Source organism: Nonomuraea sp. NPDC050663 (assembly GCF_044456985.1).
Lineage (GTDB): Bacteria > Actinomycetota > Actinomycetes > Streptosporangiales > Streptosporangiaceae > Nonomuraea.
The window spans coordinates 1-56,087 of sequence record NZ_JBITGL010000011.1 but is presented as its reverse complement, the minus strand read 5'-3'; the positions used below and the strand labels follow the sequence as shown (position 1 = coordinate 56,087).

Here is a 56,087-nt window from a genome sequence, read left to right as displayed (position 1 = left end):
CGCCGTTCGTCGGGCCGATCCTCGACCGGTTCCGCTCGGGCCGCCGCTATGTCATGGCCGGCACCCTGTTCGGCCGGGGGCTGCTCTGCTTCGCGATGGCCGCGGCCGTCGGTCCCAACGATTTGGTGACACTTTTCGCGTCGGCGCTCGGCGTGCTGGTGTTGTCGAAGGCCTACAACGTGTCGCGCGCCGCGGTCATGCCGTCGGTGTTGCCCGCCGACATCACGCTCGTCAGCGCCAACGCCCGCGTCGCGCTCTTCTCGCTGATCGCCGCCGGCGCCGCCGTGCCCATCGCGGCGGGCCTGGCCACCTGGCTCGGCGCCGCGTGGACGCTCCGGCTGGCGATGGTCGTCTTCCTGATGACCGGTGTCCTGGCCGTGCGGCTGCCGCGCCACGTCGACTCCCCCGACGACGCCGGCGAGGAGTCGGGGCAGGTCCGCTGGCGCACCGTGCTCAAGATGGGCCCCGCGGTCACCGAGTCCATGCTCGCCAACATCGGCATCCGGCTGTTCTCCGGGTTCCTGCTGTTCTTCCTGCTCTTCCTCGTCCAGGAGAGCAACGTGCCCGGCATGCGGGCCGCGGTGCCTCCGGCGGGCGTGCCCGTCGACCAGCTGACGGGTTTCGTGCCCCTGACGTTGATCGCCCTGCTCGCGGGCGGGGCGGGCCTGGGTGGTCTCGTCGGCGCGCTCGCGGCCAACTGGGCGCGCCATCACTCGCCGTTGCTGATCATCCTGCTGACGTCGGCGTTCACGCTGGTGATCACCGCGGTGACCGCCGTGTTCTTCAACGTGTGGTGGGCGCTGGGGATCGCGTTCACGATCGCTTTCGCGCAGGAGCTGGGCAAGCTCGCCATGGACGCGATCATCCAGCGCGAGATCGGCGAGGAGGTGCGCTCGTCGACGTTCGGCGTCGTCGAGGCGTTCCTGCAGGTGGCCTGGGTGTTCGGCGGGCTCGTGGGGTTGTTGCTGTCGCTGACGGAGAGCGGCAGGGCGGGGCTCATCGCGCTCTCGGTGGTGCTGGCGGTGGGGCTGGTCTGGTTGCTGGCCAGGAGACGTTCGCGCATCAAGGCCCGTGACTCGCGGGCCGAGGCCGAGCAGGCGCCTTCCGGGGTGGTCGACGTGATCGACACCACCAAGCCGCTCACCCGGCCCCAGTAGCCCGCGGGGTGAGCACGCCGTAGGAACGCAGCTCGGGAACCCTCCAGACGATCGTGGCCACGGTCACCGTCGTCAGCAGGCCTCCCGCGCAGATCACCACCCCGGTCCCGAAGATCGACGCCGCCGTCCCGTGCAGCAGGTTGGCCAGTTGCGGCCCGCCGATGAGGACGACCGTCAGCGCTCCCTGGATCCGGCCGCGCATGGCGTCGTCGGTGAGCGCCTGGGTGATGGCGTTGCGGAAGGTGCTGAGCACGAAGTTCACGGCTCCACCTGCGACGAGCGCCGCCAGCGCGAGCCACAGGTGCGACGCCAGGCCGAGGACGATCACGGTGACGCCCCACGCGGCGGCGGCCGCCGCCATGAGCAGGCCGTGGCGCCGGGCGCGGGTGAAGGTGCCCGACAGGAGCCCGATCGCGAACACCCCGGCCGGATAGGCGGCGTAGAGCATGCCCAGTGCGGGGCCGCCGCCCGCCGGGCCGTCGTAGGCGCGCTCGGCCAGTTCGGGGAAGAGCGCGATCGGCATGCCGAAGACCATGGCCGCCAGGTCGATCCCGAGCACCGCCACGAGCAGCCGGCTGCCGGCCAGGTACCGGAATCCGTCCCCGATCTGGGCGATGGTCGAATGCCGCGCTGCCGGGGAGGAGGCCGGCGGGATGCGGGGCAGCCTGGCCACGGCCCACACGACCGCCAGCAGCGCGAGGGTGTCGAACAGGTACAGGGTGCCGAGCCCGACGAGCGGGATCAGGACTCCGGCCAGCATGGGGCCCAGGATCGACCCGGCGTAGCGGACCAGCGAGCTGAGGCTGTTGGCCGCCGGGAGCAGCTCGACCGGGACGAGGCGCGGCACCACGGCGCCCATCGTGGTCATGATGGCCCCGAAGGCCAGCCCCTGGCAGCCCACCAGGACCATCAGGACGGGGACCGACCTGAGGTCGAGCGCGGACTGGACCCACAGGGCCGCGTAGGTCAGGGCGAGGGCGCAGTGGGCGGCCAGCAGGATCGTCCGCCGGTCCTCGCGGTCGGCGAGCGCCCCCGTCCACAGGGCCGCCGCGACCAGCGCCACGAACGACACGACGGCGGAGGCGCCCACGGCCGCCGACGAGCCAGTCATGGTGAACAGCTGCGTCGGGACCGCGGCCAGGCTGAACGACCCGCCCACCGCGCACACCACCGACGCCAGCCACAGACGACGGAACGCGGCGATCGCCAGCGGACGGCGATCGACGGTGATGCGCCCCATCACCGGTCGGCGTCGAGCGGCACGACGTCGGCGACGACGCAGGCGACGTTGTCGGGGGCGCCCGCGGCGTACGCCAGGGCGATCAGGTCGTCGAGTGCCCGCTGCGGGCCGTCCGCCCCGGCCAGCACCTCATGCAGTGACGCGGCGGGGACGACGGCCGACAGCCCGTCCGAGCACAGCAGGTAGCGGTCTCCCGCGGCGGCCTGGTGAAGCGACAGGTCGGGGTGGCTCCCGCCGGTGCCGGTGAGGGCCTGCACCAGCAGGGAGCGCTGCGGGTGCGAGTCCGCTTCCTCGGCCGTCAGCCGCCCCTCGTCGACCAGCGACTGGGCGTAGGTGTGGTCGTGGGTGATCTGGAACAGCTCCCCGTCGCGCAGGCGGTAGGCGCGGGTGTCGCCGATGTGCGCCAGCGCCAGCTGGGAGCCCGACCACAGCAGCGCGGTCAGGGTGGTGACCGCCTCGCCGTCGGATGACGCCGCGGCGATCCTCCCGATCCGCGCGTCGGCGTCGTCGACCGCGTCGGCCAGCGCCCCGAGCAGGTCCTCGGCGGGGATGGCCAGCGCCTCCAGCTCCTTGAGTGCCTCGATGGCGGTGGCGCTCGCCAGGTCTCCCGCCCCGCCGCGCACGCCGTCGGCGACCGCCAGCAGGCGCGGCCCGGCGTAGGCGGCGTCCTCGTTGCTCGTGCGCACCAGCCCCGACTCCGACCTGGCGACGTAACGGATGCCGAGCGTGGTCGCGCGATCGTCCACGGAGCTGCCCTTTCCCGTCAGGTAGTCGACGAGGAACGACGCCAGCCGTCCGCGAGCCGCGGTCTCGGCCTGGAGCTGCTCCCAGTAGCCCGCGATCTCCTCCGCGGCCTGCTCCGCGGGCAGATCGCACACCCTGCGGATCCTGGCCAGGGGCATGCCCAGCCGCCGCAGCCAGGCGATCAGCCGGGCCCGCTCCAGCTGGTCCGGCTCGTAGAACCGGTATCCGGACTCGCCGTCCACGGCGGCCGGGCGCAGGAGCCCGAGCTCGTCGTAGAGCCGCAGCGCCTTGGGAGACAGCCGAGCCGCCCGAGCGAACGTTCCGATCGTCAGCAGCTCAGCCATCGTTCCTCCTCGTCCCCGGCCTCCGTTGTCGACGATGCTGGGGCTTCACCCATGGGGAAGGTCAACCACGCCGCTCCCGAACGGCCGCGGCCAGCTCCTCGACGAGCGCCACCGTCTCGTCCCAGCCGACGCAGGCGTCCGTCACACTCTGCCCGTAGCACAGCGTCTCGCGCGGACCGGGCTCCTGGCGTCCCGGCACGATGAAGCTCTCGACCATGATCCCGGCGACCGCCTCGTCTCCCGCCGCGATCCTGGCGGCCAGCTCGCGCACGACCGCCGCCTGCCGTACGTGGTCCTTGCCGCTGTTGCCGTGGGAGGCGTCGACGATGAGCCTGGCCGGCAGCGAGGCCTTCTCCAGCAGGGCCAGGGCGTCGCGCACGTCGGAGGGGGCGTAGTTGGGCCCGGAGCGCCCGCCGCGCAGGATCACGTGGCAGTCGGGGTTGCCGGAGGTGGACACGACGGACGCGCGGCCCTGGTCGTCGATGCCGAAGAAGACCTGCGGGTGCGAGGAGGCGACGATGCCGTCGATGGCCACCTGCACGTCGCCGTCGGTGGCGTTCTTGAAACCGACCGGCATCGACAGGCCCGAGGTGAGCTGGCGGTGCACCTGGCTCTCCGGGGTGCGGGCGCCGATGGCGCCCCAGCTGACCGCGTCGGCGATGTACTGCGGGCTGGTCGGCTCCAGGAACTCGCATCCGACCGGCAGCCCGGTGTCGAGCACGTCGAGCAGGACGGTGCGGGCCAGGCTCAGGCCGCGCCGCACGTCGTGGCCGCCGTCGAGGTCGGGGTCGTTGATGAGGCCCTTCCAGCCGATGGTGGTGCGGGGCTTCTCGAAGTAGACGCGCATGACGATCTGCAGGGCGTCGCTGACGCCGGGCACCAGGGCGGCCAGGCGGCGGGCGTAGTCGAGCGCGGCCTCGGGGTCGTGCACGGAGCACGGCCCGACCACGAGCAGCAGCCGGTCGTCGGCTCCGGTGAGGATCTCCTGTACGGCACGGCGGCCGGCGGTGACGACGGCCGCCCGCTGTTCGCCGAGGGGCTGTTGAGCCAGGAGCTCGGCGGGCGTGGGCAGCGGTTCGAAGGAGGTGATGCGCAGGTCGCTGGTGACGGTCACGGGTTCTGCTCCATTGATCGGAGGCGGCCCGTGCCGGGTGTCCCAGAGCCAGGTCCGCCTAAACGACGAAAGGCAGAGACGTGGTGTCTCTGCCTTGTGGCTCCGGGTGATCAGCAGGTCAGCGCATATGGACCTCGGCCCCACCCGGAGCCGTTCCATAGCGCCAAAATCGGCTGATCAATGACATGCCGGAGAGGCTAGCACATCAGTCGAGGTCGTCCGCTACCACCCTCAGCACCTGAGCGATTTTCTTGGAGTGCGCGCCGTCGGGGTGCTTGCCCCGCCGGTAGATCTCCGAGATCCCGTCGAGCAGCTTGATCAGGTCCTCGACGATGACCACCATCTCGTCCGGCTTCTTCCGCTTGGCCTTCACCTTGGGCTTGGCCAGGGTCGGCGGTTGCTCCAGGATCCGGACCGAGAGGGCCTGCTGTCCACGCCGGGATTCGGCCACGCCGAACTCGACCTTCTGGCCGGGCTTGAGCGCGGGCGCCCCGGCGGGCAGCGCGGAAGAATGCACGAAGACCTCACCGCCGTCGTCGCGGGTGAGGAAGCCGAATCCCTTGTCGGCGTCGTACCACTTGACCTTGCCACTCGGCACAGGGGACCTCGTTCAGACTGTCGGGAGAGTACTGTCGGAAAAAGTGAGTGGAAGTAGGTTATTCCCCGCACGCCCGGAGGGCGACCGGGTAAATCCTGGGCGAATTCAGTGCTGCCAGCCGTCGAACCAGGACGCGAACTCCTTCAGATCGTCCAACGCCACATCCGCTCCGTGCTCCCGCAGTTCGCCCACGGTGTAGGGCCCGGTCGCCACCGCCACGCTGACGGCCCCGCCCGCCCTGGCCGCCTCGATGTCGGCGACGTGGTCTCCAACATAGGCCGCCGCGCCGAAGCGCGCGAGAGCCGAACCCTTCGCGGATCCGAAAACCGATCCGACCACTTCGTCCACCTCGAAGCCGAGCGCCTCGACCGTGCTGGTCGCGTCGCGCACGTTCTTGCCCGTCACGACGATGACCTTGCCCCCGCGGGCGCGCACGGCGGCCAGCGCCTCGTGCGCGCCGGGCATCGCGGTGGTCATCGGCAGGGCGTAGGCCGGGTACAGCTCGCGGAAGGCGCGGGCCGCGGCGGCGATGTCGGTCTCCGGCAGCCAGTTGGCCAGCTCGTGCTCCAGCGGAGGCCCCAGGCGGGTCACGATGGCCGCGCTGTCGAAGACCACCCCCAGCCGCATCCCCAGCTGGTCGTAGCAGGCGGCGATGCCCGATCGGGTGTCGGCAAGCGTCATATCCAGGTCGAATCCCACGTTCCCCACGCTGTGAAGAATGCCACCAGTGGGGGAAGGATGGACACATGGCCAACCCCCCAGACGCCGACCGCCGCCCGGCCGTCCGGCACCGTCCGGCCAAGCCAGGCCCTTCCAGCGGCCCCACGCCGCTGCGGCGCGTGGCGGAGGCGCTGATCTGGCTCGTCCGGCTCGCCACCCGGCTGGCCGCCCTGATCGTGGTGCTCTACGCGGTTTTCACGGTCTTCCGGGCGAATCCCGCCAACGTCTGGTACCAGTTCGTGGAGTCGGTCGCGGGCGGTCTGTCACTGGGTCTGGCGGGCCTGTTCCAGCTCGCGGACGATCGGTGGGAGGCGCTGGTCAACTACGGTCTCGCGGCGGTGGTCTGGCTGATCATCGGCTCGGTGCTGGCGAGTATCCTGAGGAAACTATGACGAGGTCGACGCGCGAGCGGATCATCGACGAGGCGCTGCGGCTGTTCGCCGAGCGCGGCTACGCGGCGACCTCGGTGGCCGAGATCGAGGCGGCCTCCGGCCTGTCACCCGGCGCCGGAGGGCTCTACCGGCACTTCAAGTCCAAGTACGAAGTGCTGGCCGCGGCCATCCACGAGCACGCCGCGCGCACCCGCAGTCAGGTCGCCGTGAGCCTGGCCGAGCTCGACGAGCTGGAGTCGCGGACCGACCTCGAGGGGCGCCTGGCGCACCTGTGCCGCTCCGGACTGGCCAAGGTGCGTGAGGAGAGCGAGCTGACGCGCGTCTTCTTCCGCGACCTCAGCCAGTTCCCCGAGCTGGTGGCGGTGGTCCAGGAGGGCCTGCTGCAGCCGATGTTCGACGCGATCGTCTCCTGGTTCAAGACGCAGCCCGAGTACGCGCAGGCCGACGTCGACTGGACCGGGGTGGCCGTGGTGCTGGGCGGTTCCGTGGTGCACTACCGCCTCTTCCAGGAGACCGTGGGCACCTCGCCGGGTCACGCCGAGAAGGAGCAGTTCGTGGCCGGCTGGGTGCGCCTGGCGGTGGGCCTGCTCCCCGCCCACGCGCCGGTCAGCTAGCCGTCACCCGCTCGCGGAGGGCCTCCTTGGGGCCTTCCGCCCTGCCGCGCTCCACCACGCCCGAGATCACCGCGACGCCCAGCCCCGCCGTACCCAGGATCGCGCCCACCCACAGCGGCGAGGTGAAGCCGAGCCCCGCGTCGATGGCCAGCCCGGCGAAGAACGGCCCGATGGCGTTGCCCAGGTTGAAGGCGGCAACATTGGCCGCCGAGCCCATGACCTGCGCCCCCGTGGCCTTCTCCAGCACCCTGGTCTGCAGCGGCGGGATCGACGCCGAGGCCACCACGCCGAACAGGGTGATCGTCACGGCCGCCCCGATCATGGAGTGCGAGGTCGCGATGAGCACCAGCGCCACCACGACGATGCCGCCGAGCAGCACGTAGATGCTGGGCATGAGGGCCCGGTCGGCCATGCGCCCGCCGATCGGACCGCCGATCAGCATGCCGACGCCGAGCAGGGTGATCACGATGGGCACCGATCCGGCGGAGAACCCGGAGACCTCGGTGAGCAGGGGCGAGACGTAGGTGATCACCGCGAACGCCGGAGCCCAGCCCAGCGCGGTCATGGCCAGCACCAGCCAGACCTGCCCGCTGCGGAAGATCCGCAGCTCCTGGCGCAGCCCCGACTCGGGCCTGGGCCCGCGCGGCACCAGCAGCGCGATCCCGGCCAGCGCGACCACGCCGATCACCACGACCGCCCAGAAGGTCGAGCGCCAGCCGAGTTGCTGGCCGAGGAAGGTGCCGAACGGCACGCCGACCACGTTGGCCAGGCTGAGCCCGGTGAACATCAGGGCGATGGCGCTGGCCCGCCGCTCCGGCCTGACCAGGTCGGCGGCGACCACGGCGGCGACGCCCACGTAGGCGCCGTGCGCGAAGGAGGCGACGATCCTGCCCGCCATGAGCGCGCCGTACCCGGGCGCCAGCGCCGACAGCACGTGGGCCACGACGAACAACACCATCACCGACATCAGCAGGGTCTTCCTCGGCATCCGCGCCCCCAGCGCGGTCATCAAGGGGGCTCCCACGACGACGCCGAAGGCGTAGCCGGACACCAGCAGCCCGGCGGCCGGGATCGAGGTGTGGAAATCCGCCGCCAGGTCGGGCAGCAGCCCGGCGATGACGAACTCCGTGGTGCCGATCCCGAAGGCACCCAGAGCCAGCGCGAGCAGCGCGAGAGGCATGGTGGAGCACTCCTCATATAAACTGATTGCCAGCGCGTGCATTAATTGCACACGCCTTATATATGAGCATGCAACTACATGCGTGTGCAACTTTTCGAGGGGTGAGCCATGTCACTAGAGACCCGGGCCCAGGGCTGGCGCACCCTCGCCGCCCTGCAACAACGCATCGAGACGAAGATCGAGAAGGCGCTCCAGGACCACCACGACCTGAGCGTCAACGAGTTCTGCCTGCTGCACCACCTGTCGGTCCCCGACGGGCCGAGCACCCGCATGCAGCACCTGGCCGAGATGCTCGTGCTCAGCCAGAGCGCCACGACCCGCCTGGTCACCCGGCTCGAGAACCGCGGACTGGTCAAGCGGGTGCTGTCGGCGGAGGACCGGCGCGGGATCTACGCCGAGGCCACCGAGTCGGGCCGCGCGCTGCACGACAAGGCCGTGCCCACGCACAACGAAGCGCTCGAGGCGGCGCTGCGCGAGGCCGAGGGCCTGCCCGAGCTCACGCCGCTGGTCTCCGCGCTGGAGACGCTGGCGCTCAAGGTTCAGCCGTTGAGCAGCTGATAGGCCATCCTGGCCACGCCGAGTCCGGCGCCGATCATGAACATGATGCCGCTGACCGCCCAGAACTCCGTCATGAAGCGCTCGAACCCGCCGAACCCGCCGAGCCGTACCGCCGCCACCAGCGCGCCGCCCAGGGCGTATCCGATCATCGGGGAGGCCAGCCCCCACAGCCGCTCGCGCAGCGTCCAGCCCTCGCTGATCAGCGTGAGCACCGCCCCGACGGCCCACACCAGCACCGGGAGCTCGAAGATCGCCAGCTCGCCCACGTGGAAGGGCACCATCAGCCCGGCGATCAGGAACAGCACCATCGCGGTCACCTCACGCGGATGGTCCTGCAGGATGGTCCAGGCGTCGCGTCCCTCGGTGGTGTAGGGGTTGGCGCTGGACATGAAGGCGTTCCGCAGCCCGGCGAACGGCGAGCGGCGGCGCGGCGGGCGCGACAGATGCCGCTCCGCGAGCTGGCGCCCCCTGATCACGCCGGGCGGCACGTCGTCGACGATGCGCGGGCCGACGGCGGGGAACTGCGCCGTCTTGCGCGGCTCCTCGGGCGGGGGCTCGACGACCGGGTTGAGCTGCCTGACCTCGCGCTCGACGAGCGCGCGGGGGTCGCCGAACCTGGCCAGGACCTTGGCCACGTCCTTGGCGGTCCGTGCGTCCCCGCGCTCGCGCTCGATGCTGGCGCGTAACCTTTTCACGAAGTCGATGCGCTGGTCCGGGCGGAGCACGCCGTGCGCGGCGTCCGCCGCTCGGGCCACGTAGTCGAGAACCAACTGATCAGCTCTCTCGTTCACAAGCCAAAACTACAGCGACTTACCATTTTCAGGATGACCTTCACCGATTGGCTCCGGGGGCGCTCCGACGAACAGTTGCGAGCGCTGGTCTCCGCGCGCCCGGAACTCATCACGCCGGTGCCCGCCCATCTCGAAGGTCTGGCCGCGCGGGCCAGCAGCCCGTCGGCCATCGGGCGGGTGCTCGACCGCCTCGACCGCTTCTCCCTGTCGGTGGTGGAGGCGCTGGCCGTCCTCGACGAGCCCGTCCCCGCCGACCGGCTCAAGAGTGCGCTCAACCTGCCCAGGAGCCCCAAGCAGACCATCGAACGGCTGCGCGGCCTGGCCCTGGTCTTCGGCACCGACAAGGCGCTCCGGCTGGCGCCGGGGGTGCGCGGCGTCCTGGAGGACCCCGCGGGGCTGGGCCCGCCCGTGGCCGACGTCTTCCGCCATCACCCGCCCGAGCAGCTGACCGAGATGGCCGACGAGATCGCGCCCGGCACGACGGGCACCGGCAAGGACCGCCTGGCCGAGGCGCTCGCCCAGCCTGGCAAGCTGATCGAGGAGGTCTCCCCCGAGGCCCGCACCGCGCTGAACCAGCTCACCTGGGGCCCTCCCACCGGCAGGGTGCCCAACGCCCGCCGCGAGGTCACCACCGCCACCGCTCGCTCCCCCATCGAGGAACTCCTGGCCAGGGGCCTGCTGGCGGCGACCGGCGAGCAGACCGTCACCCTCCCCCGCGAGGTGGCGCTCCATCTGCGCGACGGCCGCGTCCACCACGACGCCCAGCCCAACCCGCCCAAGCTGGAGGGCACGCCGCGCCAGCAGCCACTGGCCGACCGCACCGCGGCCGGCCAGGCCTTCGAGCTGGTCCGCGCGGTCGAGGAACTGTGCGAGCGCTGGTCCGTCGAGCCTCCCGGCGTCCTGCGCACCGGCGGGCTCGGCGTGCGCGATCTCAAGCGCACCGCCGGCCTGCTCGACCAGCCCGAGTGGGTGGCCGCGCTGGCCGTGGAGATCGCCCACTCCGCCGGCCTGATCGGCGCCGAGGGCGAGTGGCTGCCCACCTCCGCCTACGACGTGTGGCGCGTCAAGCCCACCGACGAGCGCTGGGTACGGCTCGCGGAGGCCTGGCTGCGCATGGACCGCGTCCCCGGCCTGATGGGCGAGCGCGACGAGAAGGACCGCCCGCTCAACGCCCTCCACCCCGACCTGCGTCGTTCGTCCGCGCCCGGCATCCGGCGGGCCACGCTCGAGATCCTGCCGCCCGGCCTGGCGCCCAGCCTGGAGTCGGTCCAGCAACGCCTGGCCTGGGAGCAGCCCCGCCGCCGTGCCCTCCTGCGCGACCAGCTGATCGAGTTCACCCTGCGCGAGGCCGAGCAGGTCGGCGTGACCGGGATGGGCGTGCTGTCCACGCACGGCCGCGAGCTGCTCGACGGCGACGTCACCAGCCTGGCCGCCCTGCTCCCCGAGCCCGTCGACCACGTGCTGCTGCAGGCCGACCTCACCGCCGTCGCGCCGGGACCGCTCACCAGCGACCTCAACCGCTGGCTGGCGCTGACCGCCGACGTGGAGTCCAAGGGCGGCGCGACCGTCTACCGCTTCAGCGAGAGCTCCGTGCGCCGCGCACTCGACGCCGGTCACGGCGCCGACGAGCTGCTGTCCATGCTGGCCCGCCACTCGGCCACGCCCGTGCCGCAGCCGCTGTCCTACCTGATCACCGACGTGGCCCGCCGCCACGGTCGCATCCGGGTCGGCACGGCCGGCGCCTACATCAGGTGCGACGACCCCGCCCTGCTCGACCAGATCACCGCCGACCGGCGGGCGACGCCGCTGCGGCTGCGCCGGCTGGCCCCGACCGTCATCGCCTCGCGCACCTCCCGCGCGGTGCTGGTCGACTCGCTGCGGGCGATGGGCTACGCGCCGGTGGCCGAGTCGATCGACGGCGACGTGATCATCACCCAGCTCGACTCCAGGCGCACCGAGGCGCAGCCCGCGCCGCGCACCGTCCACACGGCCGTCCTCGATCCCGACGTCGTCGTGGCCGCCGTGCGTGCCATGCGCGCGGGAGACGCGCGGCGGGCGCCCGCCGAAGCGCCCGCCGGCCAGGTGCCGCGCGGCCCCGCGACCGCGACCATCACCGCGCTCCAGGACGCCATCCGCGCGGGTGTGCGCGTGTGGATCGGCTACCTCGACTCGCAGGGCAACGCCACCTCGCGCATCCTCGAACCCGCCCGCATGGAGGGCGGCTACCTGACCGCCTACGACGAGACCCGCGCGGCCGTCCACCGCTTCGCACTCCATCGGATCACAGGGGTCGCCGATCTCTCCTGACGGAGTTACGTTGACCGCATGACGCAGACTCTGGGGCACCTGGCCGAGCAGTCCTGGGAGCGCCTGGGCGACTACGAGTCGCTGTTCTACGAGGGCCGCTGGCACCGCAGCCTCGACCTGGCCGCGCGGGCCCGGCGCGTCTGCGGCGGGCTGGTCTCCGCCGGCGTACGGCCCGGCGACCGCGTCGTGGTGATGATGGCGACCTCCCCCGAGGTCCCCGTGCTCTACCAGGCCGTCTGGCTGGCCGGGGCGGTCGTGACCCCGGTGGTCTTCCTCGTCGGCCCCGACGAGCTGCGGCACATCCTGACCGACAGCGGCGCCCGGCTGGTCGTCACCTCGCCCGAGCTGCTCGACACCGTCAACGCGGCGGGCGTCGACGTCCCGGTCCTCACCGAGCTCCCCGAGTCCGCCGAACACGGCCTGGTCCCGCGCGACCCGGCCGACCTGGCCGCCCTGATGTACACCGGCGGCACCACCGGCCGCGCCAAGGGCGTCATGCTCAGCCACAGCGGCCTGTGGAACGTCTCCCGGGCCGGCTACGACATGTCCCATCAGGAGGGCGTCAACCGGGCGATCGTGCCGGTGCCGCTCTCGCACGCGTACGGGCTGATCGTGACCATCGGCTCCATGCAGGCGACCGAGCCGCAGCAGGCGGTGCTGATGCGCTGGTTCGAGCCGAAGGCCTTCCTGGAGCTGGCCCGCGAGCAGCGGGTGGAGTTCGGCGCCGTCGTGCCCGCCATGCTGCAGATGCTGCTCGCCGAGGACGAGTTCCCCGAGCTGCCCGACCTGCGCTTCCTGACCTGCGGCGCGGCCCCGCTGACCCGCGAGGTGCTGGAGGAGTTCGAGCGCCGCATGCCCGGCGTGCAGATCCTGGAGGGCTACGGGATGACCGAGACCTCCGCGGTGACCACCTTCAATCCTCCGGGCCGCCGCAAGATCGGAAGCGTCGGGCTGCCGCTGTCCGGCTACGAGATCACCATCCGCGACTCGGCGGGCGAGGAGGTGGAGTGCGGCGACGTGGGCGAGATCTGCATCCGCGGCGAGTCGCTGATGCAGGGCTACTGGGGCGCGACCGCCGACGAATCCACCGCCCTGGTCGACGGGGAGTTGTGGACGGGCGACATCGGCTGCGTCGACGACGACGGTTACCTCTACGTCGTCGACCGCAAGAAGGACCTGATCATCCGCGGCGGCTTCAACGTCTTCCCCCGGGACGTCGAAGACGCCCTGAACGAGCATCCCGATGTGATCATCTCGGGAGTCGTCGGGCGTCCTGACGAGCGGGTCGGCGAGGAGGTCGTGGCTTTCGTCCAGCTGCGTCCCGGAGCGACGGCCTCGGCCGACGAGCTGATCTCCTGGGCCAGAGACCGGGTCGGCCGGGTGAAGTATCCGCGCGAGGTGCGCTTCGTGGATCACATCCCGGTGACCAGCGTGCTGAAGCTGGATCGTAAGGCCCTACGCGCCCAGCTGTGAGCGATGGGCGGCCGACAGCCAGAGCATCGCGGGGATCACCCCGGCCGCCAGCACCAGAGAGCCCGCGGTGGCGCCGCTCATGCAGTACGCGTTGGCGACCAGCACCCAGGCCCCGGCCAGGCGGGAGACGACCTTGCCCGTGGTGCTCGCCTGGCGGCGGGCCAGGACGAAGCAGGCGACGCTGAGCGCCAGGAAGGTGAGCGAGCCCGCGGCCATGTGGCCCAGCGAGTGCCAGCTCATCGTGGTCGGGATCGCGTCGTAGCCGGCGGGGAAGCCCGCTCCCGGGTCCATGACCAGCAGGCCCGAGGCGATCATCCCGACGCCGACGATCCCGGTCAGCCTGGGCAGCCACCCGCTGCCGCTCGTGCGGCGCAGGCCGTACGAGCCGGCGAGGAACAGCACGCCGGCGACGACGAAGTTGGTGATCTGCAGCCAGCCCAGTTCGCCCAGCGACAACATGCTCAGCGGATGCCTGGTCAGGTCGAACGGCTCGCGCAGGGCGGCCTGGGCCAGCGAGACCGCGGCCCAGAGCGGGGCGGCGACCGTGCCGGCGACGAGCAGGGTGCGGGTGGTGCTGATCCGGGCGGTGGTGGCGACGGCGGTCATGTCGTGGTCCCTTTCTCGGTGGTCTCTGCCCAGACGTCGATCGGGCGATGCGACAGGGAACGGACGGCGTTCCCTGTCACATAGGCTGGAGCGACGTGGGTGTACAGGCACCGATCGAAAGGACCGCGAGATGCGCTACCTGATGATGTCCAAGGGTTCCGACACCCCGCCCGACGAGAAGCTCTTCACCGAGATGGCCGCCTTCATCGAGGAGATGTCGGCCGCGGGCATCCTGCTGGCCACCGGCGGGCTCGACCCGGTCGGCATCCGCGTCGCCTCCAAGGGAGACGAGATCACGGTCACCGACGGCCCGTTCACCGAGGCGAAGGAGGCCGTTGCCGGCTTCGCCCTGGTCGAAGTCCGCTCCCGGGAGGAGCTGCTGGAGCTCTCCCGCCGCTTCCGCAGGATCGTCGGCGACGGGGAGAGCTTCATCCACCAGGTGTTCTAGGTGGACGCGGCGCGCACGGTCGACGCGGTATGGAAGTTCGAGTCCGCGAAGATCATCGCCGGGTTGACCAGGCTGGTGCACGACGTCGGCCTGGCCGAGGAACTGGCCCAGGACGCGCTCGTGGCGGCGCTGGAGCAGTGGCCTGAGTCAGGCGTGCCCGACAACCCGGGCGCCTGGCTCATGACCATCGCCAAACGCCGCGCCATCGACCACCTCCGGCGCTCCCAGCGCCTTCAGCCGCTGCCCGAGGACGGCCGGGAACCGGGCGCCGCGGGATCCTCCGGGTCACTCGACCCGAGTGCTCCCGCGGACGCCGACCCCGACGACGTCCTGCGGCTGATGTTCCTGTCGTGCCACCCGGTGCTGCCCACCACGCACCGGGTGGCCCTCACCCTGCGCCTGCTCGGCGGCCTCACCGCCGACGAGATCGCCCGCGCCTTCCTCGTCACCGAGCAGACCGTGACCCAGCGGATCGCCGACGCCAAACGGCTGCTCGCCGCCGAGCAGGTCGCCTTCGACCTGCCCGCGGGGCCCGAGCTGGCCGAGCGGCTGTCGTCGGTGCTCGGGGTCGTCTACCTGATCTTCAACGAGGGTTACTCCGCGACCTCCGGCGACGACCTCATGCGTCCAGGCCTCGTCCAGGAGGCGCTGCGCCTGGGACGCCTGCTCGCCGAGCTCGCCTCCTCCGAGGCCGAGGTGCACGGGCTCGTCGCCCTGATGGAGATCCAGGCCTCGCGCTCGGCCGCCCGCACCGGACCGTCGGGCGAGCCCGTCCAGCTCCACGAGCAGAACCGGGGGCGCTGGGACCAGTTGCTCATCCGGCGCGGCTTCCAGGCGATGCTCCGCGCCCGCGCCGCCGGCGGTACGCCAGGGCCGTACATGCTGCAGGCGGCCATCGCCGTCACCCACGCCCAGGCACGCGGCGCCGACGAGACCGACTGGGCGCGCATCGCCGCCCTCTACGACCTGCTCGTCCGGCTCCTGCCCACGCCCGTCGTGCACCTCAACCGCGCCGTGGCCGTCGCCATGGCGTACGGGCCCGCCGCCGGGCTCGACCTCGTCGACCCGCTGCTGTCCGACCCCGCGTTGCGCGACTACCACCTGCTGCCCAGCGTCCGCGGCGACCTCCTCGAACGGCTCGGGCGGCACGCCGAGGCCCGCGTAGAGTTCACCCGGGCCGCCGCTCTCACCCGCAACGCGGCGGAGCGGGAGTTCCTGCTGAAACGGGCCGACGCCGTCGATCCCGGCCATCCCCCTCAGCACGAGACCCTCGGCCGGGCCGCCCGGCGTTTCCTCGCGAGCCAGGACCTCACACCCGCAACGGTCCGCTCCTACACCCAGACCCTCACCCGCCTGCGCCGGAGCCTGGGAGACCGCCTGCCGCTCGCCGACCTCACCCCCGCCCACGTGGCCAGGGTGTTCACCACGACCTGGCAGGGGGCGGCCCCCAGCACCTGGAACCGCCACCGCGCCACCGTGCGCTCCTTCTCCGCCTGGCTGGGCGGCGAGGACCTGGCGGCCCTGCTCCCCCGCCGCCACGACGAGCCACGCGTCCACAGCCCCGTCGACGACACGATCCTCGACGACCTCCAGGACCTGCCCCTGCGCGAACGAACGCTCTGGCATCTCCTGCGCGAATCGGGCGCCCCCGTGACCACCGTCCTGGCGCTGAACGTCGAGGACCTCGACCTCGACGACCGCACCGCGGTCGGCGGCGTCTCGTGGCGCAAGCACACCGCCCGGCTGCTGCCCGCCCTGATCGCCGGCCGCCCCTCCGGCCCGCTGTTCCTCACCGACCGGAGGGCCGGGCCCGGCGCCACCGACGTGTGCCCGCACACGGGCAGGAAGCGGCTGTCCTACGAGCGCGCCGAGTACCTGTTCAAGCGGGCGAGCGGCGGCCTGACCCTGAGCAGCCTTCGGCGCCGAGCCGGGCAGAAGTCGCGAATCGTGATAAATGTAGGACGGTGACCAGCCCTCACGACCCGCAGTCGGGCTACAGCGACTACCAGCCCTACGGCGCGCCGTACGGCCGGCAGCCGCCGCCCACCTCAGGCCACGGCCACCTGCCGCCGGCGGTGCAGCGGACGGTCGAGAACACCCGCACGCAGGCGATCGTCGCCCTGGCGGTCAACTTCATCTCGGTTGCCTCGTGCTGCAACGTCTTCGGCCTGGTCGGCGGGATCCTCGCCTGGCGTGCCCTCAGCAAGGCCACCACCGACCTGCCGGGCGCCAAGAGCCTGACCAAGTGGAGCTGGATCGTCTTCGGCACCGGATTCGCGATCATGGCGGTCGTGATGGGCATCGCGATCGCCGTCGACACCCGTAACGGCGATTAGGGACTGTTCAGCGCCCCTCTCGTGTTGGATAACGATGTGAACAACGGCCCGCTCATCGTCCAGTCCGACAAGACGCTGCTGCTCGAAGTCGACCATGAAAAGGCCGACGAGTGTCGCAGAGCCATCGCGCCCTTCGCCGAGCTCGAGCGCGCACCCGAACACGTGCACACCTACCGCGTCACCCCTCTGGCCCTGTGGAACGCCCGCGCGGCGGGCCACGACGCCGAGCAGGTCATCGACGCCCTGATCTCCTTCAGCCGCTACCCGGTCCCCCACGCGCTGCTCGTCGACGTGGCCGAGACCATGGCCAGGTACGGCAGGCTGCGCCTCGACAAGCACCCGACGCACGGCCTCATGCTGTCGAGCACCGACCGCGCGGTCCTGGAAGAGGTCCTGCGCTCCAAGAAGATCCAGCCGATGCTGGGCGACCGCATCGGCGCCGACGCCGTCGCCGTCCACCCGAGCGAGCGCGGCAACATCAAGCAGGCGCTGCTCAAGCTGGGCTGGCCCGCGGAAGACCTGGCCGGTTACGTCGACGGCGAGGCCCACCCGATCGCCCTGAAGGAAGACGGCTGGACGCTGCGCAACTACCAGAAGGAGGCGGCCGACGCCTTCTGGCACGGCGGCTCCGGCGTGGTCGTGCTGCCCTGCGGCGCCGGCAAGACCATCGTCGGCGCGGCGGCCCTCGCGCACGCCCAGGCGACCACGCTGATCCTGGTCACCAACACCGTCAGCGTGCACCAGTGGAAGCAGGAACTCCTCAAGCGCACGAGCCTCACCGAGAACGAGATCGGCGAGTACTCCGGCTCCAAGAAGGAGATCCGCCCGGTCACCATCGCGACCTACCAGGTGATGACGGCCAAGCGGAAGGGCGTCTACGCCCACCTGGAGCTGTTCGACGCGCGTGACTGGGGCCTGATCGTCTACGACGAGGTGCACCTGCTGCCCGCCCCGATCTTCCGCATGACCGCCGACCTGCAGGCGCGGCGGCGCATCGGCCTGACCGCCACCCTGGTTCGCGAGGACGGCCGCGAGGGTGACGTGTTCTCCCTGATCGGCCCCAAGCGCTACGACGCTCCCTGGAAGGAGATGGAGAACCAGGGCTGGATCGCGCCCGCCGACTGCGTCGAGGTGCGGGTGACGCTCCGCGACGACGAGCGGCTGGTGTACGCGATGGCCGAGTCCGACGAGCGTTACCGCTTCGCCGCGACGATGCCCGCCAAGACGCGCGTCACCGAGGCGCTGGTCAGGAAGCATCTGGGCGAGCAGGTCCTGGTGATCGGGCAGTACATCGACCAGCTCGACGAGCTGGGCGAGCACCTGAACGCCCCGGTCATCAAGGGCGAGACCCGCATCAAGGAGCGGGAGGAGCTGTTCCAGGCCTTCCGCGACAAGGAGATCCAGGTGCTCGTGGTCTCCAAGGTGGCCAACTTCTCCATCGACCTGCCGGAGGCGGCGGTGGCGATCCAGGTGTCGGGGACGTTCGGCTCGCGCCAGGAGGAGGCGCAGCGGCTCGGCAGGGTGCTGCGGCCCAAGTCCGACGGGGGCGGCGCGCGGTTCTACACCGTGGTCAGCCGCGACACCGTGGACCAGGAGTTCGCGGCGCACCGGCAGCGGTTCCTGGCCGAGCAGGGGTACGCGTACCAGATCATCGACGCCGACGACCTGCTGAACGAGGTATGACAAAACGCCCGGCCGCCGGCCGGGCGTTTCCGTTACATACCCCACTTAGGTCCAGGAGCATCCACGGGTCATCAAGACACACCCCCCTCACCCGGGTGTCAGGCTAACTCTTGCGTATCACGCCTGAACGCGACATACCCCATGATCCGCGCAATGCACCCCCTATGCCCGGATTTTTCGGTATTGGTCTAGCTCGCGAGCAGTCCACCCAGAAAAAGCACTCCCACCGCTACAATCCAGGCCGCCACGCTCGCCCCCATGAGGCGCGCGAACACCCTCTCGTGCTGTCGCGCCGCAGGCAGCACCCAGGCGCTTGCCGTACAGCAGGCCGCCACGGCGGCGAACGCCCCCGACACCAGGTTCACGGCCGCCAGCCGCGCCTCGCAATGACCGTCGCCCGCGCAGAAGGCCTCCAGCCCCCAGCCCGCGAACACCGACAGGGCCCACAACGCCGCGAGGAGGAAGCTGGCGATCGTCGGGATGACCGGGGAAATGCCCAAGCGCACGCCCCACTCCTACCCGCCGAAAATGCTTTGGAAGCCTCCGCACCCGGCGACTAAGCTTGTCGGTTCGCTACCAGGACCGTTACCACCACCTCCCAAGGAGGTCTTTCCGCATGCCCGTAGACCAGCTGGCGCCCGACATACTGGCCTCGGAACAAGCCCATCTCGCCGATTCCCGCAAAGCGCTGCAGGCCATGCGCGAGCACGCGCAGTCGCTGTCGGCCGACGCCGCCGGCGACTGGGTCTCCCAGCAGATCCTGCAGTCGCTGCTCGACCAGCGGGTCGCCGCCCTGGCCGACCACCCCGACACCCCGCTGTTCTTCGGCCGCCTCGACCGCAACGCCGACGACGACCTGCCGCGCACGATCTACGTCGGCCGCCGCCACGTCCACGACGGCCACAGCAAGCCGCTCGTCATCGACTGGCGCGCCCCCGTCTCCCGGGCCTTCTACCAGGCCAGCCCGAGCGATCCCATGGGCGTGCACCTGCGCAGGCGCTTCGGCTACCACGGCGGCAGGCTGACCGCCTTCGAGGACGAGCCCCTCGACACCGGCGCCGACGTCGGCCCCTCGAAGATCCTCACCGAGGAGATCGAGCGCCCCCGCACCGGCCCCATGCGCGACATCGTCGCCACCATCCAGCCCGACCAGGACGAGATCGTCCGCAGCGACCTCGGCACCACCGTGTGCGTGCAGGGAGCGCCCGGCACCGGGAAGACCGCCGTCGGCCTGCACCGGGCCGCCTACCTGCTGTTCACCCACCGCGAGAAGCTCGCCCGCGCCGGCGTGATGATCGTCGGGCCGAACAAGGCGTTCCTCTCCTACATCTCCTCGGTCCTGCCCGCGCTCGGCGAGGTCAAGGTCGATCAGACCACCGTCGCCGACATGCTCGGCACCCCGGGCGCCACAGAAGACCCCGAGGTCGCCGCGCTCAAGGGCTCGGCCCGCATGGTCGAGGTGCTCGAACGCGCGTTGTGGGCGCACATCGTCAAGCCCACCGAGGGCGTCGTCTACACCCAGGGCGTCTACCGCTTCCGCGTGGCCGACCACGAGGTGCGCGAGATCGTCGCCTCCCTGCGCGGCACCACCCGCTACAACCCCGGACGCGACGCGCTCACCCAGCGCATCGCCCACCTGGTGCTGGTCCGCATGGAGCAGCGCGGCGAGTCGCCCGACGACCGCGTGCACGACAAGGTCGCCCGCTCCAAGCCGGTCAAGGCGGTCGTCGAGTCGGTCTGGCCCAAGCTCACGCCGCAGCAGGTCCTCTTCAAGCTGCTGTCCGACCCCGAGTTCCTGGCCAAGGCGGCGAAGAACGACCTGACCGCCGAGGAGCAGCGGCTCCTGCTCTGGCCCAAGCCCTACCGCGGCGCCAAGTCCGCCAAGTGGACCGCCGCCGACGCCGCGCTGCTCGACGAGCTCAACGACCTCATGGAGCGCACCCCCTCGCTCGGCCACCTGGTCGTCGACGAGGCGCAGGACCTGTCGGAGATGCAGCTGCGCGCCCTGGGCCGGCGCTGCCGCACCGGCTCGGCCACCGTGCTGGGCGACCTCGCCCAGGGCACCACGCCGTGGTCGGTCAGCTCCTGGGAGACCGTCCTGAAGCACCTCGGCCAGGCTTCGGGAGAGGTCACCGAACTCACCCTGGGCTTCCGCGTGCCGCGCGAGGTCCTCGACTACGCCGCCCAGCTGCTGCCCTCCATCGCCCCCCACCTCGCCGCTCCCCGCTCCCTGCGCCCCGGCGCCGGGTCGCTGTCCGTACGGCCCGGCGGCTCGCTCACCGAGGCCGTGACGGACGCGCTCGACAAGGAGGGCTCGATCGGCGTCATCGTGCCCGACGCCCGGGTCGACGAGATCGCCCAGGAACTCGGGGTGCCGGTGCTCGGCCCCGACTCGACCGAGGACCACCGCCTGCTCGTCGTCCCGGCCACGCTGGTGAAGGGACTGGAGTACGACCACGTGATCGTCGTCGAGCCCGCCGACATCGTGGCGGCGGAGACTCGCGGGCTGGCCCGGCTGTACGTGGTGCTCACCCGTGCGGTCACCTCGCTGACGGTCCTGCACGACCGTCCGCTGCCGGAGCAGCTGGCCGCCGCCGGATAACGACCCGGTCCAGGCCGCCCACAACCGGCGCACAAGCGTGCTCGCCCACCCTGGTGCTCGACAACGAACACCGTGGGGGGAACCACATGATCAACGATGTCCGAGGCCGCGTGCTCAGCCCGGGTGACGACGGCTTCGAGGCCGCCGCCACACCCTGGAACCTCGCCGTCACCCAGCAGGTCAGCGCGGTCGTGGAGGCCGAGGACGCCTCCGACGTGGCCGCGGCCGTCCGCCACGCCCGCCTGACCGGCCGGGCCGTGACCGTGCAGCCCAGCGGCCACGGCGCCACGCCCGGCCTCGACGGCGAGATCCTGGTGCGCACCGGCGGGATGCGGTCGGTGGAGGTCCGCCCGCAGGAGCGCCTGGCCCGGGTGGAGGCGGGGGCCTCCTGGGGCGAGGTGCTCACGGCGGCGGGCAAGCACGGCCTGACCGGGCTCGCGGGCAGTTCACCGGTGGTGAGCGTCGCGGGCATGAGCCTCGGCGGCGGCCTGAGCTGGTTCGGACGCGCCCACGGGCTGGCCGGCAACGCCGTGCGCGCCCTGGAGGTGGTCGACTCCGAGGGCGCGCACGTGCGCGTGACGGCGGACTCCGACCCCGACCTGTTCTGGGCGCTGCGCGGCGCGGGCGGCGACTTCGGCGTGGTCACCGCGCTGGAGATCGACCTCTTCCCCGCCCCCGTCCTGTACGGCGGGCGCCTGCTCTGGCCCGCGCACCGCCTGGAGCAGGCGCTCTCCGCCTTCCGCAAGATCACCGCGGACGCTCCCGACGAACTGAGCCTCTGGTTCACCACGATGCAGTTCCCGCCCTTCGACTTCGTGCCCGAGCCGCTACGTGGGCTGCACGTCGTGCTGGTCGACTGCGCCTTCCTCGGCGACGCCGCCACCGGCCGCGAGCTGATGCGCCCGCTGGAGCGCATCCCCGACCTCGTCGCCGACACCCGGGACGAGCTGCCGGTGAGCGAGCTGGGCTTCATCTGCGCCGAGCCGGTCGAGCCCATGCCCTCTCAGCACCGCGCGGAGCTGCTGACCGATCTCGACGACGCCGCGACGGCCACGCTCCTCAAGGCCGTCGCGCTGGGCAAGGTCACGCCGGACGTGATCCTCCAGATCCGCCACCTCGGCGGCGCGCTGGCCCGCCCTGACGCCGACGCGGGCGCCTGCGGCCACCTGGCGGAGCCGTACCTGGTCAACCTGCTCGGCGTGGCGGGCGAGGAGACCGGAGCGCGCCAGGCGGGCCTCGCCCTGGCGCTGGCGCCCCACGTCAGTGGGCGCAAGCCGTACACCTTCCTCAACGAGCGCGAGAGCGCCGCGGCGGCCTTCCCCGAGGAGACGCTGGCCAGGCTGCGGCAGATCAAGCGTGCCCGCGATCCGCAGGGCCTGTTCCGCTCCAACCACCCCGTGCTCGGCTGACACGCGACGCCGCTGCTAGGTTGTCGGGCCATGAACATCCGGTACGGCACGCCCGACGAGATTCCCGCCCTTCTGGATTTCTGGGTCCTGGCGGCCGAGGGCACCGATCGGCGCGACTCCCCCGACAAGGTCGCCGCCCTGCTTGAGCGGGATCCGCAGGCGCTGCTGGTCGCCGAGATCGACGGCGAGACGGTGGGCACGCTCATCGCCGGATGGGACGGCTGGCGCGCCCACCTCTACCGGCTGGCCGTCCACCCCGGGCACCGGCGCAAGGGCATCGGCTCGCGGCTCATCAAGGCGGCCGAGGAGCGTTTCGCGCGGTTCGGCGCCTTCCGCGCGGACGCCATGGTGCTGCACGACAACGACCTGGCCCGCCACGCGTGGAAGGCCGCCGGCTACGCCGTCCAGCCGGAGTGGGGCCGCTGGGTCAAGCCGCTGGCCCCGTGAGAACGCCGAAGGGCGGTTCCCCGCCGGGGAACCGCCCTTCAACGTGTCAGCTGGACTTAGAAGTCCATGTCTCCGCCGCCGGGCATGCCGCCAGGAGCAGCCGGGGTCTTCTCCGGCTTCTCGGCGATGACAGCCTCGGTGGTCAGGAACAGCGCCGCGATGGAGGCGGCGTTCTGCAGCGCGGAGCGCGTCACCTTCGCCGGGTCGATGATGCCCGAGTCGAACATGTTGACGTACTCGCCGGTCGCGGCGTTGAGGCCCTCACCCGGGGTCAGGTTGCGGACCTTCTCCACCACGACGCCGCCCTCGAGGCCGGCGTTGACGGCGATCTGCTTCAGCGGCTCCTCGAGAGCCTTGCGCACGATCGCGGCACCGGTGGCCTCGTCACCCTGGAGCTCGAGCTTGTCGAACGCCTTGGCGCCGGCCTGGATCAGCGCCACGCCACCGCCGGGGACGATGCCCTCCTCGACGGCCGCCTTCGCGTTGCGAACGGCGTCCTCGATGCGGTGCTTGCGCTCCTTGAGCTCGACCTCGGTCGCGGCACCCGCCTTGATGACGGCGACGCCACCGGCGAGCTTGGCCAGGCGCTCCTGGAGCTTCTCGCGGTCGTAGTCGGAGTCGGTGCGCTCGATCTCGTTGCGGATCTCGTTGACCCGGCCGGAGATCTGGTCGGCGTCACCGGCGCCGTCGACGATGGTGGTCTCGTCCTTGGTCACGACGACCTTGCGGGCGCGGCCCAGCAGGTCGAGCGTGGCGGACTCGAGCTTGAGGCCGACCTCCTCGGCGATGACCTGACCACCGGTGAGGGTGGCGATGTCGCCGAGCATGGCCTTGCGGCGGTCGCCGAAGCCGGGAGCCTTGACGGCGACCGACTTGAACAGGCCGCGGATCTTGTTGACGACCAGGGTGGCCAGAGCCTCGCCCTCGATGTCCTCAGCGATGATCAGCAGCGGCTTGCCCGACTGGACGACCTTGTCGAGCAGGGGCAGCAGGTCCTTGTTGGCCGAGACCTTGCTGTTGACGATCAGGATGTAGGGGTCCTCGAGGACGGCCTCCATCCGGTCGGGGTCGGTCACGAAGTAACCCGAGACGTAACCCTTGTCGAAGCGCATGCCCTCGGTGAGCTCGAGCTCGAGGCCGAAGGTGTTGCTCTCCTCGACGGTGATGACGCCTTCCTTGCCGACCTTGTCCATCGCCTCGGCGATGAGCGCGCCGATCTCGGGGTCGGCGGCGGAGATGGAGGCGGTCGAAGCGATCTGCTCCTTGGTCTCCACGTCCTTGGCCAGCTTGGAGAGCTCCTCGCTGACGCGCTCGACGGCGGCCTCGATGCCCTTCTTCAGGCCCATCGGGTTGGCGCCGGCGGCAACGTTGCGCAGACCCTCGCGTACGAGAGCCTGGGCGAGCACGGTGGCGGTGGTGGTGCCGTCACCCGCGACGTCGTCGGTCTTCTTGGCGACTTCCTTGACGAGCTCGGCCCCGATCTTCTCGTACGGGTCCTCGAGCTCGATCTCCTTGGCGATGGACACACCGTCGTTGGTGATCGTGGGGGCGCCCCACTTCTTCTCCAGAACGACGTTGCGGCCCTTCGGGCCAAGGGTCACCTTGACGGCGTCAGCGAGTTGGTTCATGCCGCGCTCGAGACCGCGCCGGGCGTCCTCGTCAAACGCGATCATCTTGGCTGCCATAAGGCTAGACCTCCCAGATGAGGGTGGCTTGCAAATGGGACCGAGCCGAAGCCCGCGACGGCATATAGGTCTGCAACTCCATGCGGCAGACCCCATCGTCCCGATCCGATTATTGGCACTCTAGTAGCTAGAGTGCCAACGACTGTTTAGCACTCTACCCGGTCGAGTGCAAGCCAGCGAACCAATGGCCCAGTTCAGCGGGTGTTCACCAGCTCGAGAATCTCCGGCCGGAGGAAGGCCTGCGCTTCGGCGTACGGCACGGCGACCCAGCGGATGTCGGCGCACTGGGGGATCTCTCCGCGCCAGCCCACCAGGACGTTGTCGGCGGTGAAGACCAGGGCCGAGGTCGGGACGAACCTGCAGGCGCCCTCGATGGGGTGCGTCGGCCTGCGGACGAGCTCGCCCAGCCGGGCGAGGCCGACCTTGAACAGCTGCCTGGGCGTGAACACCTGGCCGGTGGTGAGGTCGACGGTGATCCCGGCGGGGAACTTGAACGCCGCGCCGTGAGGGAAGACCGGGTCGCTGACGTCCATGGCTGCCGACAGGATCCGCGGACCCTTCAGCCCGATCTCGACGGTCAGCCCCTGGTTCATCTCGACGCCCTCGACGCCCTGCTTCTTGTAGCGCCGCGTGTAGCGGGCCTGCGCCTGCTCCAGGGGCGCGTGCAGGGCGCGGTTGACCGTCTCCTGGAGCACGGGGTCGGCCAGCCCGGACACGGTCAGATACTCCGCGCCCGCGGCCGAGTAGCCGGACACGCGCGGGCCGTCGCCCACGCGTTTGACCGTCACCTGGAGCTCGGCCGGTTTCTGCGCCGCCTTCTTCTTGACCGGGGTGCTGGGACCGAGCAGGTACGCCAGCACCGTGAACACGGCGGCGACCGCTACGACAGCAGGCAGGATCCACTTGGGCACGGCGTGGAACGCTAGCCCAATCCGTCACGTTTTGCCCACCGGGAAACGAATACGAGTGAAGGCCAAAGGCCGGGTCATGGAAAGTGGCCCGGCCCCTGAGCCCGGGAGGGGCGTTCGCATCACGCGAACCGCCGACTGTTGGTGTCAGACTGCCCGGACAGACTCGGCCTGGGGGCCCTTCTGTCCCTGCGTGATCTCGAACTCGACCCGCTGGCCCTGCTCGAGAGACCGATAGCCGTCCATCATGATCGCTGAGTAATGGACGAAGACATCCTTACCACCGTCTACCGCGATGAAGCCGTAGCCCTTGTCCGCGTTGAACCACTTGACGGTGCCCTGCGCCACTTCCGACTCCTCTAACTGGGCTCCGGACCTCGCCCATTCCTCTCGCGACATCCGGGGTCATACGGACTTAACACGAAATCAAGCCAGACGACCGCATCGACCATACCTGTGGCATGCCTTTGAAGAACAGAGTCAAGCGGAAAACTACTTAGCGCGACATTTCCTTTAAGTTTGAAATTTTCGCCCCAGAACGACGACAGGCCCCCTCGGGGGCCTGTCAGACGCGAGTACGGCTCAGCCGCCGGCGACCGCGGGGATGATCGAGATCTGAACACCCTCAGGCGTCGCGGTGTCGAGCCCTTCGGCAAATCGGACGTCCTCTTCGCCAACATAAACGTTGACAAAACGCCGAATCTTGCCCGATTCATCCAGAATTCGCGCGCCGATACCCGGGTAGTCGGCGTCGAGCTTCTGAAGGACGTCGCGAAGGGTCGCGCCCTCACCGCTTACGTCCGAGCTGCCACCCGTGTAAGTGCGCAGAATCGTCGGAATCCGCACCGAAACACTCATTAGATAACCTTCCTAAACGCGTCGAGCGACGGCTTGATCACCGCGCTGGGCGCGGCCACGGACGAGACGGCGTCCAGCGTCTTGAGGCCGTCGCCGGTGTTGAGCACCACGGTGTCAAGCTCGGGGTCGAGCTTGCCCGCCTCGACGAGCTTGCGCAGCACACCCACGGTAACCCCGCCCGCGGTCTCGGCGAAGATGCCTTCCGTCTCGGCGAGGAGTCTGATGGCCGAGACGATCTCGGGGTCGGAGACGTCCTCGACCGCGCCGCCGGTGCGGCGGGCGATGTCGAGCACGTAGGGGCCGTCGGCGGGGTTGCCGATCGCCAGCGACTTGGCGATGGTGTCGGGCTTGACCGGCTGGACCACCTCGTGCCCGGCCTTGTAGGCCACGGAGACGGGCGAGCAGCCGCTGGCCTGCGCGCCGTACACCTTGTAGGGCTTGTCGTCGACCAGGCCGAGCGCGATGAGCTCCTTGAAGCCCTTGTCGATCTTGGTGAGCTGCGAGCCGGAGGCGATCGGGATGACGATCTGGTCGGGCAGGCGCCAGCCGAGCTGCTCGGCGATCTCGTAGGCCAGGGTCTTGGAGCCCTCGGCGTAGTAGGGCCGGAGGTTGACGTTGACGAAGCCCCACTTCTCGCCGATCGGATCGCCGATCAGCTCGGAGCAGAAGCGGTTGACCTCGTCGTAGGTGCCGTCGATGCCGATCAGCTTGCCGCCGAAGACCCGGGCCATGGCGATCTTGGCCTGCTCCAGGTCGGCGGGGATGAAGACGCAGGCCTCGAGCCCGGCGCGGGCCGCGGCGGCGGTCACGGCGCCGGCCAGGTTGCCCGTGGAGGAGCACGACAGGGTGTGGAAGCCGAAGTTGCGCGCCGCCTCGACCGCGATGGCGACCACGCGGTCCTTGAAGGAGTGGGTGGGGTTGCCCGAGTCGTCCTTGACGTACAGGGACTTCAGCCCCAGCGACTTACCCAGGCCCTCGGCCTTGACCAGCTTGGTCCAGCCGGGGTTCATGTTGCGCTTCTGCTCGACGTCGCCGGGGACCGGGAGCAGCTTCTTGTAGCGCCAGATGTTGGCGGGGCCGGCCGCGATCTCCTCGCGGGTCACCGTGCCGAATTCGTAGGCCGCCTCGAGCGGCCCGAAACACTCCAGGCACGCGAAGCTGGGGCCGAGGTCGTAGCGTGTGCCGCACTCGCGACAGGACAGGGCGACAGCGGGGCCGAAATCAAGCGACATGAAGCGAGGCCTTCCCTCATCTTCGCCTGCGGCCGCCTTGACCGCAGACCGGATTTGGCACCTTGTCCCGGCCGGCCTCGTCACGTCACGAGCGCGTCTCCGGGAGGGTTGCCGGGGCTTCGCAGGGCCGGTCCCTCCACCCCTCTGGATGAGCAATATGAAGTTGTGTTGCTGACCTGCACTCTACCTGGAGCCCGGCGTCAAGCAACTCGTCGTCTCAGCAGGCGAGATGATCCGTCTCAGCGATAATCCTCCCCGAGCTGGCCCTGGACATATTTGCGGGCCTGGTGAATCCGGGATTTGGCGGTGCCCAAAGGGATGCCAAGCTGCTCGGCGACCTCGTTGTAGTCGAGCTGCACGATGTCTCTGAGCACCAGCGCCTGGGCCAGGTCGGGCTTGTCGGCCTCCAGCGCCTCCATCGCGTCGAGCAGGTCGAGGCGCGATCCGGCGATCACGCTCACCCGTCGCACGTCGGGCTTCTGCATCGGCAGCTCGTCGGAGGTCTGCTCGGCCGCCCGCCGCTTCAGCGAGCGGTAGGTCGTGCGCGCGCAGTTGGCCGTCACGATGTGCAGCCAGGTCGAGAACCTGGCCCGCCCCTCGAAGCGCCCGATGTTGCGCGCGACGGCCAGCAGGGTGTCCTGGCAGGCCTCCTCGGCGTCCTGGTGGTAGGGCAGGATCCGGGCGCAGTGGCGCAGCACATCGGGCTCGATGCGCTTCAGGAGCTCGCCGAGCGCGCGGTGGTCACCGGCCGCGGCGGAGCGTGCAAGTTCCTCGGTTAGCTCATCAAGCGCCATAGAGAGATCCTAGAAGCATGAACAGCGTCCTGGTGGCCTCGAACCGTGGCCCCGTCTCCTTCACCGTCTCGGACGAAGGCGCGCTCATCATGAAGCGCGGCGGCGGCGGGCTGGTCTCCGGCCTGTCGGGGGTGACCAAGAGCAACGGCGTGCTCTGGGTCTGCGCGGCGCTCTCCGACGGCGACCGCAGTGCCGTACGGCAGGCGCCAGGGGGCCGCCTCGACCAGGCGGGGTACGACACGGGTGCGTTGCGCATGCTGGATATTCCTCCCGCCACCTTTCATCGTGCTTACAACGCGGTTGCCAACTCCACACTCTGGTTCGTCAATCATCTCCTGTACGACATCCCCAACGCACCGTTGTTCGGCACCAGATTCGAGCGCGAATGGGAGTCCTACCGCGACTACAACGGCGCCTTCGCGCTCGCGCTGGCCGAGGAGGCCGGTCACGAGGCACGGGTCATGGTGCAGGACTACCACCTGACGCTGACCCCGGCGATGCTCAGGGCCGAGCGCCCCGACCTGCGCATCGCGCACTTCAGCCACACCCCGTGGGCGCCGCCCGAATACTTCAGCCTGCTGCCCGACGAGGTGGCGCGCGAGGTCCTGGAGGGCATCCTGGGCGCCGACCACGCCGGGTTCCTGACCGAGCGCTGGGCGCAGGCCTTCGCCGACTGCTGCCGCCACCTCCTGGGCGCGGAGGTCTCCGGCCGCAGCGTGGTCTACGAGGGGCGCACCACCGACATCGGCGTCCACAGCCTGGGGGTCGACGGCGACTCGCTCTGGCAGCGGGCCTGCGAGCCCGACGTCGAGTCGCACATGACCGCGCTCAGGGAGCAGACGGGCAACCGCCGCCTGATCGTGCGCATCGACCGCACCGAGTTGTCGAAGAACATCGTGCGCGGCCTGCTGGCCTACCGGGAGTTCCTCGCCGCCCATCCCGAGTGGCACGGCCGCGTGGTCCACCTGGCCTTCGCCTACCCGTCGCGCCACGACCTGCCCGAGTACCGCGAGTACACCGCGGCCGTGCAGCGCTGCGCCAAGGAGATCGAGGACGAATACGGCACCGAAGACTGGGACCCGCTGATCCTCAACGTCAACGACGACTACCCGCGCAGCCTGGCCGCCTACCGCCTGGCCGACGTGCTGCTGGTCAACCCGATCCGCGACGGCATGAACCTGGTGGCCAAGGAGGGCCCGATCCTGTCGGAGAGGTGCGCGCTGGTGTTGTCGCGCGAGGCCGGGGCCGCGGCCGAGCTCGGCGGCGACGCCATCGTGGTCAACCCCTACGACGTGGGCGAGACCGCCCGCGCGCTGCACTCCGCGCTGGTCATGGACGAAGACGAGCGGCTGCGCAGGGCGGCCAACCTGCGCAGGGCCGCGACCGCGCTGCCGCCGGACAAATGGCTGTCGTCCCAACTTGATGCCCTTTAGTACGCTTTGCCCGGTGAATAAGGTCGCCATACGCTTCACCCGTGATCGCGCTACCTGGCTGGTGTATCTGCAGATCGGGGTGTTCGCGACCTACCTGTACGGCCTGAGCTCCGCGCTCCAGATCCTGCGCGCGGAACAGGGCGTCTCCCAGACCGTCGCCGGGCTGCACGGCATCTCCATGGCCGTGTGCGGCGTCGCGGCAGGGCTGGCCCTGCCGTACCTCACCAGGAGGTTCGGCCGCCGCGCCACGACCTGGGCCGGGCTCGTGGGCATCAACCTCGGCGTCGCGCTGGTCTTCGCCAGCTCCGCCGTACCGGTCACGATCCTCGGCTACGGCCTGGCCAGCGGATTCGGCACCTTCACCCTCTACACCGGCATGGCCGCCCTCAGCGACCACCACGGCCCCGCGGGCCCCGCGGCCCTCAACGAGGCCAACGCCTTCGGCGTGATCTTCGGGATCGTCGCACCCTACCTGGTCAGCGCCGCAGCCCAGAGCGCCTTCGGCTGGCGGGCCGCCCTCCTGCTCACGCCGCTGTCGACCGTGCTGCTCGCCCTCGCGCTCGGCCGGCACTGGTTCCCCGAGAAGGTCGTCGAGACGGCCGAGCACCACGAAGGGCCGCCACCGGGCTTCGGCTGGCGCTTCTACGTGGCGGGCGGCGTGCTGTTCTGCTGCGTGGCGCTGGAGTTCACCTTCAACCTCTGGTCGTCGGCCCTGGTGACCACGCGCACCGGCCTGTCGCCCGCGGTGGCGGCCAGCACCCTGACCGCGCTCACCACGGGCCTGGCCGTCGGCCGCTTCGTCGGCACCCCGCTGGCGCTGCGTATGCGCACCACGAGTCTGCTCGTCGGGGCCCTCGCCGTCACCCTCGGGGGCTGGCTGCTGTTCTGGCTCAGCACCAACCCCGTGCTCTCCTACGCCGGCGTGTTCGTCTGCGGCCTGGGCATCGCCCTGCAGTTCCCCCTGGCCCTGGCCGGCATCATCGCCAACTCGGGCAACCGCCCCGACCGCGCCTCGGCCATCGGCTCCATCTGGGCCAGCACGGCCGTCGGCGTCGGCCCGCTGCTGCTGGGCGCGCTCGCCGACGCCTTCGGCACCGTCAACGCGTTCCTGATGGTGCCCGTGCTGATCGCCCTGGCCGTGTCGGGACTGGTCAGCGCCAGGCCGCGCTCTTCAGGATCGTCGCCAGCCCCGGCGTCTTGAACTCGTCGACGACCAGCAGCTTGGTCGTCGGCAGGTACCACAGCCGCTGCGGATAGGTGATCCTGGTCGGGGTCCCGTTGTCGGAGCAGGTGATCTTCCACTCGGTGAAGTGCGCCTTGCGGTCGCCGATCGGCTTGTACCCGGTGACGGAGGGCTTGGAGGGCATCGGCGAGGACCAGTACCTCTCGTCCTTGACGCAGTACATCACCCCGGAGCTGGGGTGGTACGGGTGGTCGAGCTGGTACGGGCTGCCCTCCTTGGCGTACTTCACGGCGCTCTTGCCGAGCACCCAGAAACCGTCGCACTCGGCCGCCCGCTTGGCGCAGCCGCCGGTCAGCACGTGGAGACCGTAACGGTACTTCTTGACCTTCCACTTCGCCGGGACCTGGATGGTGAGCTTGCCGTACGTGACCGGCTTGGTGGCCGCCGCCGGGCTGACCAGGAGCGACGCCGCCAGCGTCAGAGCTGTGATCATGCGTGGGACCCTACGCGGCCCCGCTTGCAATCCGCTCGCAGAGCGATGCGAGCAGCTCCATCACGCCGTCAGGACCGGGCACCACCAGGTCGGCGCGGGCGGCGAGCTCGGTGACCTCGTCGGACGAACTGGCCACGGTGACCCCGGGGACCCCGGCGGCCCGCAGCTCCTCCACCGCGTCGAAGGCCTTCAGGTCGCCGAGGTCGTCGCCGATGTAGAGCACCGACCTGGACATGGTGCTCTCCACGTAGGCGCGCAACGCCACTCCCTTGTCCATGCCGGGAGGCCGCAACTCCAGCACGAACCTGCCCGGCTCGGCCGCCAGCCCGTTGGCGGCCGCCAGCTCCCGCAAGGAGCCGTCCAGCGCGCGGAGCGTCCCGGCCGGGTCGGCGGCCTGACGCGTGTGCACGGCGACGGAGTGGCCCTTGTCCTCGACCCTGACGCCGGGCGGCAGCTCCATCGCGGCCAGCGCCTTGCGAGCGGCCTCCACGCCCGGATGCTCGGGCGGAGCGTCGAGCTCGCCGTCGGCCCATCGCTCCAGGCCGTAGTGGCCGAGCACCGGCAGGCTGCCGACCAGGTCCTGGCCGGGGCGTCCCGTGATGATCACGATGTTCCCCACGTGGGCGCGCAGCCTCGCCAGCGTGTCGGCCGCGGCCGGATGTGCCCTGGCCGCGGCCGGATCTTCCACGATGGGTGCGAGGGTGCCGTCGAAGTCCAGCCCGATGAGCGTGCCCGCCGGATCCGTCAGGATCGCCTCGAGCCCCGCCTTGCCCGCCTCAGTCTTCGGAGTAGGAGTCACTCACCTACCATAAAACCGGCGTTGCGCCCGCTCTCGACGGCGGGTGGCCCGCATCCTGCGCAGCCGCTTGACCAGCATCGGATCGTGTTCCAGCGCCTCCGTGCGGTCGATCAGCTCCCCGAGGAGCTGGTAGTAACGGGTCGCGGAGAACTCGAAGGTCTCCTTGATGGCGTGCTCCTTGGCGCCCGCGTGCCGCCACCAGTGGCGTTCGAAGGCGAGGAGCTCGATCTCACGGTCGGTCAGAGGTCGGTCGGGCGGCTCGGGGGCAGCACTGTCACCGTTCGCCGGTGCAGCGTCCATGGTTCCTCCTAGCCCTTCGTCGTGCCTACGGCACGACTGCTCGGAACGTCCGGGAGACCCGCTGGGGTCACGTTCCTCGCGGCGGCGGCGCGGCCTGGACACCATCGTAATGTTCCGAACGTGGGTGTTCACGGGCTATTGCGAGACGTACAGTCACCAGTTGTGGCCCCTGTCATCACACTTCTCACCGACTACGGACTTGAGGACGGGTACGTGGCGGCCTGTCACGGCGTCATCCTGCGCATCGCGCCGGAGGCCCGCGTCATCGACGTGTGCCATCTGGTCCCGGCAGGAGACGTACGGCGCGGCGCGGCGATTCTCGCGCAGACCATTCCTTATCTTCCCGAGGGCATCCATATCGCGTCGGTCGATCCCGGGGCGGGCGGCACCAGGCGTTCAGTGGCCATCGAGTCCGGCGGCCGGGTGTTCATCGGCCCCGACAACGGCCTGCTGTCGTGGGCGGTGCAGGCGGCGGGCGGCCCCTCGGCCGCCTACGAGATCGCCAACGACGCCTTCTTCCTCGACCCGCCCTCCCCCACCTTTCCAGGGCGCGACGTGTTCTCCCCCGTCGCCGCCCGCCTTTCGACCGGCCGCCAGACCTCCGAGCTCGGTCCGGCGGTGCCGCTGACGCGCCTGGTCTCGCTGCCGTCGCCGACCTCGCAGCTACGCGAGGGTTCGGTCGAGGGCGAGGTCGTCTCGGTCGACCGTTACGGCAACACGCAGCTGTCCATCGCCGCGGGCGACCTGCGTTCGCTCGGCGTGCGGGTGGGCGACACGCTCGGCGTCTGGCTCGGGCGGCGCCAGCTCGCGCTGCCTTTCCGCGAGACGTATGCCGCGGTGGCGCCGGGCGAGCTCGTGGCGTTCGCCGACTCTGCCGGACTGATCGCCATCGCCGTCAACTGCGGTGACGCCGCGCAGCGGCTCGGGCTGCCGCCGGGGGCACGCGTGCGCCTCGCTCCCGTTTCGTAGCAATCCCGACATTACCCCGCGTATCGGCTTGTTTACCGAAGCGCGCGTTCGCGCATGTCAGAATTCACCGACGTGTCCACCCTGCCACTTCTCGCGGCCGCCCTCCTGGCCACCAGCACTCCCGCCGTCGCCGCCGACGACGTGGCCTCCACGGTCAGGGCCAGGCAATGGCAGCTCGACGCCCTCCGCCTGCCCTCGGCGTGGCGGGCCTCCAAGGGCTCGGGCGTCCTGGTCGCCGTCCTCGACACCGGCGTCGACCCCCGCCACCCCGATCTCAAGGGCGCGGTGGTGGAAGGCCCCGACCTGACGGGAGGCGGGGCCGCCGACGGCCAGTGGGGGCACCACGGCACGGCGATGGCCAGCCTGATCGCCGGCCGGGGCCACGGACCCGGCAAGGAGCGCGGCGTCATGGGCGTGGCGCCCCAGGCCAAGGTCCTGTCGGTGCGCGTGACCCTCGAGAACGGCGATCCCCGGCGCGTGCTGCAACGCGCGGGAGGGGGGAACGCGCTGGCCAAGGGCATCCGCTACGCCGTCGACCAGGGCGCCGACGTGATCAGCATGTCGCTGGGCGGGGGCAGCGGCACCTGGAAGGGCTCGAAGGCCGAGAACGACGCGGTGCGCTACGCGCTGGAGCGCGGCGCGGTCCTGGTGGCGAGCTCGGGCAACGACGGCGCGACGACCAACCGGCGCAACTTCCCCGCGGCCTACTCGGGGGTGATCGCGGTCGGCGCGGTCGACAGGCAGCTCAGGGCGGCGACGTTCTCCAACCGTCAGGACTACGTCTCGGTCGTCGCGCCGGGCACCGAGATCGTGGGGGCCGACGGACCCGGCTCGTACGTGATCGGCGACGGCACCAGCCCCGCCGCCGCCCTGGTCGCGGGCATCGCGGCGCTGATCAGGTCGCGCCATCCGCAGCTGTCGCCCGCCCAGGTGCGCGAGGCCATCGAGCGGGGCACCCGCCGCAAGCCCGGCCAGGGCCGCACGAGAACCCTGGGGTACGGCCTGGCCGACGCGCAGCGCGCGCTCAAGCACGCCGACCGCATCGCCCGCCGTGGCGTCACCCAGCCGGCGCTCGGGCCCACGACCGAGCTGCTGCCCTCGCCGGAGCCTCCGATCTCGCGTCTGCTGACGATTCTGGCGATGATCCTGCTCGTGGCCGGGATGTCGATCAGGGTGATCGCCAAGCGATGACTCAAGCAAGCGCTTGTGTGATACTCGGAGACTATGTGGTTCACGGTCGAGGACGGCCTCACCTATCTGGTCGGCACCCAATGCACCGCCTGCCGTACCGTCTGCTTCCCCCCGAAGACCGGCTTCTGCCCCAATCCCCGCTGCGACGGCGAGCAGTTGACCGAGACGCGCCTGTCGCGTAGCGGGAGGGTCTGGTCCTACACCAACTCGTGTTACCCGCCGCCCGAGCCCTTCGAGGCCGCCGAGCCGTACGTGCCGATCACGATCGCCGCCGTCGAGCTGGACCGCGAGAAGATCGTCGTGCTCGGCAGGGTCAAGGACCTGACCGTGGCCGACCTGTCCGTGGGCATGGAACTGGAGCTCACCAGCGAGGACGGGGTGTGGTTGTGGACGCGGTGATCCTCGGCGCGGGCATGCACCCGTGGGGCAAGTGGGGCAGGGACTTCACGGAGTACGGCGTGCGGGCGGCCAGGGACGCGCTCGCCGACGCCGGGATCGCCTGGACCGACGTGCAGTTCGTGGTCGGCGCCGACACGATCAGGAACGGCTATCCGGGCCTGGTCGCCGGCTCGACCTTCGCCCAGGCCCTCGGCTGGACCGGAGCGCGCATCGCCTCCTGCTACGCCGCGTGCGCCTCGGGCGCGCAGGCCCTCGACATCGCCCGCACCCGCATCATGGCCGGGCTGTGCGACGTCGCGCTCGTGGTCGGCGCCGACGCGGCGCCCAAGGGCTTCTTCAAGCCGGTCGGCGGGCCGGGCGACCCCGACTGGCTGCGCTTCAAGCTGCTCGGCGCGAGCAACCCGGTCTACTTCGCGCTCTACGCCCGGCGCAGGATGGAGCTGTACGGCACGACGCAGGACGACCTGGCCGCCGTCAAGGTCAAGAACGCGCTGGCCGGGTCGCTCAACCCCAACGCCCGCTACCGCAAGGCCGTCACGGCCGAGGAGGTGCTGGCCTCGCCCATGGTCGCCGACCCGTTGCGGCTCATGGACATCTGCGCGACCTCCGACGGGGGCGCCGCCATCGTGCTGGCCTCCCGCGACTACGCCCGCCGGCTCGGCGCGCACGATCCCGTACGGCTGGCGGCGGTCTCCACGGTGACGCCCACCTTCCCCAACACCGTGCTGGAGCTGCCGAATTTCGCCACCGACTCGGCCGCCGCCGTACCCGAGCCCGCCAGGCCCTTCCGCTCGGCCATCGCGCACGCCGCTTACGAGGAGGCAGGCATCGGACCCGAGGACGTGTCCCTGGCCGAGGTCTACGACCTGTCCACCGCGCTCGAACTCGACTGGATCGAGGACATCGGCCTGTGCGGCCCCGGCGAGGCGGACAAGCTGCTGCGCACCGGCCAGACCGCACTCGGCGGGCGCATCCCCGTCAACGTGTCAGGCGGGCTGGCCAGCTTCGGCGAGGCCATCCCCGCCCAGGCCATCGCCCAGCTGTGCGAGCTGACCTGGCAGCTGAGAGGCGCGGCCGGAGCCCGCCAGGTCGAGCACGCCAGGGTCGGGCTGGCCGTCAACCAGGGACTTTTCGGTCACGGCTCGGCCGTCATCGCCACCAGATGACCGGTTCCACGAAAAAGAGCCCGCCACGGTCGTCCGTGGCGGGCTCTTCTCGCTGGCTAGTTGACGTGCACCACGTCGTGCGTCTCGGCGAAGTGGCAGGCGCTCTCGTGAGCGGTGCCGGGCCGGATCTGCAGCAACGGCTCCTGCTCGGCGCAGATCTCCTGCGCCTTCCAGCAGCGGGTGCGGAACCGGCAACCCGAGGGCGGGTTGGCCGGCGAGGGCGGGTCACCCTGCAGGATGATCCGCTCACGCTGCTCGCGGCCCTCGGGGTCGGGGACCGGGACGGCCGACAGCAGCGCCTGGGTGTACGGGTGCGCGGGCTTGTCGTAGATCTCGACGTCCTTGCCGAGCTCCACCATCTTGCCCAGGTACATCACGCCGACGCGGTCGGAGATGTGGCGGACCACCGACAGGTCGTGGGCGATGAAGATGTAAGCCAGGCCGAGCTCGTTCTGCAGCTTCTCCAGCAGGTTGATGACCTGCGCCTGGATCGACACGTCGAGCGCGGAGACCGGCTCGTCGCAGACGATGATCTCGGGCTGGAGTGCCAGGCCGCGCGCGATGCCGATGCGCTGGCGCTGACCGCCGGAGAACTGGTGCGGGTAGCGGTTGATGTGGTCGGGGTTGAGACCGACCAGCTCCAGCAGCTCCTGCACCCGCTTGCGGCGGTCGCCCTTCGGCGCGACCTCCGTGTGGATGTCGTACGGCTCGCCGATGATGTCGCCGACGGTCATCCGGGGGTTCAGCGAGGTGTACGGGTCCTGCATCACCATCTGGATGTTGCGGCGCATCGCCTTGAGCTCGCCGCCCTTGGCGTGGGCGATCTCGCGGCCCTTGATCTTGACCGAGCCCGAGGTCGGCCGCTCCAGCGCCATGAGCACCTTGGCCAGCGTCGACTTGCCGCAGCCCGACTCTCCCACGATGCCCAGGGTCTCGCCCTTGTGCAGGTCGAAGGAGACGCCGTCGACGGCCTTGATCGCGCCGATCTGCTTCTTGAAGACGATGCCCGTGGTCAGCGGGAAGTGCTTGACCAGGTCACGAACCTCGAGAATGACCTCAGCTGCCATCGAGGACCTCCCTCCAGTAGTGGCAGGCGCTGCTGCGCACGCCGCTGATCTCGTGGAGCGGGGGGACGTCGGTCACGCAGTTGTCCTGGCGGTACGGGCACCGCGGGTTGAACGCGCAGCCGGACGGCATGTCGAGCAGGTTGGGCGGCAGGCCCTTGATCGCGTACAGTTCCTGGCCCTTGAGGTCGACCCGGGGGATCGACTCCAGCAGACCCTTGGTGTACGGATGGGCGGGCGACTTGTAGATGTCGTGCACGGGGGCGTTCTCCACGATCCGCCCGCCGTACATGACGGCGATCTTGTCCGCGACGTCGGCGACGACACCGAGGTCGTGGGTGATCAGGATCAGACCCATGTTGCTCTCGCGCTGCAGGTCGGCCAGCAGCTCCATGATCTGGGCCTGGACCGTCACGTCGAGAGCCGTGGTGGGCTCGTCGGCGATCAGGACCTCGGGGTCCAGCGCGATGGCCATCGCGATCATGATGCGCTGCCGCATGCCGCCGGAGAACTGGTGCGGGTAGTCGTTGACCCGCTGCTTCGCGGCGGGGATGCGGACCCGCTCCATGAGCTCGACGGCCTTCTTCATGGCCTCGCGCTTGTTCATCCCGCGGTGCACGCGGAACATCTCGCTGATCTGCCAGCCCACGGTGAACACCGGGTTGAGCGACGACAGGGCGTCCTGGAAGATCATCGCGATGCGCTGGCCGCGCACCTGGGTGCGGGCGTCCTCCGACAACCTCAGCAGATCGGTGCCGCGGAAGCGGACCTCCCCCTTGGGGATGACCGCCGGAGGCATGTCAAGGATGCCCATGATCGCCTGAGCGGTCACGGACTTGCCGGAGCCGGACTCGCCCAGCACGGCGAGCGTCTCGCCCGCGCTGAGTGAGTAGCTCACACCGTTGACCGCCTTGACGACGCCGGCGCGAGTGTGGAACTCCACGTGCAGGTTGTCGACCGCAAGCAGCGGCTCGTTGCCCAAGCCTCCCTCGCTCGGCAACAAGTCGTTCTTCGTCTTCGCCATCGGTATCCCCCCTTACCGCAGCTTCGGGTCGAGCGCGTCGCGGACGGCGTCGCCGAGCATGATGAACGCGAGCACGGTGATGCTCAGGAACACGGCCGGGAAGATCAGCGGCAGCGGCGCGTCGAGGAATCGGTCACGCGCGTCCGAGATCATGAGTCCCCAGGAGATGTCGGGCGACTGCACGCCCACACCCAGGAAGCTCAGTGCGGCCTCTGCGGCGATGAACACGCCCAGGTTGATCGTCGAGACGACGATGACCGGAGCGAGAGCGTTCGGCAGCAGGTGACGGAACATCAGCCGGCTCGGGCCGGCCCCCAGTGCCCTCGCCGCCACGACGAAGTCCTGGTTCTTGGCCGTGATGACCGCGGCCCGCATGATGCGGAAGGTCATCGGCCAGCTCAGCACCGTCAGCGACACGATCACCAGCAGGATGCTGTTGACCTGGTCGCGGAAGGTCGAGGCAATGAGCAGCGCGCCCAGGATGCCGGGGATCGCGAAGAAGATCTCCGTCACGCGGGACAGCACCGTGTCCGTCATGCTGGCGTAGAACGCCGCCACCATGCCGAACAGGCCACCGATGACGGCGACCAGGACGGTGGTGAGCACACCGATCACGATGGAGTTGCGCGCGGCGTGGATGGTCCGGGCGTACACGTCACAACCGAGGTTGTCACGCCCGAAGAGGTGTCCGGCGCTGGGCGCCTGCCTGGCCATGCTCAGGTCGCAGGCCCGGGGGTCCACGGAGCTGAACAGGGTCGGCCAGATCGCCATGAGCAGCAGCACGCCGATGAGGATCGCCGAGATCACGAAGGCCGGCTTGCGACGCAGGTCGTACCACGCGTCGGACCACAGGCTCGCGGGCTTGTCGTTCTGCTTCTTCTGGTGCTTTCCGCCGGCCTGCGGCGGGCTCGCGACGCTACTCATAACGGATCCTCGGGTCGAGCACGGCGTACATCAGGTCGACGACCAGGTTGGCCACGATGTAGACCAGCACCAGCGCCGTCACCACGCCCACGACGATGGGCTGCTGGCGCTCGTAGACGCCTCTGATGAGCAGGCTGCCGACCCCGTTGATGTTGAAGATCCGCTCGGTGATGACCGCGCCGCCCATCAGGTTGCCCAGGTCGGCGCCGAGGAAGGTGACCAGCGGGATCAGCGCGTTGCGCAGTCCGTGCCGGCCGACCACGCGGCGTCTGTTCATGCCCTTGGCGACGGCTGTGCGGATGTAGTCGGAGCGGAGGGTCTCCACCAGCGATGTCCGGGTCAACCGGGTCAGGTAGGCGATCGAACCGCCGGCGAGCACGAAGCCGGGCAGCAGGAAGCTGTACCAGCCCTCGGAGGTGCCCGCGATCGGGAAGAGGCCCAGCTTGACACCCAGCAGGAGCTGCAGGACGAATCCGGAGACCAGGGTGGGGACGGAGATCAGGATCAGGGTCGAGGCGAGGATCATGGTGTCCTCGGCCTTGCCCCTCCGCAGTGCGGCCCACAGGCCCAGGCCCACGCCGATCACGGCCTGGATCATGAGCGCGGTCAGGGCCAGCTGCAGCGTGGTCGGGAACGTGGCCTTCATCAGGTCGCCCACTGGGACGTTCTGGAAGGTCGTTCCGAAGTCACCCCGGAACAGCACACCGCTGATGTAGTACCAGTACTGCAGCAAAAGGGGATCGTTCAAGTGATACTGCTCGCGGAGTACCTCGACCACCTGTGGTGACGGCGGCTTCTCCCCCGCCAGCGCCCTGATGGGGTCGCCCGGCAGTGCGAAAACGATCGCGAAGATGAGCAGGGTGGCGCCCAGCAAGACCGGTATGGCCTGCAGAAGGCGCCGGATGACGTATCGGCCCATTAATGCCTCCCGTACATGCCTGAAGGCAGTCCCTCGAACCATAGTCCGAAGTCCGAGCGACTGCCTCCGAAGCGGGTCCACAAAGGGTGGGTGTCGGCCGCACCCACCCTTTGGAAGGACGTCAGGCCTTCTCGACGGCCGCCCAGTTGACCTGCTTGAGCAGGTTCAGGGAAACATTCTTGATCTTGGTGGAGTGGCCCCAGTTGGTCCGGTAGAAGTACACCGGGATGTAGGGCAGGTCCTTCAGCAGGACGTCATCCGCCTGCTGGTAGAACTTGACGCTCTCGTCCGCGGTCGCGGCCTGGTCACCCTGGTCGACGAGCTTGTCGAACTCGGGGTTGTCGTAACCGCCGTAGTTGGAACCGTTCGCGATCGCGATCTTGCCGAAGATCGGGCGCAGGTAGTTCTCGGGCGACGGGTAGTCGTACGACCAGGCCATACGGAACAGGCCGGAGTACTCCTTGTTCTGCAGCGACTCGAGGATCGACGCGAACTTCTCGAACGGCTTGGCCTCGACCTCGACGCCCAGGTTCTGGCGCAGGTTGTTGGCGGTCGCCTCGATCCACTCCTTGTGGCCACCGTCGGCGTTGTAGCCGAGCTCGATCTTCTTCGGGCCGCCCGCCTTGGTGTAGAGCTCCTTGGCGGCGGTCGGGTTGTAGGTGCACGCCTCGCCACAGGCACCCTGACGGTAACCGTCGACGACCGGGCTGATGAAGTCGTCGGCGGGCGAACGGCTGCCCGAGAAGACGACCTCGGAGATCGTCTTGCGGTCGATGGCCATCGAGATGGCCTTGCGGACGTCGGCGTTCTGGTACTCCTTGTTGTAAGCCAGAGGAACACCGATGTAGCCGACCGCGGAGTCGGGGTCGTCGTGGTAACGCTCGCCCAGCGCCGTCTTGGCGCTCGACAGCTGCGTCGCCGGGATCGAGTCGTGGATGTCGAGCTGCTCGCCCTGAAGGTCGTTGTAGGCCGTCTCGGACGAGGTGTACAGCTTGAACTGCAGCTTGGTCCAGCCCTTGGGCTTGGTGCCGGTGAACTTGTCGTAGACGGTCAGGTCGATCGTCTGGTCAGTGCCCTTCTTGTAGGCCTTGTCCAGCTTGAACAGACCCATGCCGACCGGCTGCTCCTGCGCCGCCGCCGTGAGCTTGCCGTCAGCCTCCCAGGACTTGGGGTGCATCGGGTAGAACGCGGTGTAGCCCAGCATCAGGCCGAACTGCGAGAACGGCGAAGCGAGGGTGACCGTGAAGGTGGTGTCGTCGACGACCTTCAGGCCCTTCATCTCCTTGACGGTCTCCATGACGCCTTCACCCTCGGGGTTGAGGTCGGCGTAACCGTCGATCTTGGCCATGAAGCCCGTGGCGTCCGCGGCGCTGCTCTTGCGCGCGACCCAGTTCCACGCGTTCACGTAGTCCTGAGCGGTGAGCTTGGTGCCGTCGTGCCAGGTGTAACCCTGCTTGAGCTTGATCGTCCAGACCTTGTTGTCCGTGGTGGACACGGACTCGGCGACGTTGGGGTCCGCCTGCTTGTTCTCGTTGTAGTTAACGAGCGGGTCGTAGATCGCAGCAAGGATCTCCGCACCCTCCGACTCGGCCGTGAGACCCGGCACGAGTGCGTGCTGCGGCTCACCGACCTCCATACGGACCGGCGTCTCGCCGCTTCCGGCGCCGCTGCTTCCGGTGGAAGCGCCGCCGCCACACGCGGCAACCGCGAGGGCCAGCAGCGCGGCACCGGCGACGATCTGTGCGCCCTTGGTAACACGCATTATGAGAATTTCCTCCCTCTGAGGTGGGCGTAAGCGCTGAGCTGCGGTTCTCGCCGAGCAGCCTGACGGGGAAGGTTCCTCCCCGAGTTTGGCTGACATGGTCAGACCAGCCGACGCCCTGCCAGTCGATCGCGACTATCCCTCACTACTTGCCACCAGCGAGTCTCTGGCGCGTTGCAGTTCGGTCACACGTGCGCAGTCGCCGCGTCACACGCATCCAGCCGCACCAACCGCATTTATACCAAGTCGATGGTAAAATCGGTCAAAGAGGAAGGAATGCCTCTGACGGGTTGATGAAAAATACCTCAGCTCACAGAGTGCTCATGCCAAGTCCAGCGAATCGACCCCCGCCTGGACTACCGTTGACCGAGCGTTGGAACCCGGCAGGGGGTGTTCTCGTCCAAGTCTTCACGGGCGGAACCGCCGCTCCAGGCATCCCATCCACCTGCATCCAATAGAGTCCTTCTCATGAGCCAGCCGGAATCCGCGTTCGCGGACGCCCAGGCGGGCGGCCGAAGCGGGGAGTCGCTGGCCAAGCTCGCCCAGAGATACGGGCTTCGCCGTGCCATCGCACGGCCGAGGTTCCACGTCTACCTGCGCCAACTCTGGGAGCGCCGGCACTTCATCACCACGTACGCGACTTCGCGGAACGTGTCGAAGTACTCCAACTCGGCTCTGGGTCAGCTGTGGCAGGTGCTGACTCCGCTGCTCAACGCCGGCATCTATTTCGTGATGTTCGGCGTCATCCTCCAGGGCGGCAAGGGCATCCCGAACTATGCCGTCTTCCTGCTGGTCGGGATGTTCGTCTTCACCTACACCCAGCGCAGCGTGACCGCCGGGGCCAAGTCCATCAACGGCAACCTGTCGATGATCCGGGCGCTCCACTTCCCCCGCGCCGCGCTCCCCCTGGCCTACACGATCCAGGAGCTCCAGCAGCTGGTCATCTCGATGGGCGTGCTGCTGGCCATCATCGTCTGGTTCGAGCCGCCCACGCTGCTGTGGCTGCTCATCCCGGTCGTGCTCTTCCTGCAGACCATGTTCAACATCGGCGCCAGCCTGGTCATGGCCAGGGTCGGCGCCTCGATGCGCGACATGAACCAGCTCCTGCCCTTCATCATGCGAACCTGGCTCTACGCCTCCGGCGTCTTCTTCTCCATCCAGGACAAGGTCGCGGGCGTCCTGCCGCAGTGGGTGGCCAACGTGATGTACGCGAACCCCGCGGCCTCCTACATGGAGGCCATGCGCGAGATCCTCATGATCGACTACCGCGGGGCGAGCCACGCGGGCCCCGACTGGATCTGGTACAGCTGCGCGGCCTGGGCCGTGTTCGCGCTCATCTTCGGTTTCTGGTACTTCTGGCGTGCCGAGGAAAGGTACGGCCGTGGGTGAGATGACCGAGGAGCTGCCGGAAGTGACGACGACGCCCAAGACGCCCTTGGACGCGCCGACGGGCACCCCTACCGTCATCGTCGACGACCTCCACATCGTCTACCGCGTCTACGCCAAGGCCACCGACCACGAGAAGGGCAACGCCGTCAACGCCCTGATGCGCCTTCTCAGGCGCCAGGGCCGCCCCCAGATGACCGAGGTCCACGCGGTCAAGGGCGTCTCCTTCGTGGCCTACCACGGCGACGCCATCGGCATCGTCGGCCGCAACGGCTCCGGCAAGTCCACCCTCATGCGAGCCATCGCCGGTCTCCTCCCCCCGCATCAGGGAGCGGTCTACACCGACGGCCAGCCCTCGTTGCTGGGCGTCAACGCCGCGCTCATGCGCGAGCTGACCGGAGAACGCAACATCATCCTCGGCTGCCTGGCCATGGGCATGTCCAAGGACGAAGTGAAGAAGAAGTACGACGAGATCGTCGACTTCTCCGGCATCGACGAGTTCGTCAAGCTCCCCATGTCCACCTACTCCTCCGGCATGGGCGCCCGCCTGCGCTTCGCCATCTCCAGCGCCAAGACCCACGACGTCCTGCTCATCGACGAGGCCCTGGCCACGGGTGACCGCGAGTTCCGCAAGAAGTCGCAGGAGCGCATCAAGCAGATCCGCGAGTCGGCCGGCACCGTCTTCCTGGTCTCCCACGACCACAAGGTCATCGAGGAGACCTGCAACCGGGTCATCTGGCTCCACAAGGGCAAGATCAAGATGGACGGCGATCCCGCTGAGGTCATGGCGGCCTACCACAAAGGCTGATAGGACGTAAGCACCGTTCCTTCGATGGAGGTGCACCTTGTCTGCCCGGCCGCCGCTCCCGCTCGACTTTCTCCCGCCGGTCCCCTCGCTCACCGTCGCCAGCGACGACATCCGCGACGGTGAGACCCTGGCCGAAGCCCACGTCTTCAACGACTGGGGCATGACCGGCGGCAACCTCTCGCCGCACCTGCGCTGGTCCGGAGCGCCGGAAGGCACCCTCAGCTACGCGGTGACCTGCTACGACCCCGACGCCCCCACGCAGGGCGGTTTCTGGCACTGGCTGCTGTTCGACATCCCGGCCGACGTCACCGAGCTGCCCACGGGCTTCGGCACGGCCGACGCCAAGTTCGGCGGTCAGGCGCGCAACGACTTCGGCGTCGCCGCGTACGGCGGGGCGGCTCCTCCTCCCGGCTGGCCGCACCGCTACATCTTCACCGTCCACGCGCTCGGGGTGGAGTCGCTGGGCCTGTCGTCCGACACTCCGGCCAACGTCGTGGGCTTCAACATCACCGCGAACACGCTGGCCAGAGGGGCCATCGTTCCTGTGTACGAAATGTGAGTGGCTGGCGGGCCAAAGCCCTGACAGCGTGACTCGTGTTCCGATATGATTCGAACGTAAATTCGATCGCAAGGAACACGAGATGGAGTGGGGGCGCGCGATGCGAGAGCTGTCGTCCGCGATTGACCACCTGGCCATCGAGGACGTATCCGAGATTCCCAGGATCCAGCTGACCGAGCAGCTCATCGAGCTGCATTGGCAGATGGCCAGACTCCAGGCCCAGATCGCTCGCCGTACTGGCGTCCGACTTCCCTGACGCTGGGCCCACCACTTCCCCAAAAACCTCGGCGCCCGCCGCACCCGCGGCGGGCGCCGGCTTTTCACGGAGCGATTCCGGAAACGCGGACGCCCCCGGCGCGCGTACACCGCTTTTACAGAAGCAGCGTCACGTGCCGGAGGCGCAATATCCGCTGACTAATGCCCGGCTCGACCAATCAGGCCGAAAGCCGGGTCTTCCGTGGCGCCCCCTCGAACGGGAACCAGTCGGCGAAGGCCGGCTTCAGGTCGGTGAGCCACGCCGCCTTCGGGTCGTACTGCGCGAAGAACGGCTTGCCGACCAGTTCCGGGTCGCGCGCCTGGATGAAGTGGAGCACGAAGACGCGCTGCCCGGCGATCTCGGCGACCCCGTCGACGCACACCTTGCCCGGCGTGGCCGACATGGAGGGCCCCCGCACCGTGCGGCAGAGCCCGGAGACCGAGGAGTACGCCTCGCGGAAGATCTCGTAGGCGTCGGCCAGCGGCACCGCGAAGTAGTCCTGTGGCCCGGTGTCGCGTTCGACGAACATGTAATACGGGATCATCCCGAGCGTGAGCTGGCGTCGCCACATGTCGGACCAGACGCCTGGGGCGTCGTTGATGGTCCTGATCAGCGGCGCCTGGGTGCGGATGACCGCTCCGGTGCCGATGATGCGCTCGGCCGCGGTGGCGACCAGCTCGGGCTCCAGCTCCCGCGTGTGCGAGAAGTGCGCCATGAAGGCGAGGTTCTTGCCGGCGGCCACGACGCGCTCGAACAGGCGCAGGGTGTCGTCGGCGTCCGGGTCGGAGACGAAGCGTTGCGGCCAGTAGGCCAGCGACTTGGTCCCGATCCTGATGGACTCGATCTGGTCGATCTCCAGCAGTGGCTCGATGTAGCGCTTGAGCACCGGCTCACCCATGATCATGGGGTCGCCGCCGGTGAGCAGGACGCTGGTGACCTCCGGGTGCTCTCGCAGGTAGGCCGCGAGCTGGTCGATGTCGTCGGAGGCGAACTTCAGGTCCGCGTCGCCGACGAACTGGGCCCAGCGGAAGCAGTACGTGCAGTACGCGTGGCAGGTCTGCCCCTGCTTGGGGAAGAACAGCACGGTCTCTGGATATTTGTGCTGCATGCCCGGCACCGGCTCCTTGCCGATGCGAGGCACGTTGAGTTCCATCTGTCCCGCGGGATGCGGGTTCAGGGTCTGGCGGATGCGGTTGGCCTCGGCCAGCAGCTCCGCCTTGGGCGCGTCGTCGCGCAGCATTCCCGTCAGTCGCGCGACGTCGGTGGTGGGCAGCATGTCCGCCTGCGGGAAGACGAGGCGGTAGATAGGGTCGTCAGGTGCCGCCGACCAGTCGATGAGCTCATCCACGACGTAGGCGTTGGTTCGAAAGGGCAGGACAGTGGCCACCGCCCGCACCTTCAGCCGCTCTTCCTCGTCGAGCCGGGCGCGCTTCAGAAGCTCGTCGAGGTGCTTGGCGGAGTACGCCGTGAACCGTCGGGTTCCCATCTCGTTCAAGATCACTAGGCCTTTCCCATCTTTTTTGTCCGACCTGATGTAAACCTCTCGACCCTGCCGCGCGTCTAGGGTCCTTATACCCGGACGCGGCCGATACCACTTCTGGTTCCACTGGGGCTCAAGTTGCCAGTGAGGTTTGAGCAAAGTCGCGACATATCGCGTATCTTGGACAGCATGAGTGATGACCTGCGCGCGTCGGACGAGGACCGGGACCGCGTCGCCGCGGTTCTCGGGGAAGCACTCGCCACCGGACGCCTGACCAGCCTCGAACACGCCGACCGCCTCGACGCCACCTACGGCGCCAAGACCATGGGCGAGCTGGTCCCCCTGACCCGCGACCTGCCCGACGTGAAGGCCGCCCACGCTCCCCAGGAGGTGGAGCGCCAGACCATCGAGGCCACCTTCGGCAAGACCCTGCGCAAGGGCCGCTGGGTGGCTTCCCGCCACACCAGGCTGGCGCCGCGCTTCGGCGCCCTCATCGTCGACCTGACGGAGGCCGTGCTGCCCGGCCGCGAGATCACGCTGGAGTGCGCGCCCGCCTTCAGCAAGCTCATCATCAGGGTGCCCGACAACGCCCAGATCATCGACGAGGGCAGCACGGTCTTCGGCAAGCGCAACGTCTCGGGCGGAACCGGCACCGGAAACGGCCCCGTCATCCGCATCACAGGGCGGGCATCGTTCTCCAAGCTGATCGTCTCTCGCGGGGTCACGGACTGGAACCTGCGATAAAGCACCTAACATTCGGACTGTGTACGACTTGATGGCGACGCCGACGTGATAGCTCTCGATGCCATGGGCGGCGACCACGCGCCACACGAGATCGTGGCGGGCGCCGTCCAGGCCGTCAGAGAGCACGGGCTCCAGCTCGTCCTGGTCGGCCCGCCACGCGTGCTCTACGAGGCGCTGACCGACCACGACGCCGCCAAGGAGATCCCGATCGTCCGGGCCGAGGAGTCACTCGCCATGCACGAGGGCGCGCTGGCGAGCCTGCGCCGCCCCAAGTCGAGCATCGCGATCGCCTGTCACCTCGTACGGCAGGGCCACGCGAGCTCCGTCGTCTCGGCCGGATCCACCGCCGGGGTGGTGGCCACCGGGCGCCTGCGCCTCAAAGGCCTGCCCGGCATCCTGCGCCCGGCGATCGCCGTACCCCTCCCGACCAGGCCGACCCCCACTGTCCTGCTCGACGCCGGCGCCAACGCCGAGGTCAAGCCCGAGATGCTGGTGCAGTTCGCGCACCTCGGCGCCGCCTACGCCCAGACCGCCTACGAGATCGAGCAGCCGCGCATCGGCCTGCTGACCATCGGCAGCGAAGCCGAGAAGGGCAACAAGCTGGTACGGCGGGCACACGAGCTCATGAGCGAACTCAAGGGCTTCGTGGGCAACGTCGAGGGTCACGACCTGCTCACGGGCACGGCCGACGTGGTCGTCACCGACGGCTTCACCGGCAACGTCGCGCTCAAGTCGATGGAGGGCGCGGTCCGCTACGCCTTCAGCGAGCTGCGCGAGACCATCAACTCCAGCCGCCTGGCCAGGCTCGGGGCCATCCCGCAGCGCGGCCGCCTGCGCCAGCTGTCGCAGCGCCTCGACCCCGAGACGCACGGCGGGGCCGTACTCCTCGGGTTGAACGGCACCGTGGTGATCGCCCACGGCTCCTCGCGCGCGAAGGGCATCACCGCCGCCTGCCGTCTCGCCGACGATCTGTCCAAGGGCGGCATCGTCACCCGCATTTCCGAGCGTGTCGGGAAAACCCACCGACTATGGTGAGCCTGGAAGGCGGTGAGCTGCGGATACACCCGTAGGGCTCTCGTCAAGCGAAGCCAATCGGGGGATTATTCGTGAACGGACTCACGGCTGCCCAGGTCGCGGCCGCCAAGCCGAACGACGTGCCGCGCCAGACGAGCCGTTCGCTGAGTGCGATCATCCGGGCCAACGTCTTCACCTTCTTCAACCTCGTCATCGGCGTCCTGTGGGTCCTCATCCTGATCTTCGGCGACTGGAAGGACGGCCTGTTCGGCCTGGTCATCGTCGCCAACGCGGCGATCGGCATCGTCCAGGAGTGGCGGGCCAAGCGCACGCTCGACAAGCTCGCCGTGATCAACGAGGCCCCGGTCAGGGTCCGGCGCGACGGCGCCGACCAGGAGATCGAGCCGAGGGCGGTGGTCCAGGGCGACCTGATCCTGCTCGGCCCCGGCGACCGGCTGCTCGTCGACGGCGACGTGGTCCAGTCCGACAACCTCGAGATCGACGAGTCGCTGCTGACCGGCGAGGCCGACCCCGTGCACAAGAAGCCCGGCGACGAGGTGCTGTCGGGCAGCTTCGTGGTCGCCGGGTCAGGCGCCTTCACCGCCACCAAGGTCGGCGCCGACGCCTACGCGGTCAAGCTCGCCCAGGAGGCCTCGCAGTTCTCGCTGGCCCACTCCGACCTGCGCGACGGCGTCACGAAGTTCATCAAGTACATCACCTGGCTGGTCGTGCCGATCGGCCTGCTGCTCATCTGGAGCCAGCTGCGCAACGACACGAGCTTCGACGTCGCCATCACCCGCGCCGTCGCGGGCCTGGTCACCATGATCCCCGAGGGCCTGGTCCTGATGACCTCGATCGCCTTCGCCGTGGGTGTCGTACGGCTCGGCAGGCGCGGCGCGCTGGTGCAGGAGCTCCCGGCGATCGAGGGCCTGGCGCGCGTCGACGTGCTGTGCGTCGACAAGACCGGCACCCTCACCCAGGGCGGCATGGACCTCGACGAGGTCATCCCGCTGGCCGGGGCGCCCTACGCCGACCCGCTGGCCGCGCTGGCCAACGTCGACCCCCGCCCCAACCCCACCGCCCAGGCCATCCAGGCACGCTTCCCCGCCATGCCCGACGGCTGGCAGGCCCGCGAGAACGTGCCGTTCTCCTCGGCGCGCAAGTGGAGCGGCGCCGACTTCGGCGACCAGGGCTGCTGGGTGCTCGGCGCGCCCGACGTGCTGATGGAGCCCGGCACCCCCGGATACGGCCAGGCACGCCAGCTCGCGATGAGCGGCACCAGGGTGCTGGCGCTGTGCCGTACACCTGACCTGTCGGGCACGGCGGCGGAGCCTGCGGCCCTGGTGACGCTGAAGCAGCGGCTGCGGCCCGACGCGACGGCCACGATGGAGTACTTCGCCAAGCAGGGCGTCGCGGTCAAGGTCATCTCCGGCGACAGCCCCGACGCCGTGTCGGCCATCGCGCAGACCATCGGCATCCCCGGCGCCGCCAACGCCGTCGACGCCCGGCTGCTCGACGAGGCCGACTACGGCCAGGCCCTGGAGGACAACACGGTCTTCGGCCGCGTCACCCCTCAGCAGAAGCGCGCCTTCGTCTCGGCCCTGCAGTCACGCGGCCACACGGTCGCGATGACCGGCGACGGCGTGAACGACGTGCTGGCGCTCAAGGACGCCGACCTCGGCATCGCGATGGGCGCGGGCAGCCCGGCGACCAAGGCGGTCGCCCAGGTGGTCCTCATGGACAACCGCTTCTCCACGCTGCCGCACGTGGTCGGCGAGGGCCGGCGGGTGCTGGCCAACATCGAGCGGGTCTCCGGCCTGTTCCTGACCAAGACCTTCTACGCGATCGTCATCTCGCTGCTCGTCGGCGTCATCGGGCTGACCTTCCCCTTCGCGCCGCGACACTCCACCCTGGTCAACGCGCTCACGATCGGCATCCCCGCCTTCTTCCTGGCGCTGGCGCCCACCTACGAGCGCGCCAAGCCGGGCTTCGTGCCGCGGGTGCTGCGCTTCGCGATCCCGGCCGGAGTGGTCTGCGGCGTCGCCACCATGATCTCCTTCATGGCCGCCTCGCCCGGCTCGTCGCTGACCGAGAGCAGCACCGCCGCCGTGCTCACGCTCTTCCTGGTGTCGTGGTGGGTGCTGATCCTCATCGCCCGCCCGCTGACCATGTTGCGGATCGGGCTCATCGCCGCGATGGGCGCGCTGTTCGCCGCCGCTCTGACCATCCCGTTCGTGCGCGACTTCTTCGCCCTGGAGCCGGGAGACGTCGGCAACGATCTGATCGCCGTGACCATCGCCGCCGTGGCGGCGGTAATAGTCACGGTCGCCGTCAAGCTCACCGCTACCCTTAGAACATGACCGACCCGCAGATAATGCTCACCGAGCGCGTTCAGCAGGCGCTGGCCGCCGCGTTCGGCCCCGAGCACTCCGACGCAGATCCGCTGATCCGGCCCTCCCAGTTCGCCGACTTCCAGGCGAACGTCGCGATGAGCCTGGGCAAGCGACTGCGACGGGCGCCGCGGGAGGTCGCCACCGAGCTGGCTGCGCAGCTCGCCGACTTCCCCGGCACGGTCGAAGTCAGCGGACCCGGCTTCCTCAACATCACCCTCGACGACTCGTGGATCGCCGCCCAGGCGCAGGCGCAACTCGGCGACCCGCTCAACGGCGTCGTTCAGGGTGAGCCCCAGCGCGTCGTGATCGACTACTCCGCGCCCAACGCGGCCAAGGAGATGCACGTCGGCCACCTGCGCTCCACGGTCGTGGGCGACGCCCTCGCGCGCACCCACGAACACCTCGGCGACACCGTCATCCGGCAGAACCACCTCGGTGACTGGGGCACGCCCTTCGGCATGCTCGTCGAGCACCTCGTCGACATCGGCGAGCAGGCCGCCGTCGCGCAGCTCGAAGCCGGCCAGGGCACCGCGTACTACCAGGCCGCCCGGGTCAAGTTCGACAGCGACGAGACCTTCAAGGCCCGCTCGCGGGCACGGGTGACGACCCTCCAGTCGGAGGACCCCGAGACCATCCGGCTGTGGCACGTCTTCATGAACGCCACGATCGCCTACTTCGACAAGATCTACACCCAGCTGCAGGTCACCCTGACCGACGCCGACATCGCCGGCGAGAGCAAGTACAACCCGTGGCTGGAGCAGGTCTGCGACGACCTGGAGGCCGCCGGCATCGCCGTCATCAGCGACGGCGCGCTGTGCGTCTTCCCGCCGGGCTTCACCGGCTCCGACGACCAGCCGCTGCCGCTCATCATCCGCAAGAGCGACGGCGGGTACGGCTACGCCACGACCGACCTGGCGGCCATCCGCTACCGGGTCGACGAGCTCAAGGCCGACCGTTCCCTGTACGTCGTCGGCGCCGACCAGGCGCTGCACTTCCGCATGGTCTTCGCCGCGGCGAAGATGGCCGGATGGCTGCCCGACTCGGTCAGCTTCGAGCACGTGCAGATCGGCATGGTCCAGGGCAAGGACGGCAAGCGCTTCAAGACCCGCTCCGGCGAGTCGGTGAAGCTGTCGTCGCTGCTCGACGAGGCGGTGGAGCGGGCCTCCGCGGCCATCGCCGACCGGGGCTACTCCCCCGAGCTGCAGTCGGAGATCGCCCAGGCGGTCGGCATCGGCGCGGTCAAGTACGCCGACCTGTCGGTCAGCCACGACAGCGAATACATCTTCGACTTCGACCGGATGATCGCCTTCACCGGCAACACCGGCGGCTACATGCAGTACGCCACCGCCCGGATCCGCTCCATCTTCCGCAACGGCGGCGTCGACGTCGACGCCGTCAACGGGCCGGTCCTGCTGGGCGAGAGCGCCGAGCGCGCCCTGGCCCTGCAGCTGCTCGGCTTCGGAGCGGTCATCTCCCAGGTGGCGGAGCTGTCGGAGCCGCACCGGCTCTGTGCCTTCCTCTACGAGACCGCCAGCCTCTTCAGCACCTTCTACGAGGAGTGCCCGGTGCTCAAGTCGGAGGGCCTCATCAAGGCCTCGCGGCTGGCCCTGTGCGCGCTGACCCTGCGCACACTCGAGACGGGCCTGTCCCTTCTCGGTGTCCCCGTCCCCGAGCGCATGTAGCAATGTGGCGCGCCTTCACACTGGAGGCGCGCCACGTCGCTAGGCTTTGCGTGCTCATGAATTGAGGGGGAGTCAACGCCTTGAGCACGAATCTGACTGCTGGCCCCTCAGAGGTGCATCGGTACGCAGAGGCGTTGCTTGCCCACCTGGCAGCCAACGGCTCCGTACCCCCCTCAGAGGCTGGGTTCCCCGACGAGTCGGGTGAGTGGCTGCCGCCCGCCCTCGAAGCGCTTCTGGCGATCCTCGGCGGCAACGATCCGCTCGAACCGCTCTCGCGCGCTGCCTCACGCGACCAGCAGACCACCGCGCTCTTCCTCTGCCTCGCCCTGGCCGTCGCCGGCCACGGCACGCGCATCCACGCCTCCTGGCTCGGCACCGCCTTCGGCGAGCTCTCGCTCGACCGCCCGGTGACCCACGGGCAGCGGGCGCTCTGGCTGGCCGCCGCCAGGGGCGCGTACGGCCCGGCGGGCAAGATCTTCGTGCTGCGCAAGCTCGACGCGCTCGCCGTACACCAGCAGGCCGATCCCACGCAGTGGCTGCAGGCGCTCGTCCCCGGCGAGGCGACGGTCGTCGTACCTCCCTCGCTCGTCGACTTCCCCGAGCTCGCCGAGATCCCCGATCTGGCCAGGCCCGCCCAGGCCGGCACCAAGCTGGCCCGCATCCTCGCCCGATGCATCGAGATCACCTCGGTGCGCGAAGACGTGACGACCCCGCTGACGAACGGCACCGGCTCCCCCGCCTCCGTGTGGGCGGAAGACGAGCCCCTGAGCGTGCTGCGCTACCTGGTGGGTCTGTCCGACCGCGAGGAGGGCCCGAGAGGCTCGCTGATCGGCCACCTGCTCGACGATCTGCGCCCCGGCGCCGACCCGCAACTGGCGGCGATCTCGCTCCACGTGGCCGCGCCGATCCTCAAGCGCATCACCGACGAGCTGGCCGCCGACACGCTGCTTGTCGCGCCCGACTCGGTCGTCGTCCCGATGCTCGGCCACCAGATCAGGCTCCGGCCGGAAGGCCCGGACCAGGATTCGATGCACGCGGCGGAGCGCGAGATCACCGAGGACGGCGTATCTCGTCAGCGCCCCCCATGGAGCGCGTGGGCACTGATCGTCGCCGCTGTGGCCTTCTTCGCGGGAGCTCTGGCGACCGGGCTGCTGGTGCTGCCCGGGCTGCTCTGCGCGGCTGCGGGGGGCTGGCTGCTGTGGCGGCGGCATCAGGCCGCGGAGTCCGACTCCCGCTATATCGCTTCACAGGTCGGCGAGCTGAAAGAGCTGGCCGACGGCGCCGTCTGGGCCTTGCATGCCTACGCCCGCGAGGCCGATGTCAGGGCTCGCCAGGCGGCAGACGACGCCGCCGAGGTCACGCGGCTGCTGCGCCGCGGCCCTCGGGCGGCTTAGGTCGTCTCGATCTCCACGTGTGACGGCGCGAGCAGGAACACCCGGTCGGCGATCCGCTCGATGCGGCCCTCACAGCCGTAGGCCAGGCCCGCGGCGAAGTCGACCATGCGGGTGGCCTCCGGCATCGGCATGCCGGTCACGTCCATGATGACGGTCTGGCCCTCACGGAAGTGCTGGCCGATCGTCGGCGCGTCGTTGTACTTCAACGGCTGGACCATGACGATCCGCGACGACTCGACGGTGGAGCGCCACCGCTTGGCCGCCCGCTCCGACGCCGGCATGTACTCGTCCTCTACATACTCTTCGTCGTCGTAATAGCGATCTTCTTGGTCGATACCCAGGCCAAGGTAGCTCGCCACCTTGCGCACTGCCCCCATCGGCTTGTCCTTTCCTCAGGAACGTCCCGTTACTGGCACGCTCCTACACATTTGACGGTAACCGACGATTCGTGTTTCGCCATGCGACACGCCCAGCACTTATTCCATTTTGTACGCCTAGCGTCCCGGTTTCGACTGGATATCTCGTTGCTTTCCAAGGGTAGCCCTCGGGGCATGATCATCTCCGGGACCGCCGCACCGGTGAATTCCAGCTTCCGCCTACGTACAGGATGGATCAAGCGAGTTGCAGTACGCCTGCTGATCACTTGCAGCCCTTCTGCCCCATGAATCCCAGGTCATGCAGGGTCAGACCCCCCATTTCACCCGAGCTCCCGCTTGTTTCACCCGAGCTCCAGCTTGATTCACCCGAGCTTCAGCTTGCCGAGCCGCTTGGGCAGCACCTTGTCGCCGAAGGTCACCGTCCAGTGCACCTTGTCTCCCTTGATCGCGCGCCCGATGCCGAAGCTCCTCCAGGCCGGGTCCAGCAGCACCGCCCGGTGACCCGGAGACTGCATCCACCACTGCAAAGCCTGCGACGGCGGGACACTTCCTCCCCAGCCGTAGTAATTGATTTCGGCGAACTTAGCGAATCCGGAAACGCCGCACTGGGTGAAGCGAGTGGAGATGTTACGGCCCAGCGAGTCGACGTGGTTGCTCGGCGAGACCCCCATCGCGGCACTGTCGTTGCTCGCCCACTGAGCGGCTCGGGAGAGGGCTGATGATGATGCGACTAGTGGGGTTAGGCCGTTCTCGTTGCGGAAGTCGTTGATCAGCATTTCGAGCTGACGCTCGGTGCTGTCGTGGAACTGGGCGAGGATTTGCGTTTTGCCGTCGCCAAGGGAGCAGTTGGCGACGGCCGCAGCCGCGGTCGGGGCGGCTGTCGTGGCAGCGGCAACGGCAGCGGCGGGGGTGGCGGTCGTCAGGGCGGCGCCGAGCAGGAGGGCGACGGGGGTGAGAGCGAGGGCCAGACGGCGGGCGGCGGTTGCGTGGGGGCGGCTGGGACGAGGGGCAGGGGCGCTGGCGACGCGAGGGGCGCGTGGACGCGAGGTGGTGGGCGCGGCAGCGGTGGGGGCGGCAGCGGTGGGCGCGGCGGCGGTGGGCGCGGACGAGGCAGCGGTGGGGGCGGAGGCAGCGGGAGCGGCAGCGGCAGCGGAGGAGACGAAGGTGACGGCCGAGGAGGCCACCGGAGAGGACGCGTCGGCAGCGACGGCCGAAGAGGCGGCCAAGGAGGAGGCGGCCAAGGAGGAGGCCGACGAGCTGGCGGCAGCGGGAGCGGCGGCGTTAGAGGCGATGACGGCCGAGGAGGCGGCATCGGAGGCGGCGTCGGAGGCGGAGGCCGTGATGGTGATGGCGCGCGCGGTGTCAGCGACGCCGGCCGACGCCGTCACGCCTGCATCGGCGCCGCGAGCGGAGCCGTCAACCCAGCGAGTGGTGGAGCCGTCGATCCGACGAGTGGTGGCGCTGTCGACCCGGGCGGTGGCGGCTGCATCGACGCGGCGAGTACCGGCGCCGTCTACGCGGCCAATGTAGGCACCGTCCTCCCAGGGAGCGCCGACGCCACGGGCGCGAGTGGAGCCACTCCCTCGAGCGTCGCCGTCGGTGGTGCCGATGCCAGCAGAGCCGCCACTGTCCTGGGCGAGGTCGGTGCGTGCCATGCCGCTGCTGGCACCCGCGTGGGCGGTGCCAGACGTGTCGGCGGTGCCAGACGCGTGGGTGCCAGACGCGTGGGCGGCGTCTACTCGGCGCGTGTCACGGGGCGAAGCGCTGAGGCCCGGCGTCTCGCTGTCACCCACGAGCGGGCCCGGGACTGGGTGGCGGACTGCCGGCAGCGTGGTGGGTAGGGTGGTGCGGGGTGACGGGGTCGGGGTGCGCTCGGTCATCGCGGCCTCTTCGGGTCGGGTGCTCCGTGTGGTGGTCACACGGTGCAGTCGACTGCCTGCAGAGCGCCTACGGTCTGGTTACCGGAGCTTGCACGACCCTGAAACGCCAGAAGGCCCGCACCGGGTCACCCCGGGCGGGCCTTCTGAACCAACATTTGTGCGGCGGCGACCTACTCTCCCACACCCTGGCGAGTGCAGTACCATCGGCGCAGAGAAGCTTAACTTCCGGGTTCGGAATGTAACCGGGT

General features: G+C 69.6%; 54 protein-coding genes, 1 rRNA gene and 1 riboswitch (1 of these 56 running past the window's edge). Of the genes, 28 read left to right on the top strand and 27 right to left on the bottom strand.

Annotated elements, in window-relative coordinates:
- Positions 1 to 1,157, top strand: partial view of an MFS transporter gene (locus ACIBH1_RS30770; protein WP_397317456.1) — the 3' portion only. 397 nt of this gene lie to the left of the window's left edge; the window shows 1,157 of its 1,554 coding nt (coding positions 398-1,554); the start codon falls outside the window, past its left edge; the stop codon is at positions 1,155 to 1,157.
- Here the strand turns inward: ACIBH1_RS30770 and ACIBH1_RS30765 are convergent.
- From ACIBH1_RS30765 to ACIBH1_RS30745, 5 genes are all read right to left on the bottom strand, one after another.
- Positions 1,141 to 2,397, bottom strand: coding sequence for an MFS transporter (locus ACIBH1_RS30765; RefSeq protein WP_397317455.1), 1,257 nt, complete (start codon positions 2,395 to 2,397; stop codon positions 1,141 to 1,143). The two genes, ACIBH1_RS30770 and ACIBH1_RS30765, sit on opposite strands and share 17 nt — an antisense overlap.
- Complete coding sequence (locus tag ACIBH1_RS30760; protein ID WP_397317454.1) at positions 2,397 to 3,485, bottom strand: MerR family transcriptional regulator; 1,089 nt, start codon at positions 3,483 to 3,485, stop codon at positions 2,397 to 2,399. The genes ACIBH1_RS30765 and ACIBH1_RS30760 overlap by 1 nt, the downstream gene beginning before the upstream one ends.
- Before the next feature lie 61 nt (positions 3,486 to 3,546).
- Positions 3,547 to 4,599: a 3-deoxy-7-phosphoheptulonate synthase gene (locus ACIBH1_RS30755; protein ID WP_397317453.1), complete on the bottom strand. Its 1,053-nt coding sequence runs from the start codon at positions 4,597 to 4,599 to the stop codon at positions 3,547 to 3,549.
- A gap of 205 nt (positions 4,600 to 4,804) precedes the next feature.
- Positions 4,805 to 5,197, bottom strand: a complete 393-nt coding sequence (locus ACIBH1_RS30750; RefSeq protein WP_181614019.1) for a cold-shock protein — start codon at positions 5,195 to 5,197, stop codon at positions 4,805 to 4,807.
- Between the two features lie 105 nt (positions 5,198 to 5,302).
- Positions 5,303 to 5,905, bottom strand: a complete 603-nt coding sequence (locus ACIBH1_RS30745) for an HAD family hydrolase (protein WP_397317452.1) — start codon at positions 5,903 to 5,905, stop codon at positions 5,303 to 5,305.
- A gap of 38 nt (positions 5,906 to 5,943) precedes the next feature.
- Between ACIBH1_RS30745 and ACIBH1_RS30740 the strand changes: the two genes are divergently transcribed.
- Positions 5,944 to 6,309, top strand: a complete 366-nt coding sequence (locus ACIBH1_RS30740; RefSeq protein WP_397317451.1) for a hypothetical protein — start codon at positions 5,944 to 5,946, stop codon at positions 6,307 to 6,309.
- A complete protein-coding gene (locus tag ACIBH1_RS30735; RefSeq protein ID WP_397317450.1) occupies positions 6,306 to 6,923 on the top strand; it encodes a TetR/AcrR family transcriptional regulator in 618 nt (205 codons plus the stop codon). Before ACIBH1_RS30740 ends, ACIBH1_RS30735 begins: the two co-directional genes overlap by 4 nt.
- Here ACIBH1_RS30735 and ACIBH1_RS30730 read toward each other — a convergent pair.
- Positions 6,916 to 8,103 carry an MFS transporter gene (locus ACIBH1_RS30730; RefSeq protein WP_397317449.1) on the bottom strand — a complete coding sequence of 396 codons (1,188 nt, stop codon included), beginning with the start codon at positions 8,101 to 8,103 and terminating at the stop codon, positions 6,916 to 6,918. The two genes, ACIBH1_RS30735 and ACIBH1_RS30730, sit on opposite strands and share 8 nt — an antisense overlap.
- A gap of 108 nt (positions 8,104 to 8,211) precedes the next feature.
- Here ACIBH1_RS30730 and ACIBH1_RS30725 point away from each other — a divergent pair, with 108 nt between their 5' ends.
- A complete protein-coding gene (locus ACIBH1_RS30725; protein ID WP_397317448.1) occupies positions 8,212 to 8,661 on the top strand; it encodes a MarR family winged helix-turn-helix transcriptional regulator in 450 nt (149 codons plus the stop codon).
- On the opposite strand, the gene ACIBH1_RS30720 is transcribed toward ACIBH1_RS30725, so the two are convergent.
- On the bottom strand, positions 8,643 to 9,452 hold the full coding sequence (locus ACIBH1_RS30720; RefSeq protein WP_397317447.1) for a hypothetical protein: 810 nt from the start codon (positions 9,450 to 9,452) through the stop codon (positions 8,643 to 8,645). The genes ACIBH1_RS30725 and ACIBH1_RS30720 overlap by 19 nt on opposite strands.
- Before the next feature lie 33 nt (positions 9,453 to 9,485).
- Here ACIBH1_RS30720 and ACIBH1_RS30715 point away from each other — a divergent pair, with 33 nt between their 5' ends.
- Positions 9,486 to 11,759 (top strand): helicase-associated domain-containing protein, encoded by a 2,274-nt coding sequence (locus ACIBH1_RS30715; protein ID WP_397317446.1) that lies wholly within the window; start codon positions 9,486 to 9,488, stop codon positions 11,757 to 11,759.
- Between the two features lie 18 nt (positions 11,760 to 11,777).
- Positions 11,778 to 13,232, top strand: a complete 1,455-nt coding sequence (locus ACIBH1_RS30710) for a class I adenylate-forming enzyme family protein (protein ID WP_397317445.1) — start codon at positions 11,778 to 11,780, stop codon at positions 13,230 to 13,232.
- On the opposite strand, the gene ACIBH1_RS30705 is transcribed toward ACIBH1_RS30710, so the two are convergent.
- Positions 13,215 to 13,838: a DUF998 domain-containing protein gene (locus ACIBH1_RS30705; RefSeq protein WP_397317444.1), complete on the bottom strand. Its 624-nt coding sequence runs from the start codon at positions 13,836 to 13,838 to the stop codon at positions 13,215 to 13,217. The two genes, ACIBH1_RS30710 and ACIBH1_RS30705, sit on opposite strands and share 18 nt — an antisense overlap.
- 130 nt (positions 13,839 to 13,968) lie before the next feature.
- On the opposite strand from ACIBH1_RS30705, the gene ACIBH1_RS30700 reads away from it, so the two are divergent.
- From ACIBH1_RS30700 to ACIBH1_RS30685, 4 genes are read left to right on the top strand one after another with little or no spacing between them, the layout of a single operon-like run.
- Positions 13,969 to 14,286: a YciI family protein gene (locus ACIBH1_RS30700; RefSeq protein ID WP_397317443.1), complete on the top strand. Its 318-nt coding sequence runs from the start codon at positions 13,969 to 13,971 to the stop codon at positions 14,284 to 14,286.
- Entirely contained in the window at positions 14,287 to 16,254 is a 1,968-nt protein-coding gene (locus ACIBH1_RS30695; RefSeq protein ID WP_397317442.1) for a DUF6596 domain-containing protein, read from the top strand.
- Positions 16,251 to 16,622 (top strand): hypothetical protein, encoded by a 372-nt coding sequence (locus tag ACIBH1_RS30690; RefSeq protein WP_397317441.1) that lies wholly within the window; start codon positions 16,251 to 16,253, stop codon positions 16,620 to 16,622. The genes ACIBH1_RS30695 and ACIBH1_RS30690 overlap by 4 nt, the downstream gene beginning before the upstream one ends.
- Before the next feature lie 36 nt (positions 16,623 to 16,658).
- Complete coding sequence (locus tag ACIBH1_RS30685; RefSeq protein ID WP_397317646.1) at positions 16,659 to 18,305, top strand: DNA repair helicase XPB; 1,647 nt, start codon at positions 16,659 to 16,661, stop codon at positions 18,303 to 18,305.
- A 188-nt stretch (positions 18,306 to 18,493) separates the two neighbouring features.
- Here ACIBH1_RS30685 and ACIBH1_RS30680 read toward each other — a convergent pair whose 3' ends face one another.
- Positions 18,494 to 18,811, bottom strand: coding sequence for a hypothetical protein (locus ACIBH1_RS30680; RefSeq protein WP_397317440.1), 318 nt, complete (start codon positions 18,809 to 18,811; stop codon positions 18,494 to 18,496).
- Positions 18,812 to 18,921: 110 nt separating this feature from the next.
- Between ACIBH1_RS30680 and ACIBH1_RS30675 the strand changes: the two genes are divergently transcribed.
- The 3 genes from ACIBH1_RS30675 (at position 18,922) to ACIBH1_RS30665 (ending at position 22,763) form a co-directional block, all read left to right on the top strand.
- The gene (locus ACIBH1_RS30675) at positions 18,922 to 20,907 is read left to right on the top strand and encodes a HelD family protein (protein ID WP_397317439.1); all 1,986 of its coding nucleotides are present in this window, start codon (positions 18,922 to 18,924) and stop codon (positions 20,905 to 20,907) included.
- A gap of 86 nt (positions 20,908 to 20,993) precedes the next feature.
- Positions 20,994 to 22,316, top strand: a complete 1,323-nt coding sequence (locus ACIBH1_RS30670) for an FAD-binding oxidoreductase (protein ID WP_397317438.1) — start codon at positions 20,994 to 20,996, stop codon at positions 22,314 to 22,316.
- A gap of 30 nt (positions 22,317 to 22,346) precedes the next feature.
- Positions 22,347 to 22,763 (top strand): GNAT family N-acetyltransferase, encoded by a 417-nt coding sequence (locus tag ACIBH1_RS30665; RefSeq protein ID WP_397317436.1) that lies wholly within the window; start codon positions 22,347 to 22,349, stop codon positions 22,761 to 22,763.
- Positions 22,764 to 22,819: 56 nt separating this feature from the next.
- Here the strand turns inward: ACIBH1_RS30665 and groL are convergent, their stop codons facing one another.
- From groL to ACIBH1_RS30635, 6 genes are all read right to left on the bottom strand, one after another.
- Entirely contained in the window at positions 22,820 to 24,448 is a 1,629-nt protein-coding gene (groL, locus tag ACIBH1_RS30660; RefSeq protein ID WP_397317435.1) for a chaperonin GroEL, read from the bottom strand.
- A gap of 194 nt (positions 24,449 to 24,642) precedes the next feature.
- Positions 24,643 to 25,359 carry a hypothetical protein gene (locus ACIBH1_RS30655; RefSeq protein ID WP_397317434.1) on the bottom strand — a complete coding sequence of 239 codons (717 nt, stop codon included), beginning with the start codon at positions 25,357 to 25,359 and terminating at the stop codon, positions 24,643 to 24,645.
- Between the two features lie 144 nt (positions 25,360 to 25,503).
- Positions 25,504 to 25,704: a cold-shock protein gene (locus ACIBH1_RS30650; protein WP_068927743.1), complete on the bottom strand. Its 201-nt coding sequence runs from the start codon at positions 25,702 to 25,704 to the stop codon at positions 25,504 to 25,506.
- A gap of 234 nt (positions 25,705 to 25,938) precedes the next feature.
- The gene (locus ACIBH1_RS30645) at positions 25,939 to 26,214 is read right to left on the bottom strand and encodes a MoaD/ThiS family protein (RefSeq protein WP_181614001.1); all 276 of its coding nucleotides are present in this window, start codon (positions 26,212 to 26,214) and stop codon (positions 25,939 to 25,941) included.
- Positions 26,214 to 27,446, bottom strand: a complete 1,233-nt coding sequence (gene thrC / locus ACIBH1_RS30640) for a threonine synthase (protein ID WP_397317433.1) — start codon at positions 27,444 to 27,446, stop codon at positions 26,214 to 26,216. The genes ACIBH1_RS30645 and thrC overlap by 1 nt, the downstream gene beginning before the upstream one ends.
- A 13-nt stretch (positions 27,447 to 27,459) precedes the next feature.
- Positions 27,460 to 27,601, bottom strand: a riboswitch (SAM riboswitch).
- 84 nt (positions 27,602 to 27,685) lie between these two features.
- Complete coding sequence (locus ACIBH1_RS30635) at positions 27,686 to 28,240, bottom strand: RNA polymerase sigma factor (protein WP_181613999.1); 555 nt, start codon at positions 28,238 to 28,240, stop codon at positions 27,686 to 27,688.
- A 17-nt stretch (positions 28,241 to 28,257) separates the two neighbouring features.
- On the opposite strand from ACIBH1_RS30635, the gene ACIBH1_RS30630 reads away from it, so the two are divergent.
- Positions 28,258 to 29,673 carry a trehalose-6-phosphate synthase gene (locus tag ACIBH1_RS30630; RefSeq protein WP_397317432.1) on the top strand — a complete coding sequence of 472 codons (1,416 nt, stop codon included), beginning with the start codon at positions 28,258 to 28,260 and terminating at the stop codon, positions 29,671 to 29,673.
- Positions 29,674 to 29,686: 13 nt separating this feature from the next.
- Entirely contained in the window at positions 29,687 to 30,874 is a 1,188-nt protein-coding gene (locus ACIBH1_RS30625) for an MFS transporter (protein ID WP_397317431.1), read from the top strand.
- On the opposite strand, the gene ACIBH1_RS30620 is transcribed toward ACIBH1_RS30625, so the two are convergent.
- From ACIBH1_RS30620 to ACIBH1_RS30610, 3 genes are read right to left on the bottom strand one after another with little or no spacing between them, the layout of a single operon-like run.
- Positions 30,825 to 31,349, bottom strand: a complete 525-nt coding sequence (locus tag ACIBH1_RS30620) for a hypothetical protein (protein WP_397317430.1) — start codon at positions 31,347 to 31,349, stop codon at positions 30,825 to 30,827. The two genes, ACIBH1_RS30625 and ACIBH1_RS30620, sit on opposite strands and share 50 nt — an antisense overlap.
- A 10-nt stretch (positions 31,350 to 31,359) precedes the next feature.
- Positions 31,360 to 32,148, bottom strand: coding sequence for a trehalose-phosphatase (otsB, locus tag ACIBH1_RS30615; protein WP_397317429.1), 789 nt, complete (start codon positions 32,146 to 32,148; stop codon positions 31,360 to 31,362).
- A complete protein-coding gene (locus tag ACIBH1_RS30610; protein WP_397317428.1) occupies positions 32,149 to 32,448 on the bottom strand; it encodes a DUF3263 domain-containing protein in 300 nt (99 codons plus the stop codon).
- Positions 32,449 to 32,610: 162 nt separating this feature from the next.
- On the opposite strand from ACIBH1_RS30610, the gene ACIBH1_RS30605 reads away from it, so the two are divergent.
- The 4 genes from ACIBH1_RS30605 (at position 32,611) to ACIBH1_RS30590 (ending at position 36,173) form a co-directional block, all read left to right on the top strand.
- The gene (locus tag ACIBH1_RS30605; protein ID WP_397317427.1) at positions 32,611 to 33,417 is read left to right on the top strand and encodes an S-adenosyl-l-methionine hydroxide adenosyltransferase family protein; all 807 of its coding nucleotides are present in this window, start codon (positions 32,611 to 32,613) and stop codon (positions 33,415 to 33,417) included.
- Positions 33,418 to 33,489: 72 nt separating this feature from the next.
- Positions 33,490 to 34,608 carry a S8 family serine peptidase gene (locus ACIBH1_RS30600; RefSeq protein WP_397317426.1) on the top strand — a complete coding sequence of 373 codons (1,119 nt, stop codon included), beginning with the start codon at positions 33,490 to 33,492 and terminating at the stop codon, positions 34,606 to 34,608.
- A gap of 33 nt (positions 34,609 to 34,641) precedes the next feature.
- A complete protein-coding gene (locus ACIBH1_RS30595; protein ID WP_397317425.1) occupies positions 34,642 to 35,007 on the top strand; it encodes a Zn-ribbon domain-containing OB-fold protein in 366 nt (121 codons plus the stop codon).
- Positions 34,995 to 36,173 (top strand): lipid-transfer protein, encoded by a 1,179-nt coding sequence (locus tag ACIBH1_RS30590; protein ID WP_397317424.1) that lies wholly within the window; start codon positions 34,995 to 34,997, stop codon positions 36,171 to 36,173. The genes ACIBH1_RS30595 and ACIBH1_RS30590 overlap by 13 nt, the downstream gene beginning before the upstream one ends.
- Before the next feature lie 56 nt (positions 36,174 to 36,229).
- Here ACIBH1_RS30590 and ACIBH1_RS30585 read toward each other — a convergent pair whose 3' ends face one another.
- The 5 genes from ACIBH1_RS30585 to ACIBH1_RS30565 form a co-directional block, all read right to left on the bottom strand.
- A complete protein-coding gene (locus ACIBH1_RS30585; protein ID WP_397317423.1) occupies positions 36,230 to 37,240 on the bottom strand; it encodes an ABC transporter ATP-binding protein in 1,011 nt (336 codons plus the stop codon).
- Entirely contained in the window at positions 37,230 to 38,261 is a 1,032-nt protein-coding gene (locus ACIBH1_RS30580) for an ABC transporter ATP-binding protein (protein ID WP_397317422.1), read from the bottom strand. The genes ACIBH1_RS30585 and ACIBH1_RS30580 overlap by 11 nt, the downstream gene beginning before the upstream one ends.
- Before the next feature lie 12 nt (positions 38,262 to 38,273).
- Complete coding sequence (locus ACIBH1_RS30575; protein WP_397317421.1) at positions 38,274 to 39,185, bottom strand: ABC transporter permease; 912 nt, start codon at positions 39,183 to 39,185, stop codon at positions 38,274 to 38,276.
- The gene (locus tag ACIBH1_RS30570; protein WP_397317420.1) at positions 39,178 to 40,104 is read right to left on the bottom strand and encodes an ABC transporter permease; all 927 of its coding nucleotides are present in this window, start codon (positions 40,102 to 40,104) and stop codon (positions 39,178 to 39,180) included. Before ACIBH1_RS30570 ends, ACIBH1_RS30575 begins: the two co-directional genes overlap by 8 nt.
- Before the next feature lie 121 nt (positions 40,105 to 40,225).
- Complete coding sequence (locus ACIBH1_RS30565) at positions 40,226 to 41,866, bottom strand: ABC transporter substrate-binding protein (RefSeq protein WP_397317419.1); 1,641 nt, start codon at positions 41,864 to 41,866, stop codon at positions 40,226 to 40,228.
- A 468-nt stretch (positions 41,867 to 42,334) separates the two neighbouring features.
- Between ACIBH1_RS30565 and ACIBH1_RS30560 the strand changes: the two genes are divergently transcribed.
- From ACIBH1_RS30560 to ACIBH1_RS30545, 4 genes are all read left to right on the top strand, one after another.
- Positions 42,335 to 43,255 carry an ABC transporter permease gene (locus ACIBH1_RS30560; RefSeq protein WP_397317418.1) on the top strand — a complete coding sequence of 307 codons (921 nt, stop codon included), beginning with the start codon at positions 42,335 to 42,337 and terminating at the stop codon, positions 43,253 to 43,255.
- Position 43,256: 1 nt separating this feature from the next.
- Complete coding sequence (locus tag ACIBH1_RS30555) at positions 43,257 to 44,060, top strand: ABC transporter ATP-binding protein (RefSeq protein ID WP_397317645.1); 804 nt, start codon at positions 43,257 to 43,259, stop codon at positions 44,058 to 44,060.
- Between the two features lie 37 nt (positions 44,061 to 44,097).
- Positions 44,098 to 44,619, top strand: a complete 522-nt coding sequence (locus ACIBH1_RS30550; protein ID WP_397317417.1) for a YbhB/YbcL family Raf kinase inhibitor-like protein — start codon at positions 44,098 to 44,100, stop codon at positions 44,617 to 44,619.
- A gap of 82 nt (positions 44,620 to 44,701) precedes the next feature.
- Positions 44,702 to 44,875 carry a hypothetical protein gene (locus ACIBH1_RS30545; protein ID WP_181613982.1) on the top strand — a complete coding sequence of 58 codons (174 nt, stop codon included), beginning with the start codon at positions 44,702 to 44,704 and terminating at the stop codon, positions 44,873 to 44,875.
- 178 nt (positions 44,876 to 45,053) lie between these two features.
- On the opposite strand, the gene ACIBH1_RS30540 is transcribed toward ACIBH1_RS30545, so the two are convergent.
- Positions 45,054 to 46,361 (bottom strand): KamA family radical SAM protein, encoded by a 1,308-nt coding sequence (locus ACIBH1_RS30540; RefSeq protein ID WP_397317416.1) that lies wholly within the window; start codon positions 46,359 to 46,361, stop codon positions 45,054 to 45,056.
- A 183-nt stretch (positions 46,362 to 46,544) separates the two neighbouring features.
- On the opposite strand from ACIBH1_RS30540, the gene ACIBH1_RS30535 reads away from it, so the two are divergent.
- The 5 genes from ACIBH1_RS30535 (at position 46,545) to ACIBH1_RS30515 (ending at position 53,582) form a co-directional block, all read left to right on the top strand.
- Positions 46,545 to 47,099, top strand: a complete 555-nt coding sequence (locus tag ACIBH1_RS30535; protein ID WP_397317415.1) for a DUF1707 domain-containing protein — start codon at positions 46,545 to 46,547, stop codon at positions 47,097 to 47,099.
- Positions 47,100 to 47,144: 45 nt separating this feature from the next.
- Complete coding sequence (gene plsX, locus ACIBH1_RS30530) at positions 47,145 to 48,134, top strand: phosphate acyltransferase PlsX (protein WP_397317414.1); 990 nt, start codon at positions 47,145 to 47,147, stop codon at positions 48,132 to 48,134.
- 71 nt (positions 48,135 to 48,205) lie between these two features.
- A complete protein-coding gene (locus ACIBH1_RS30525) occupies positions 48,206 to 50,473 on the top strand; it encodes an HAD-IC family P-type ATPase (RefSeq protein WP_397317413.1) in 2,268 nt (755 codons plus the stop codon).
- Positions 50,470 to 52,188 (top strand): arginine--tRNA ligase, encoded by a 1,719-nt coding sequence (gene argS, locus ACIBH1_RS30520; RefSeq protein WP_397317412.1) that lies wholly within the window; start codon positions 50,470 to 50,472, stop codon positions 52,186 to 52,188. Before ACIBH1_RS30525 ends, argS begins: the two co-directional genes overlap by 4 nt.
- A gap of 134 nt (positions 52,189 to 52,322) precedes the next feature.
- Positions 52,323 to 53,582 (top strand): hypothetical protein, encoded by a 1,260-nt coding sequence (locus tag ACIBH1_RS30515; protein WP_397317411.1) that lies wholly within the window; start codon positions 52,323 to 52,325, stop codon positions 53,580 to 53,582.
- Here the strand turns inward: ACIBH1_RS30515 and ACIBH1_RS30510 are convergent.
- The 3 genes from ACIBH1_RS30510 to rrf all read right to left on the bottom strand — a co-directional run.
- Positions 53,579 to 53,863: a cell division protein SepF gene (locus ACIBH1_RS30510; protein WP_397317410.1), complete on the bottom strand. Its 285-nt coding sequence runs from the start codon at positions 53,861 to 53,863 to the stop codon at positions 53,579 to 53,581. The genes ACIBH1_RS30515 and ACIBH1_RS30510 overlap by 4 nt on opposite strands.
- 458 nt (positions 53,864 to 54,321) lie before the next feature.
- Positions 54,322 to 55,614, bottom strand: coding sequence for a CAP domain-containing protein (locus ACIBH1_RS30505; RefSeq protein ID WP_397317408.1), 1,293 nt, complete (start codon positions 55,612 to 55,614; stop codon positions 54,322 to 54,324).
- A 382-nt stretch (positions 55,615 to 55,996) separates the two neighbouring features.
- A 5S ribosomal RNA gene (gene rrf, locus ACIBH1_RS30500) occupies positions 55,997 to 56,087 on the bottom strand; the annotation flags it as partial.

Coding starts and splice junctions, on each gene's coding strand:
- ACIBH1_RS30765 (WP_397317455.1), bottom strand. CDS start 2,397: ATGGGGCGCATCACCGTCGATCGCCGTCCGCTGGCGATCGCCGCGTTC.
- ACIBH1_RS30760 (WP_397317454.1), bottom strand. CDS start 3,485: ATGGCTGAGCTGCTGACGATCGGAACGTTCGCTCGGGCGGCTCGGCTG.
- ACIBH1_RS30740 (WP_397317451.1), top strand. CDS start 5,944: ATGGCCAACCCCCCAGACGCCGACCGCCGCCCGGCCGTCCGGCACCGT.
- ACIBH1_RS30735 (WP_397317450.1), top strand. CDS start 6,306: ATGACGAGGTCGACGCGCGAGCGGATCATCGACGAGGCGCTGCGGCTG.
- ACIBH1_RS30730 (WP_397317449.1), bottom strand. CDS start 8,103: ATGCCTCTCGCGCTGCTCGCGCTGGCTCTGGGTGCCTTCGGGATCGGC.
- ACIBH1_RS30725 (WP_397317448.1), top strand. CDS start 8,212: ATGTCACTAGAGACCCGGGCCCAGGGCTGGCGCACCCTCGCCGCCCTG.
- ACIBH1_RS30715 (WP_397317446.1), top strand. CDS start 9,486: ATGACCTTCACCGATTGGCTCCGGGGGCGCTCCGACGAACAGTTGCGA.
- ACIBH1_RS30710 (WP_397317445.1), top strand. CDS start 11,778: ATGACGCAGACTCTGGGGCACCTGGCCGAGCAGTCCTGGGAGCGCCTG.
- ACIBH1_RS30705 (WP_397317444.1), bottom strand. CDS start 13,838: ATGACCGCCGTCGCCACCACCGCCCGGATCAGCACCACCCGCACCCTG.
- ACIBH1_RS30700 (WP_397317443.1), top strand. CDS start 13,969: ATGCGCTACCTGATGATGTCCAAGGGTTCCGACACCCCGCCCGACGAG.
- ACIBH1_RS30675 (WP_397317439.1), top strand. CDS start 18,922: ATGCCCGTAGACCAGCTGGCGCCCGACATACTGGCCTCGGAACAAGCC.
- ACIBH1_RS30670 (WP_397317438.1), top strand. CDS start 20,994: ATGATCAACGATGTCCGAGGCCGCGTGCTCAGCCCGGGTGACGACGGC.
- ACIBH1_RS30665 (WP_397317436.1), top strand. CDS start 22,347: ATGAACATCCGGTACGGCACGCCCGACGAGATTCCCGCCCTTCTGGAT.
- groL (WP_397317435.1), bottom strand. CDS start 24,448: ATGGCAGCCAAGATGATCGCGTTTGACGAGGACGCCCGGCGCGGTCTC.
- ACIBH1_RS30645 (WP_181614001.1), bottom strand. CDS start 26,214: ATGAGTGTTTCGGTGCGGATTCCGACGATTCTGCGCACTTACACGGGT.
- thrC (WP_397317433.1), bottom strand. CDS start 27,446: ATGTCGCTTGATTTCGGCCCCGCTGTCGCCCTGTCCTGTCGCGAGTGC.
- ACIBH1_RS30635 (WP_181613999.1), bottom strand. CDS start 28,240: ATGGCGCTTGATGAGCTAACCGAGGAACTTGCACGCTCCGCCGCGGCC.
- ACIBH1_RS30630 (WP_397317432.1), top strand. CDS start 28,258: ATGAACAGCGTCCTGGTGGCCTCGAACCGTGGCCCCGTCTCCTTCACC.
- ACIBH1_RS30620 (WP_397317430.1), bottom strand. CDS start 31,349: ATGATCACAGCTCTGACGCTGGCGGCGTCGCTCCTGGTCAGCCCGGCG.
- ACIBH1_RS30610 (WP_397317428.1), bottom strand. CDS start 32,448: ATGGACGCTGCACCGGCGAACGGTGACAGTGCTGCCCCCGAGCCGCCC.
- ACIBH1_RS30595 (WP_397317425.1), top strand. CDS start 34,642: ATGTGGTTCACGGTCGAGGACGGCCTCACCTATCTGGTCGGCACCCAA.
- ACIBH1_RS30585 (WP_397317423.1), bottom strand. CDS start 37,240: ATGGCAGCTGAGGTCATTCTCGAGGTTCGTGACCTGGTCAAGCACTTC.
- ACIBH1_RS30580 (WP_397317422.1), bottom strand. CDS start 38,261: ATGGCGAAGACGAAGAACGACTTGTTGCCGAGCGAGGGAGGCTTGGGC.
- ACIBH1_RS30575 (WP_397317421.1), bottom strand. CDS start 39,185: ATGAGTAGCGTCGCGAGCCCGCCGCAGGCCGGCGGAAAGCACCAGAAG.
- ACIBH1_RS30570 (WP_397317420.1), bottom strand. CDS start 40,104: ATGGGCCGATACGTCATCCGGCGCCTTCTGCAGGCCATACCGGTCTTG.
- ACIBH1_RS30565 (WP_397317419.1), bottom strand. CDS start 41,866: ATGCGTGTTACCAAGGGCGCACAGATCGTCGCCGGTGCCGCGCTGCTG.
- ACIBH1_RS30560 (WP_397317418.1), top strand. CDS start 42,335: ATGAGCCAGCCGGAATCCGCGTTCGCGGACGCCCAGGCGGGCGGCCGA.
- ACIBH1_RS30555 (WP_397317645.1), top strand. CDS start 43,257: ATGACCGAGGAGCTGCCGGAAGTGACGACGACGCCCAAGACGCCCTTG.
- ACIBH1_RS30545 (WP_181613982.1), top strand. CDS start 44,702: ATGGAGTGGGGGCGCGCGATGCGAGAGCTGTCGTCCGCGATTGACCAC.
- ACIBH1_RS30540 (WP_397317416.1), bottom strand. CDS start 46,361: ATGGGAACCCGACGGTTCACGGCGTACTCCGCCAAGCACCTCGACGAG.
- ACIBH1_RS30535 (WP_397317415.1), top strand. CDS start 46,545: ATGAGTGATGACCTGCGCGCGTCGGACGAGGACCGGGACCGCGTCGCC.
- argS (WP_397317412.1), top strand. CDS start 50,470: ATGACCGACCCGCAGATAATGCTCACCGAGCGCGTTCAGCAGGCGCTG.
- ACIBH1_RS30510 (WP_397317410.1), bottom strand. CDS start 53,863: ATGCCGGCGTCGGAGCGGGCGGCCAAGCGGTGGCGCTCCACCGTCGAG.
- ACIBH1_RS30505 (WP_397317408.1), bottom strand. CDS start 55,614: ATGGCACGCACCGACCTCGCCCAGGACAGTGGCGGCTCTGCTGGCATC.